General features: G+C 57.7%; 58 protein-coding genes, 1 tRNA gene, 1 pseudogene and 6 riboswitches (1 of these 66 only partly in view). Of the genes and pseudogenes, 25 read left to right on the top strand and 35 right to left on the bottom strand.

The annotated features are described in order from the left end of the window. Both BQ5353_RS11570 and BQ5353_RS11565 read left to right on the top strand, forming a co-directional pair. Positions 1 to 135: the 3' portion of a flavodoxin family protein gene (locus tag BQ5353_RS11570; protein ID WP_071428300.1), read on the top strand. The gene continues 417 nt to the left of window position 1, outside the view; 135 of the gene's 552 nt are visible here — the last part of the coding sequence; the start codon falls outside the window, past its left edge; its stop codon occupies positions 133 to 135. Between the two features lie 18 nt (positions 136 to 153). Further along, positions 154 to 510, top strand: a complete 357-nt coding sequence (locus BQ5353_RS11565; protein ID WP_054332186.1) for an MmcQ/YjbR family DNA-binding protein — start codon at positions 154 to 156, stop codon at positions 508 to 510. 77 nt (positions 511 to 587) lie between these two features. On the opposite strand, the gene BQ5353_RS11560 is transcribed toward BQ5353_RS11565, so the two are convergent. The 10 genes and pseudogenes from BQ5353_RS11560 to alaS (BQ5353_RS11515) all read right to left on the bottom strand — a co-directional run. Continuing rightward, on the bottom strand, positions 588 to 932 hold the full coding sequence (locus BQ5353_RS11560; protein WP_071428299.1) for a helix-turn-helix domain-containing protein: 345 nt from the start codon (positions 930 to 932) through the stop codon (positions 588 to 590). Between the two features lie 165 nt (positions 933 to 1097). Continuing rightward, on the bottom strand, positions 1098 to 2189 hold the full coding sequence (locus BQ5353_RS11555; RefSeq protein ID WP_054332184.1) for a DHHW family protein: 1092 nt from the start codon (positions 2187 to 2189) through the stop codon (positions 1098 to 1100). Between the two features lie 9 nt (positions 2190 to 2198). Beyond that, a complete protein-coding gene (locus BQ5353_RS11550) occupies positions 2199 to 3527 on the bottom strand; it encodes an MBOAT family O-acyltransferase (protein WP_071428298.1) in 1329 nt (442 codons plus the stop codon). Between the two features lie 141 nt (positions 3528 to 3668). Next, positions 3669 to 4253, bottom strand: a complete 585-nt coding sequence (locus BQ5353_RS11545; protein ID WP_054332179.1) for a ribonuclease M5 — start codon at positions 4251 to 4253, stop codon at positions 3669 to 3671. After that, positions 4250 to 5323, bottom strand: coding sequence for a DNA polymerase III subunit delta (gene holA, locus BQ5353_RS11540; protein ID WP_071428297.1), 1074 nt, complete (start codon positions 5321 to 5323; stop codon positions 4250 to 4252). The genes BQ5353_RS11545 and holA overlap by 4 nt, the downstream gene beginning before the upstream one ends. Positions 5324 to 5397: 74 nt before the next feature. After that, positions 5398 to 7287 (bottom strand): ComEC/Rec2 family competence protein, encoded by a 1890-nt coding sequence (locus tag BQ5353_RS11535; RefSeq protein ID WP_083386488.1) that lies wholly within the window; start codon positions 7285 to 7287, stop codon positions 5398 to 5400. Between the two features lie 18 nt (positions 7288 to 7305). After that, positions 7306 to 7842: a phosphoribosyltransferase family protein gene (locus BQ5353_RS11530; RefSeq protein WP_054332175.1), complete on the bottom strand. Its 537-nt coding sequence runs from the start codon at positions 7840 to 7842 to the stop codon at positions 7306 to 7308. Positions 7843 to 7896: 54 nt separating this feature from the next. Next, positions 7897 to 8235, bottom strand: coding sequence for a histidine triad nucleotide-binding protein (locus BQ5353_RS11525; RefSeq protein ID WP_054332174.1), 339 nt, complete (start codon positions 8233 to 8235; stop codon positions 7897 to 7899). 84 nt (positions 8236 to 8319) lie between these two features. Further along, positions 8320 to 10977 carry an alanine--tRNA ligase gene (alaS, locus tag BQ5353_RS11520; protein WP_071428295.1) on the bottom strand — a complete coding sequence of 886 codons (2658 nt, stop codon included), beginning with the start codon at positions 10975 to 10977 and terminating at the stop codon, positions 8320 to 8322. 642 nt (positions 10978 to 11619) lie between these two features. Then, a pseudogene (gene alaS / locus BQ5353_RS11515) lies at positions 11620 to 13947 on the bottom strand (alanine--tRNA ligase); the annotation flags it as partial. A gap of 673 nt (positions 13948 to 14620) precedes the next feature. Between alaS (BQ5353_RS11515) and BQ5353_RS11510 the strand changes: the two are divergent. From BQ5353_RS11510 to ilvA, 3 genes are all read left to right on the top strand, one after another. Next, positions 14621 to 15862, top strand: coding sequence for a 6-phosphofructokinase (locus BQ5353_RS11510; protein WP_054332173.1), 1242 nt, complete (start codon positions 14621 to 14623; stop codon positions 15860 to 15862). A gap of 182 nt (positions 15863 to 16044) precedes the next feature. Then, a complete protein-coding gene (locus BQ5353_RS11505; protein ID WP_071428293.1) occupies positions 16045 to 16341 on the top strand; it encodes a GNAT family N-acetyltransferase in 297 nt (98 codons plus the stop codon). Between the two features lie 235 nt (positions 16342 to 16576). Then, the gene (gene ilvA / locus BQ5353_RS11500; RefSeq protein ID WP_071428292.1) at positions 16577 to 17767 is read left to right on the top strand and encodes a threonine ammonia-lyase; all 1191 of its coding nucleotides are present in this window, start codon (positions 16577 to 16579) and stop codon (positions 17765 to 17767) included. Positions 17768 to 17925: 158 nt separating this feature from the next. Here ilvA and BQ5353_RS11495 read toward each other — a convergent pair whose 3' ends face one another. Beyond that, positions 17926 to 18285, bottom strand: coding sequence for a hypothetical protein (locus tag BQ5353_RS11495; protein ID WP_054332171.1), 360 nt, complete (start codon positions 18283 to 18285; stop codon positions 17926 to 17928). A 137-nt stretch (positions 18286 to 18422) separates the two neighbouring features. On the opposite strand from BQ5353_RS11495, the gene BQ5353_RS11490 reads away from it, so the two are divergent. Further along, positions 18423 to 18758, top strand: a complete 336-nt coding sequence (locus BQ5353_RS11490) for a helix-turn-helix domain-containing protein (protein WP_071428291.1) — start codon at positions 18423 to 18425, stop codon at positions 18756 to 18758. A 235-nt stretch (positions 18759 to 18993) separates the two neighbouring features. Here BQ5353_RS11490 and BQ5353_RS11485 read toward each other — a convergent pair whose 3' ends face one another. Continuing rightward, a complete protein-coding gene (locus BQ5353_RS11485) occupies positions 18994 to 20256 on the bottom strand; it encodes a glycosyltransferase family 2 protein (RefSeq protein WP_231358316.1) in 1263 nt (420 codons plus the stop codon). A 383-nt stretch (positions 20257 to 20639) separates the two neighbouring features. Here BQ5353_RS11485 and ade point away from each other — a divergent pair, with 383 nt between their 5' ends. Further along, positions 20640 to 22349: an adenine deaminase gene (gene ade, locus BQ5353_RS11480; RefSeq protein WP_071428290.1), complete on the top strand. Its 1710-nt coding sequence runs from the start codon at positions 20640 to 20642 to the stop codon at positions 22347 to 22349. Between the two features lie 127 nt (positions 22350 to 22476). On the opposite strand, the gene BQ5353_RS11475 is transcribed toward ade, so the two are convergent. The 8 genes from BQ5353_RS11475 to tenA all read right to left on the bottom strand — a co-directional run bounded on the left by BQ5353_RS11475 (position 22477) and on the right by tenA (position 30471). Beyond that, on the bottom strand, positions 22477 to 23484 hold the full coding sequence (locus BQ5353_RS11475; protein WP_054332169.1) for a lipoyl protein ligase domain-containing protein: 1008 nt from the start codon (positions 23482 to 23484) through the stop codon (positions 22477 to 22479). Positions 23485 to 23644: 160 nt separating this feature from the next. After that, positions 23645 to 23725, bottom strand: a riboswitch (glycine riboswitch). Positions 23726 to 23868: 143 nt separating this feature from the next. Next, positions 23869 to 23950, bottom strand: a riboswitch (glycine riboswitch). A gap of 217 nt (positions 23951 to 24167) precedes the next feature. Beyond that, positions 24168 to 24950, bottom strand: coding sequence for a bifunctional hydroxymethylpyrimidine kinase/phosphomethylpyrimidine kinase (gene thiD / locus BQ5353_RS11470; protein ID WP_054332168.1), 783 nt, complete (start codon positions 24948 to 24950; stop codon positions 24168 to 24170). A gap of 250 nt (positions 24951 to 25200) precedes the next feature. Further along, positions 25201 to 26208, bottom strand: coding sequence for a lipoyl protein ligase domain-containing protein (locus tag BQ5353_RS11465; RefSeq protein WP_054332169.1), 1008 nt, complete (start codon positions 26206 to 26208; stop codon positions 25201 to 25203). Between the two features lie 160 nt (positions 26209 to 26368). Further along, a riboswitch (glycine riboswitch) is annotated at positions 26369 to 26449 on the bottom strand. A gap of 143 nt (positions 26450 to 26592) precedes the next feature. Then, a riboswitch (glycine riboswitch) is annotated at positions 26593 to 26674 on the bottom strand. 217 nt (positions 26675 to 26891) lie between these two features. Then, entirely contained in the window at positions 26892 to 27674 is a 783-nt protein-coding gene (gene thiD / locus BQ5353_RS11460) for a bifunctional hydroxymethylpyrimidine kinase/phosphomethylpyrimidine kinase (protein ID WP_054332168.1), read from the bottom strand. 18 nt (positions 27675 to 27692) lie between these two features. After that, on the bottom strand, positions 27693 to 28364 hold the full coding sequence (locus BQ5353_RS11455) for an HAD family hydrolase (protein ID WP_054332167.1): 672 nt from the start codon (positions 28362 to 28364) through the stop codon (positions 27693 to 27695). Then, positions 28361 to 29002 (bottom strand): thiamine phosphate synthase, encoded by a 642-nt coding sequence (gene thiE / locus BQ5353_RS11450; RefSeq protein WP_233424520.1) that lies wholly within the window; start codon positions 29000 to 29002, stop codon positions 28361 to 28363. Before thiE ends, BQ5353_RS11455 begins: the two co-directional genes overlap by 4 nt. After that, positions 28956 to 29807, bottom strand: a complete 852-nt coding sequence (thiM, locus tag BQ5353_RS11445; RefSeq protein ID WP_054332165.1) for a hydroxyethylthiazole kinase — start codon at positions 29805 to 29807, stop codon at positions 28956 to 28958. Before thiM ends, thiE begins: the two co-directional genes overlap by 47 nt. 13 nt (positions 29808 to 29820) lie before the next feature. Beyond that, complete coding sequence (gene tenA / locus BQ5353_RS11440) at positions 29821 to 30471, bottom strand: thiaminase II (protein WP_071428472.1); 651 nt, start codon at positions 30469 to 30471, stop codon at positions 29821 to 29823. A gap of 74 nt (positions 30472 to 30545) precedes the next feature. Continuing rightward, positions 30546 to 30654: riboswitch (TPP riboswitch) on the bottom strand. Positions 30655 to 31113: 459 nt separating this feature from the next. Here tenA and BQ5353_RS11435 point away from each other — a divergent pair. The 5 genes from BQ5353_RS11435 to BQ5353_RS11415 all read left to right on the top strand — a co-directional run bounded on the left by BQ5353_RS11435 (position 31114) and on the right by BQ5353_RS11415 (position 35032). Further along, positions 31114 to 31398 carry an ArsR/SmtB family transcription factor gene (locus BQ5353_RS11435; protein ID WP_054332163.1) on the top strand — a complete coding sequence of 95 codons (285 nt, stop codon included), beginning with the start codon at positions 31114 to 31116 and terminating at the stop codon, positions 31396 to 31398. 245 nt (positions 31399 to 31643) lie between these two features. After that, positions 31644 to 31892 (top strand): (2Fe-2S) ferredoxin domain-containing protein, encoded by a 249-nt coding sequence (locus BQ5353_RS11430; RefSeq protein WP_054332162.1) that lies wholly within the window; start codon positions 31644 to 31646, stop codon positions 31890 to 31892. 1 nt (position 31893) lies between these two features. Continuing rightward, entirely contained in the window at positions 31894 to 32379 is a 486-nt protein-coding gene (locus BQ5353_RS11425; protein WP_054332161.1) for a PAS domain S-box protein, read from the top strand. 18 nt (positions 32380 to 32397) lie between these two features. Then, positions 32398 to 33555 (top strand): SpoIIE family protein phosphatase, encoded by a 1158-nt coding sequence (locus BQ5353_RS11420; RefSeq protein WP_071428289.1) that lies wholly within the window; start codon positions 32398 to 32400, stop codon positions 33553 to 33555. 46 nt (positions 33556 to 33601) lie between these two features. Further along, entirely contained in the window at positions 33602 to 35032 is a 1431-nt protein-coding gene (locus tag BQ5353_RS11415; protein ID WP_054332160.1) for a 4Fe-4S dicluster domain-containing protein, read from the top strand. 760 nt (positions 35033 to 35792) lie between these two features. Here BQ5353_RS11415 and BQ5353_RS11410 read toward each other — a convergent pair. From BQ5353_RS11410 to BQ5353_RS12840, 7 genes are all read right to left on the bottom strand, one after another. Next, a complete protein-coding gene (locus tag BQ5353_RS11410; RefSeq protein ID WP_054332159.1) occupies positions 35793 to 36164 on the bottom strand; it encodes an MmcQ/YjbR family DNA-binding protein in 372 nt (123 codons plus the stop codon). A gap of 18 nt (positions 36165 to 36182) precedes the next feature. Beyond that, on the bottom strand, positions 36183 to 36764 hold the full coding sequence (locus BQ5353_RS11405) for an HD domain-containing protein (RefSeq protein ID WP_054332158.1): 582 nt from the start codon (positions 36762 to 36764) through the stop codon (positions 36183 to 36185). A 147-nt stretch (positions 36765 to 36911) separates the two neighbouring features. Continuing rightward, the gene (locus BQ5353_RS11400; protein WP_054332157.1) at positions 36912 to 37472 is read right to left on the bottom strand and encodes a folate family ECF transporter S component; all 561 of its coding nucleotides are present in this window, start codon (positions 37470 to 37472) and stop codon (positions 36912 to 36914) included. A 66-nt stretch (positions 37473 to 37538) separates the two neighbouring features. After that, positions 37539 to 37637: riboswitch (THF riboswitch) on the bottom strand. Between the two features lie 116 nt (positions 37638 to 37753). After that, the gene (locus BQ5353_RS11395) at positions 37754 to 38329 is read right to left on the bottom strand and encodes an NUDIX hydrolase (RefSeq protein ID WP_054332156.1); all 576 of its coding nucleotides are present in this window, start codon (positions 38327 to 38329) and stop codon (positions 37754 to 37756) included. Beyond that, entirely contained in the window at positions 38329 to 39423 is a 1095-nt protein-coding gene (mutY, locus tag BQ5353_RS11390) for an A/G-specific adenine glycosylase (protein WP_083386487.1), read from the bottom strand. The genes BQ5353_RS11395 and mutY overlap by 1 nt, the downstream gene beginning before the upstream one ends. A 76-nt stretch (positions 39424 to 39499) precedes the next feature. Next, positions 39500 to 40666 (bottom strand): cation diffusion facilitator family transporter, encoded by a 1167-nt coding sequence (locus BQ5353_RS11385; RefSeq protein WP_054332155.1) that lies wholly within the window; start codon positions 40664 to 40666, stop codon positions 39500 to 39502. A gap of 158 nt (positions 40667 to 40824) precedes the next feature. Beyond that, a complete protein-coding gene (locus tag BQ5353_RS12840) occupies positions 40825 to 41091 on the bottom strand; it encodes a hypothetical protein (RefSeq protein ID WP_054332154.1) in 267 nt (88 codons plus the stop codon). Between BQ5353_RS12840 and BQ5353_RS11380 the strand changes: the two genes are divergently transcribed. From BQ5353_RS11380 to BQ5353_RS11370, 3 genes are read left to right on the top strand one after another with little or no spacing between them, the layout of a single operon-like run. After that, on the top strand, positions 41077 to 42096 hold the full coding sequence (locus BQ5353_RS11380) for an ABC transporter substrate-binding protein (RefSeq protein ID WP_071428287.1): 1020 nt from the start codon (positions 41077 to 41079) through the stop codon (positions 42094 to 42096). The two genes, BQ5353_RS12840 and BQ5353_RS11380, sit on opposite strands and share 15 nt — an antisense overlap. Continuing rightward, the gene (locus BQ5353_RS11375) at positions 42071 to 42841 is read left to right on the top strand and encodes an ABC transporter permease (protein WP_143117237.1); all 771 of its coding nucleotides are present in this window, start codon (positions 42071 to 42073) and stop codon (positions 42839 to 42841) included. Before BQ5353_RS11380 ends, BQ5353_RS11375 begins: the two co-directional genes overlap by 26 nt. Further along, complete coding sequence (locus BQ5353_RS11370; RefSeq protein WP_054332152.1) at positions 42841 to 43425, top strand: ATP-binding cassette domain-containing protein; 585 nt, start codon at positions 42841 to 42843, stop codon at positions 43423 to 43425. The genes BQ5353_RS11375 and BQ5353_RS11370 overlap by 1 nt, the downstream gene beginning before the upstream one ends. Positions 43426 to 43739: 314 nt before the next feature. On the opposite strand, the gene BQ5353_RS12835 is transcribed toward BQ5353_RS11370, so the two are convergent. Beyond that, the gene (locus BQ5353_RS12835; protein ID WP_054332154.1) at positions 43740 to 44006 is read right to left on the bottom strand and encodes a hypothetical protein; all 267 of its coding nucleotides are present in this window, start codon (positions 44004 to 44006) and stop codon (positions 43740 to 43742) included. On the opposite strand from BQ5353_RS12835, the gene BQ5353_RS11360 reads away from it, so the two are divergent. The 9 genes from BQ5353_RS11360 to BQ5353_RS11320 all read left to right on the top strand — a co-directional run bounded on the left by BQ5353_RS11360 (position 43992) and on the right by BQ5353_RS11320 (position 50281). After that, positions 43992 to 45011: an ABC transporter substrate-binding protein gene (locus BQ5353_RS11360; RefSeq protein ID WP_071428287.1), complete on the top strand. Its 1020-nt coding sequence runs from the start codon at positions 43992 to 43994 to the stop codon at positions 45009 to 45011. The two genes, BQ5353_RS12835 and BQ5353_RS11360, sit on opposite strands and share 15 nt — an antisense overlap. Then, the gene (locus tag BQ5353_RS11355; protein WP_143117237.1) at positions 44986 to 45756 is read left to right on the top strand and encodes an ABC transporter permease; all 771 of its coding nucleotides are present in this window, start codon (positions 44986 to 44988) and stop codon (positions 45754 to 45756) included. Before BQ5353_RS11360 ends, BQ5353_RS11355 begins: the two co-directional genes overlap by 26 nt. Next, positions 45756 to 46340, top strand: a complete 585-nt coding sequence (locus BQ5353_RS11350; RefSeq protein WP_054332152.1) for an ATP-binding cassette domain-containing protein — start codon at positions 45756 to 45758, stop codon at positions 46338 to 46340. The genes BQ5353_RS11355 and BQ5353_RS11350 overlap by 1 nt, the downstream gene beginning before the upstream one ends. 11 nt (positions 46341 to 46351) lie before the next feature. Continuing rightward, positions 46352 to 46537, top strand: coding sequence for a DUF4177 domain-containing protein (locus BQ5353_RS11345; protein ID WP_054332151.1), 186 nt, complete (start codon positions 46352 to 46354; stop codon positions 46535 to 46537). Positions 46538 to 46878: 341 nt separating this feature from the next. Further along, positions 46879 to 48240, top strand: coding sequence for an MATE family efflux transporter (locus BQ5353_RS11340; RefSeq protein ID WP_071428286.1), 1362 nt, complete (start codon positions 46879 to 46881; stop codon positions 48238 to 48240). Positions 48241 to 48353: 113 nt separating this feature from the next. Then, a tRNA-Ser gene (locus BQ5353_RS11335) sits at positions 48354 to 48443 on the top strand. Positions 48444 to 48774: 331 nt separating this feature from the next. Next, complete coding sequence (locus BQ5353_RS11330) at positions 48775 to 49122, top strand: hypothetical protein (RefSeq protein ID WP_071428285.1); 348 nt, start codon at positions 48775 to 48777, stop codon at positions 49120 to 49122. A gap of 28 nt (positions 49123 to 49150) precedes the next feature. After that, complete coding sequence (locus BQ5353_RS11325) at positions 49151 to 49576, top strand: helix-turn-helix domain-containing protein (RefSeq protein WP_071428284.1); 426 nt, start codon at positions 49151 to 49153, stop codon at positions 49574 to 49576. Positions 49577 to 49732: 156 nt separating this feature from the next. Continuing rightward, complete coding sequence (locus BQ5353_RS11320; RefSeq protein WP_071428283.1) at positions 49733 to 50281, top strand: hypothetical protein; 549 nt, start codon at positions 49733 to 49735, stop codon at positions 50279 to 50281. A gap of 34 nt (positions 50282 to 50315) precedes the next feature. Here BQ5353_RS11320 and BQ5353_RS11315 read toward each other — a convergent pair whose 3' ends face one another. Then, the gene (locus BQ5353_RS11315; protein WP_071428282.1) at positions 50316 to 50543 is read right to left on the bottom strand and encodes a helix-turn-helix domain-containing protein; all 228 of its coding nucleotides are present in this window, start codon (positions 50541 to 50543) and stop codon (positions 50316 to 50318) included. Positions 50544 to 50723: 180 nt separating this feature from the next. On the opposite strand from BQ5353_RS11315, the gene BQ5353_RS11310 reads away from it, so the two are divergent. After that, positions 50724 to 51044 carry a ParB N-terminal domain-containing protein gene (locus BQ5353_RS11310; protein ID WP_071428281.1) on the top strand — a complete coding sequence of 107 codons (321 nt, stop codon included), beginning with the start codon at positions 50724 to 50726 and terminating at the stop codon, positions 51042 to 51044. A gap of 62 nt (positions 51045 to 51106) precedes the next feature. Here the strand turns inward: BQ5353_RS11310 and BQ5353_RS11305 are convergent, their stop codons facing one another. The 6 genes from BQ5353_RS11305 to BQ5353_RS12485 all read right to left on the bottom strand — a co-directional run. Then, positions 51107 to 51859: a DNA adenine methylase gene (locus BQ5353_RS11305; RefSeq protein WP_071428280.1), complete on the bottom strand. Its 753-nt coding sequence runs from the start codon at positions 51857 to 51859 to the stop codon at positions 51107 to 51109. Positions 51860 to 51930: 71 nt separating this feature from the next. After that, positions 51931 to 52575, bottom strand: a complete 645-nt coding sequence (locus BQ5353_RS11300) for an N-acetylmuramoyl-L-alanine amidase family protein (protein WP_071428279.1) — start codon at positions 52573 to 52575, stop codon at positions 51931 to 51933. Continuing rightward, a complete protein-coding gene (locus BQ5353_RS11295) occupies positions 52568 to 53005 on the bottom strand; it encodes a phage holin family protein (RefSeq protein WP_071428278.1) in 438 nt (145 codons plus the stop codon). Before BQ5353_RS11295 ends, BQ5353_RS11300 begins: the two co-directional genes overlap by 8 nt. Positions 53006 to 53017: 12 nt before the next feature. Next, on the bottom strand, positions 53018 to 53155 hold the full coding sequence (locus BQ5353_RS12930) for a hypothetical protein (protein ID WP_154667593.1): 138 nt from the start codon (positions 53153 to 53155) through the stop codon (positions 53018 to 53020). 21 nt (positions 53156 to 53176) lie between these two features. After that, entirely contained in the window at positions 53177 to 53440 is a 264-nt protein-coding gene (locus BQ5353_RS11290) for a hypothetical protein (RefSeq protein WP_071428277.1), read from the bottom strand. 1 nt (position 53441) lies between these two features. After that, the coding region (locus BQ5353_RS12485; protein ID WP_162273140.1) for a lactonase family protein at positions 53442 to 54675 on the bottom strand (1234 nt) is incomplete at its 5' end.

The following is a 54675-nucleotide window of genomic DNA, read 5'->3' as shown; positions in this document are numbered from 1 at the left end:
GAAATCCGCTGGAAAGTGTCCGCCCTCCACCCCACCCCGGTGGACATCGCCATGGCGGCCGAGCGGTTCCGGGAGCGGCTTTCCATCTTGGAAGCCCATCAGGCCCAGGGCCTCACTTTTAAGTCCATCCTGTAATGCTGGAGGCGAAGCCCTATGATGAGCCGGGAGGAAATCCTCGCCTACGCCGCCGAAACCTACGGCGCCCAGCCGGAATACCCCTGGGAGAAGCACCCCACCTACGGGGTGCTGCGCCACCGGCACAACCGGAAGTGGTTCGCTGTGGTGATGGAGGTGCCCCGATGCAAGCTCCATTTGGAGGGGGAGGGTACGGTGGATGTCCTCAACCTGAAGTGTGAACCCCTGATGATCGGCCCCCTGCGCCACGAACCTGGGGTGCTGCCCGCCTACCACATGAACAAGGAACATTGGATCACCATTCTGCTGGACAGCCCCTTCCCCCCAGAGACCATCCGCAGCTTACTGGATTTGAGCTTTGACCTGACCCGCTAATACCCAAAAGACAAGGAAACTCCCTCTGGGCAGATTTACCCCGGGGGAGTTTCTCTTTTGGCCTGGCGCCGCAACGGTCAAATACCGCGGATGGCAAGCAGATAGGCTTTCAAAATTCTCTCTGCGCCCTTTACAACGCGGGGCTCCATTGTTGATAACATAGCCGTAATACTTGTCACATCTGAGGGACTCTCCCGCCCTGTCAAAAGGAATTCGGCTGGCGTGCAAAGGGCATTGGACAATTTGCACAGCGTCGCAATAGAAATTCCTTTTCTGCCATTTTCTATTGAAACCAAGAAGTATTCCGATAGACCGATTCGGCCCGCCAACTCTTTCCTTGTCAATCCCAGGTTTTCCCTCACCGTCCGCACGCGGTTGCCGACCTCCATATAGAATGCTTTGTTCTCTTGCTTAGCAGCCATACCATCTACCTCCTTGTTTTTGTGACAATATCAATATACCACAAAAAAAGTGTTGCATAGTCTATATGACAACTAAGTGATCTCACCTTTTGTAGAAATAAAAAGCCCCCGCTTTCAAAAGCGGGGGCTTCCTTTGCAATTTCTTACAGGGAATTCCCAAAAGGGCTATTTGGCGTCCAGCACATTGGTGATGGAGGGGTCGTTCATAAAGGTGTCCACCGAATAGGTGAAGACGATCTGGTCGTATTGGCGGATGTCCAGGTCCGCGATCATCTGGGGAGTGGTGCCGGACAGGTTTACCACCGTGATCTCACGGTACCGGTTGCACAAAAAGGGCAGGAAGCTGGCCGCCGTCCGGTCCCCAAAGAGGAGGAGCCGCTGGTCATAAGGCGCGGTGGAGGTGATTTTGACAATGGGGGAAATCCCCCCCAAAAAGCTGTCAAAAGGCTGGCCCCCTGATAGGAGATGGGAGGGGTACAGGGTGTAATAGGTCTTTACCTCATTGGGGTAGATGTGGACCACCCGGTACTCCCGCCGGTACTTGGAAAAATGGAAGAATGAGACCAAATCCGGGGCCACCTTTTTATAGGGAGCCCGCTGGTATAAATCCCCATAATAGGTTCCGGGGCTGTACTGGATTTCATACCAGTCCAGAGGGTTGACCTCAAACCCCAGCCGCCGGGCCAACACCGAATAGACATAATACCCCCCTAGGCCGGTCAGGTTGGACTGGGTTTTGTAGTAAATCCCTTCCTCCCGGTGGTTGAGCAGGGTTTGGTAGACGTCCACGGTGGAAACCCGGCCGGTCATACTGCGGTACACATCCTCGATATACCGGCGCTGGTTGGTCAAGGGGGCATACATGGGCTTTTCCTCCTGGTGGATAGCTGCCGAAGTGGGAATCAGCATCAGGTAACTGGGCACCTTGTTGGTCTCCACAAAGGAGGTGATGGCATGGATGTTTTCATCGCCGATGGTGGGGTCCTTCTCCTGGATATTGTCCAGAAGGTGGCCGTCGGTGATATACACCCCGTTCTGTTCCCACTGTCCGGAGAGGAGGCGGAAACGGGTGGCCAACTGTTTCAGCTGCTCCCCAAAGGGGAAGTTGTTTCCCACAAAGTCATCCGCCGCCTGGGAAAGGGTTACCCCTTCCTCTGCTGGACGGCGCTGGAAGAAGCCCCCCCGCATCACAATATACACCGAGGAGAGGCAGATGGCCGAGAGGAGAAGCAGGGCGGAAATTCGTTTGGATAACATGGCCTCACCTCACAAAAGCAGGGCGGTGGTGATCACCAACAGCCCGATATTGAATACAACGGTCAGCCCATCGTCCAGCTGGGGATAGTTTTTCTTGATCCAGCGGCCCAGCATGTCTGCTGAACTGGTGGAGAGGAACAGGCAGCCCAGCAGCACCAGGTAATTGGAACTGATGAGGTATAAAAAGGTCTCGTCGGTGGCGGGACGGCTCCCAAGGCCGAACATCATCCGCAGATAGGCCGCAATTTGGCTCCACTCCCCGCCCAGCAGAAACACCAGGGACAGGATGACCACCAAGAAGGTGATCATCCGGGAAAAAACCGGCGGGATGGCCCTGAGAAGCTTTCCGGTCAGATGCCGCTCCACCAATACCAAGGCGCCGATCAACAGGCCAAAGGCCAGGCAGTTGGGGGAAAAACCAAACCACACCCCCCACAAGGCGGTGACAAACAAGGCCTCAAAGGCGGCGGTGAGCCGGGCGTGGCTGCCATCGGGACGGCCCAGGCGGATGTACCGCTTCCAGTACTCGCTGACCGTCATGTTGAACCGGCCAAAAAACTCGGTGACCGTCCGGGCCTGGTAGGGGTAATAGAAGTTTTGGGGCAGATCCAGGCCGAAGATCTTGCCCAACCCCCGGGCCATATCGCTGTAAGCTGAAAGGGTGAAATACAGCGCAAAGGCAAAGGCCAGCACCATCACCCAGGCGGCCATGGAGGTCATCTCGTAAAGGGGGGTGGCCCGCAGGCTCTCATAAAGGGCGGTGACACTGTCTGCCAAGATCACCTTTTTGCCCAGGCCGATGGTGAAGGCCACCACACCGGAGGCGATGCCAGACAGGGAGGGCCGGATTTTTTTCAGCTGGGGCGCCAGCTGGTTGTAGGTGACCAGCGGGCCCACAAACACCTTGCCAAAAAACAGGCAGAGGATGCCGTAGCGCACAAAGCTGGAATCCGCCGGGGCCTCGTGGTCGTAGACATCCAGCACATAGCCCATGGAGGTCAGGTTGATCACCGAGAGGCCGGCGGGGGCCATCAACGCCTGTGGCCGGGCCAACATGCCCAAGGCCAGCAGCATCCCCATGTTTTTCACCACCGAGGCGCCGGCGGCCAAGCTTCTCCAAGCTGGATTCCCTTCCCAAAGGGCCAGCAGCTGCACCACAAGGTAATCAAACAGCAGCGAGCCCAGCGCCATGGGCAGCATGGTGGGGAACAGCATCCCATAAAACACCAGGGAGACCACCAACAGCACAAAATTCTTGTACCGGTTGGAGGTGAGATAGTACGCCGCCATAGATGCCGGCAAAAACAGATAGACAAACCCCAAGGAATCGATGGGCACGCCGCCGCCCCCTTTCTCACGTATTTTAAAATGTGGGGAGGAGTGCTCCCCGCCGCTTTTTTCCCAATTTATGAAGCCGCACGGCCAGCCGGAAAGCGGAAAACCCATAGAAAGGGCTTCTGCCCCCCCCCCAATTGCCTGTCAAAGGGAGGACACGGCCTCCCGGTATTCCTCATAGGTGAGCATGGTGTTGCAGAGGGTGACCATGGCGTTGGTGGTCAGGTGCTCCGGCAGGCCCAGCCGCTTCAAAAGCTCTTGCCTTTTTTGGGCGCTGCCAGCCCCGCCGGTGAGGCCGTCCTCATAAAAATCCTGTTTGGTGATGGGCCGCCCGGTGCGGGGAGCCCCTTCCTCACAGAGGAGGCCCGCCTGGCGGAAAGCCTCCAGCAGCACCTGGGTGGTCATCCCCTCCACCCCCAATTTCCCTTCGGCAGAGGGCTGGGCCTTGCGCCGCTCCTTGCCGTAGACATCGGGGATGTATACATGTTTGAGGTGCTGGGGGCCGATGGCCCCGTTTAAAAACCTCCGGATCTTAAACCCAGAGGCGTCCGAGTCGGTGAGCACCACAAGGCCGGTCCGCTGGGCCAGCAGGCGCAGCAGTTCCAGCTTTTCTTTGTCTTTATAGATGTGAAATCCCCCGGCCTCCACAATGGTGGCATCCACCAGGCTGGAGAGCCGGATCTTGTCGTATTTGCCTTCCACCACAATGGCTTCTTTTATCTTGATCAATGGCTTCCCTCTTTTTGCAATGTGTAAAACAGCTCGGTGACCGCCTGCTCCACAATGAGCCGGCTGTCCGCCCGGGAGCTTTTCAGCCGGTAGTCCGCCTCTTCCAGGAGGGAGAGGGCTTTGCGCAGAAACTCCACCGAATAGCGGGCAGAATCCCGCAGGGCGTTTTTCACCCGGAACTCCCGGCCCCGGTAGCCGAAATCCTCGGCGATGCGGCCGGAATCCACCCCTGCCTCCCGTGCAATCTTAGCCCGGTAGAGATCCACAAAGGTGTAGGACAGGGTGGCTAAGATCACCGTGGGCTCCTCCCGCAGGTAAAACAGGTCGGAAAGGATGGCGAGGGACCCGGCGTAATCCCCTTTTAAAATCATCCGGGAGAGGTCGTAGATCCCCGCGTCCACCGCTTGGGTAGTCACCTTGTCGATGGCCTCTTTGGTGATCTCCCCCCCTCCCACATAGGCGCAGAGCTTGGCGATCTCCCCTGACAGGAGCCACATATCCTGGGAACAGCGGTCCACCAGATACCCCGCCAGCTGAGGGGAGAGGATACACCCCTCCTTGTCACAGCGGGCCACGGCAAACCGGATCACCTTGGTGCGGTCCCGGGGGGCGAGTTCCACCACCGCCCCCACTTTGGACACCTGGGAAATGAGGTTCTTCACCCGGGCAGATTTTTTGGGGTCGGGCTTTTTGGCCGCCAGCCGCAGAAGGATGACACAGCTCTCCGGCGGGTCGGAGAGGAGCTGTTCCATCTTTTTGGCCTCGGTGGGGGAGAATTTCTCCGGCTCCAGGTCATCCACCGCCACACAGCGCAGGGGCGCCATCAAGGGCAGGGCCTCCGCCGCTTCAAAGAGGGCGTCCGCTGAAAATTTTTTGCCGTCCAGCCGGGTCAAATTGAAGCTGGCGAAGGCAGGGTCTACAATCTTCCCCACCAGCTTGTTGAAGTAGTATTCTTTCAGATAGTCCTCTTCCCCAAATAGGAGGTACACCCGCTTGAACTGGCCGGATTTCAAATCGGCCAGCAGCCGTTCCTCCCCTTCATAGGCGGATTTGGAACCGTAGGCAGCCACAGCGGCGCCCCCTTTCCTCTCGTGTTTCTCAATCAACGATTATTATAGCACACTTTTGGGGACTTTTTAACCGCTTATTTTTCCCGTTCCACCCGGACCTCCCCGCCCGGCAGGAGGAACAGCCTCCCCTCCCCCAAAAGGCGGATCTCCATGGGGCCGTAGGGAATCACCTGGGCCTCCCCGGCCAGCCCCTCTCGGTATTCCTCTGACCCCGCCGCCACGATGCAGGCCGCGGGGTGTTCCTCCAGCAGGAGGTCAAGTCCTGCGCCTTCCGCCTTGCGGGGAAGGACCAACAGATCCAGGCCCTCCACCCCATAGCGGTCAAGCAGGTCGCAGAGCCGTTCCCCGGAGGAGGCGCCCCCAGGGCTTCCCACCACAACTGCCCGGCCTTGGCGCAGAAGGGCCAATCCATCCCAGCCCTCCATCCCCACCTGGCGGATGGTTCCGGCGGAAAGGATCTGCTCCACTGACAGCACCCCGAAGAGCAGCGCCGCCAACCCCAAAGCCGCCAGTCGGACGGTTTTCCCCTCCGCTTCAGCTAGGGCTAAGAACATCAGCAGCGCCACAGCGAAGGCGAAAACCAAGGGAACAGCCCCATCCCCCGCCGGCCAAACCGCCCCGGGCAAGGAGGAAACCCCGTGGGCCACCTGTAAAATCCCGGCAGCGGCAAAGCGGGCCAAAGGCGCGGCCAACGGCTCCGCCATAGGCAGCAAGGCCAAAGCCGCCGTTGCTCCCAATGCCAGAGGCACCAATAGGGCGGTGAACACTGCGGCAAGGGGCCCATAGAGGGCCACCACCCCAAAATGGTAGGCCAGCAAGGGCGAAAGGGCCAACCCCGCACACAGGGAGAGTGCAAACGCCTCCACCGCCCAGCGCACCCGGGGAAGCCGCGGCCCCAGGAAGAAGAGCACCCGCCCCTCCAGGAAACGAACCACCGGCCCGGTCCATAGGAGAATGCCCAGGGAGGAGAGGAAGGTCATTTGCACCGAAAGGCTTCCTGCCGAGAAGGGGTCAATCATCCCGATGAGTAAGGCCGCCACCCCCAGGGAGGTGAGGCCGTCGGCTTGGCGGTCCACCGCCTCCGCCAACAAGGAGAGGGTAAAGACCACCGCCGCCCGCCGGATGGAGACGGGGAATCCTAAAAGGGCGGCATACCCCCAGGTGAGAGCCAGTAAAAGGGGGATTTTCCACCGCTTTTTGACCCGGAATTTGTTCAGCAGCTGCCGCAAAAGGCCGGTGAGCACCACCAAGTGGAAGCCGGACACTGCCAGAAGATGGGAAAGGCCCGCACCCCGCATAGCCCTGCTGTCCTCTCTGGAGAGGAGACCTCCATCTCCCAAGGCCATGCCGGTGCAAAGAGCGCCTTCCCGGCCGCCCACAGCGGATGAAATCCTCTGCCCAAGCTCCCAGCGGTACCAGGCCAGCCTCCCCTCTACTGGGTGGCTGAGGGTGGGGACAAGCTTCGGCTCCTTCACCGGTTCCGCAGCCAGATAAACGCCCCGGGAGATGGCGCTTCGCCCCCAGGCCGTGTCAAAGGAGAGGGCGGAAAGCTCCACCAGGGCTTCCACCTCTTCCCCCGGGAGGAGATCCCAGCTGGAAAAACTGGTCAGCTGGATAGCAGTTTCCCCCAGCCCTTCCACCTGGGGGAAACTCCCTTTGAGCTGGTACCGCTCTCCCCGGCCCGCCTTTTCCCGCTCCAGAACGGTGCCGGTGAAGAGAAGGGTCTGCCCATCCAGCCGGGCTGTCGGCTCAAACCGCAGCCACAAATGCCCTTGAAACAGCAGCCCCGCTATGGCCACCGCCGCCAGGACAAGCCCCAGTACCCGCCGGGACTCCCCGCGGAGCACCAAGGCGAGGGGCAGAAGAAGTAGGAGCATCCCCACCCCGCCAAAGACGCCAAAGGAAAAAGAGACCGCCATCGCAGTTAGGAAGGAAATTCCCACTGGAAAAAACGGTCTCTTCATCTCAATCACCTATTTGGGCTACTTTTCAAACACCGGCAGGGGGGCCAGCACGATCAAATCTTTGCGCTCCATGGCGTCGCCCTCTGCCAGGACGGCAGCTTTGCCCACAATCTTGCCGCCGGCTTTGTGCACCAGCTGCTCCAACGCGGCCATGGATTCCCCGGTGCTGACCACATCGTCCACAATCAGCACCCGCTTGCCCTCCATCGAGGCGATATCGTCGCTGTCGATGTACAGGGTCTGGAGTTTGGCAGTGGTGATGGATTTGACATCCACCGCCACCGGCTTTTTCATATAGAGCTTGACGCTCTTGCGGGCCAGCAGGTACTTTTTCCCCGACTGGCGGGACATCTCATACGCCAGGGGGATGCCCTTGGATTCCGCGGTGATCAACACGTCGAACTCCGGGACTTTGCCCAGGAGCTCTTTGGCGCAGGCGATGGTCAGCTCCACGTCGGAGAACATGATAAACGCCGCGATGGAAAGATGCTCGTTGACCGGGCAGATGGGGAGTTCCCGGGTCAAGCCGGCCACATGCAGGGTGTAATGGTCCATACAACATTCATCTCCAAATCAAATTTTGGGGGAAGAGAGCAAAGAAAGGTGCGGTTAACCGGGAGGCCAGGCCAGCAAACGGCCCGCCAGCACATGGAAGTGGAGGTGGCCCACCGTCTGGCCGCCGTCCTCCCCGCAGTTGGCCACCACCCGGTAGCCCTTTTCCAGCTTCAATTCCTTGGCGAGCTGGGCAATAACCGCATAGATGTGGGCCACTACAGCGCAGTTCTCCCCGTCGATAGCGGCAGGAGAGGGGATGTGCTCCTTGGGGACCACCAGAAAATGCACCGGCGCCTGGGGGTCGATGTCGTAAAAGGCCAGAACCTTCTCGTCCTCATACAGCTTTTTGGAGGGGATTTCCCCGGCGATGATCTTGCAAAATAGACAATCCATATCCAATTTCCTCCTTTCCCATGGGTATATCGGGGTGCCCGCCCGGGGATTTTTCCGCCGGGCGAAGGCTTCTTCCCTTTTATTTTACTTGGTTTTTACCATTTTTTCAATGATTTGCGGAACTTTGGCCGCAGCTTCATCCAATTTGAGGATCTCGCTGGCGCCGCCCATGGCCACATCGGGACGGCCGCCGCCGCTGCCACCCACCAGAGCGGTGAATTCCTTGATCAGCTTGCCGGCGTGCAGACCCTTGCCCTGGGCCTCTTTGCCGCAGACCGCCACAATGGAGGCTTTCTCCCCCACCACGGTGTACAGCAGAGCCACCATGTTGGGGGCCTGCTCCTTGATGCGGTCGGCCATCGTCTTGAGGGCGTCCGGTTTGGTGCCGGTGAAGCCAGCCATGGCGAACTTCACCCCGCCGATTTCCTGGGCGGAGCCGAACAGGCCGTCCACCTGGACATCGGCCAGTTTTTGGGTCAGCCGCTCAATCTCCTTGTCCTTGGCCTTCAGCTCGGCGGTGATAGCCGCAGTTTTGGCCACCAGCTCCGCGGGATTGGAGAGCTTCAGGTTACTGCTGGCCTCCAGGAGGGTGGCGTTGGCGGTGTCGATCAGCCGCAGCACCCCGCGGCCGGTGACCGCCTCGATCCGGCGGACGCCCGCTGCCACCGAGGACTCCTTGACGATCTTGAAGAGGCCCACGTTGCCGGTGTTGGCCACATGGGTGCCGCCGCACAGCTCGATAGAGCGGCCGCCCATGTTGACCACCCGCACCACGCTGCCGTACTTCTCCCCAAAGAGGGCCATAGCGCCGGTGGCTTTGGCTTCCTCAATGCTCATCTCCGCGACCTTGACGTCCATGGAGGAAAGGATCATGTCGTTAACCAGGTATTCCACCCGGTCCAGCTCCTCAGGGGTCATAGCGCTGAAGTGGGAGAAGTCGAACCGGCAGACCGCTTCATCCACATAGGAACCCGCCTGGTGGACGTGGTTGCCCAGGACCTCCCGCAGGGCCTCCTGTAGCAGGTGGGCAGCGGTGTGGTTGCGCATGATGGCGCGGCGGCGGGCCATGGAGACCGAGGCGTGGACCTCATCCCCTGTGGTGAACATGCCCGAAGCCATGACGCCGATGTGCATATACAGGCCGGAGGCGGACTTTTTGCAGTCCATCACCTTAAAGACGCATTTGCCCCCCAGAATGAGGCCCATGTCCCCCACCTGGCCGCCGCTTTCGGCATAGAAGGGGGTGCGGTCCAGCAGGATGGTGGCGCTGTCCCCTTCGCTGATGGAATCCACCAGCTGCCCATCCATCACCATGGCCAGGATTTTAGCGTCGCTCTCGCTCTCGGTATAGCCGACAAACTCGGTTTTGTTGTCTTTAAATGGGGCGAGAATGTCCTCTTCCCAGGACACGTCGCCCATGGCGGCTCGCGCGGCCCGGGCTCGTTCTTTCTGTTCGTTCATATAGCGGGTGAATTCCTCTTCGTTAAGGCCGATGTGCCGCTCCTCCAAAATCTCCCGGGTCAGGTCGATGGGGAAGCCGAAGGTGTCATACAGTTTAAAGGCCTGTTCGCCGGAGAGGATTTTCTCCTCCTCACTGAGGCTCTCTGCCTCGATCCGGTCGATGAGGTCGCCCAGCAGCTCCATGCCCTGGTCAATGGTCTTGGCAAACCGTTCCTCCTCGTTGTGGATGACCTTGACGATGTAGTCCTGGTTCTCCCGCAGCTCGGGGTAGGCCTTTTCATTTTCGGCGATGACCGTCTCGCAGACCTTGTACAGGAAGGGCTCGTGGATGCCCAGCAGGCGGCCGTGGCGGGCGGCCCGGCGCAGCAGGCGGCGCAGCACATAGCCCCGGCCCTCGTTGGTGGGGACAACGCCGTCCCCGATCATAAAGGTGGTGCTGCGGATGTGGTCGGTGATGACCCGCAGGGAGACGTCGGTTTTTTCATCCTGGCCGTACTCCACCCCGGCGATGCCGGCGATGTGCTTCATGATCCGCTGGACGGTGTCCACCTCAAACAGGTTGTTGACCCCCTGCATGATACAGGCGATCCGCTCCAGACCCATACCGGTGTCGATGTTGGGATGTTCCATAGGGGTGTAGTGGCCTTCCCCGTCGGAATCGAACTGGGAGAACACCAGGTTCCAGAACTCCACATACCGGTCGCAGTCGCAGCCTACGCCACAGGTGGGTTTGCCGCAGCCGTATTCCTCGCCGCGGTCAAAGTAGAGCTCGGAGCAAGGGCCGCAGGGGCCGGAACCGATCTCCCAAAAGTTGTCCTCCTTGCCCAGGCGGACGATGTGGCTGGGGTCTACCCCCACTTCGTTGACCCAGATGTCCACCGTCTCGTCGTCGTCCTCATAGACCGAGACCCAGATGCGGTCCACTGGGAGCTTCAGTTCCTGGGTGATGAACTCCCAGGCCCATTTGGTGGCCTCGTGCTTAAAGTAATCGCCAAAGGAGAAGTTGCCCAGCATCTCAAAGTAGGTGCCGTGGCGGGCGGTTTTGCCCACCCGCTCGATGTCGGGGGTGCGGATGCACTTTTGGCAGGAGGTGGCGCGGCGGGCAGGGGGGGTCTCCACACCCAAAAAGTACTTTTTCAGCGGTGCCATGCCGGAGTTGATCAGCAGGAGGCTGGCGTCATCCTTGGGCACCAGGGGGGCGCTTTGCAGGATGACGTGGCCTTTGCTCTCGTAGAATTTGAGGAATTTTTCACGCAGGTCGTTTAAACCGGTCCATTCCATAGTAAGTCACTTCCTATTCTCATTTTATCATGTGCTGTGGAATAACAAAAAAGGCTTCCATCCCCCGCTAAAAGGGACGAAAGCCAACCTGTGCATTCCGTGGTACCACCCAAATTGCGCCGGAAACCGGCGCCACTTTACACAGCATAACGCGCTGTACACGCCCCGATTCCTCACCGGGGTGCTCCGGGGCGGCTCCCGCTGCTCCCACCTGCTTTGGAAGGCTTTCAGCCGCGGCCTTCCTCTCTCTACCCGCAGGTGCAGGCGGCGGTTTTTCCCATCGCTGCATCCTCTTTATTTGGTTGCTGGTTTGATTATACCGTTCCAGCCCAGCCTTGTCAACAACGCGCCCTTCCATTTATGGATTCTACACAATTATTTGTAAAATAAACCGAAACTGTGGGGGCTTTCGCAAATTGTATCGGCAATATTCCTTATGCTATAATAATCGCAAAGCGGCTATTCGTGAAAAAGCCTTTCCCGCCGCAAAAGCGGCGCCTGGCTTTTTCCGGTTTGTGTGAATTCCAAGCTAGGACAAACCGCAAAGCGGTGATTCGTAAAACCTCTAGGCTATAACCGCTGCAAGATTCGTAAAAAACCCTTTGTCAGGGGGTTCATCCCTTCCCGCCCAGGCGGGGAGNCCCCGCCGATTTCCTGGGCGGAGCCGAACAGGCCGTCCACCTGGACATCGGCCAGTTTTTGGGTCAGCCGCTCAATCTCCTTGTCCTTGGCCTTCAGCTCGGCGGTGATAGCCGCAGTTTTGGCCACCAGCTCCGCGGGATTGGAGAGCTTCAGGTTACTGCTGGCCTCCAGGAGGGTGGCGTTGGCGGTGTCGATCAGCCGCAGCACCCCGCGGCCGGTGACCGCCTCGATCCGGCGGACGCCCGCTGCCACCGAGGACTCCTTGACGATCTTGAAGAGGCCCACGTTGCCGGTGTTGGCCACATGGGTGCCGCCGCACAGCTCGATAGAGCGGCCGCCCATGTTGACCACCCGCACCACGCTGCCGTACTTCTCCCCAAAGAGGGCCATAGCGCCGGTGGCTTTGGCTTCCTCAATGCTCATCTCCGCGACCTTGACGTCCATGGAGGAAAGGATCATGTCGTTAACCAGGTATTCCACCCGGTCCAGCTCCTCAGGGGTCATAGCGCTGAAGTGGGAGAAGTCGAACCGGCAGACCGCTTCATCCACATAGGAACCCGCCTGGTGGACGTGGTTGCCCAGGACCTCCCGCAGGGCCTCCTGTAGCAGGTGGGCAGCGGTGTGGTTGCGCATGATGGCGCGGCGGCGGGCCATGGAGACCGAGGCGTGGACCTCATCCCCTGTGGTGAACATGCCCGAAGCCATGACGCCGATGTGCATATACAGGCCGGAGGCGGACTTTTTGCAGTCCATCACCTTAAAGACGCATTTGCCCCCCAGAATGAGGCCCATGTCCCCCACCTGGCCGCCGCTTTCGGCATAGAAGGGGGTGCGGTCCAGCAGGATGGTGGCGCTGTCCCCTTCGCTGATGGAATCCACCAGCTGCCCATCCATCACCATGGCCAGGATTTTAGCGTCGCTCTCGCTCTCGGTATAGCCGACAAACTCGGTTTTGTTGTCTTTAAATGGGGCGAGAATGTCCTCTTCCCAGGACACGTCGCCCATGGCGGCTCGCGCGGCCCGGGCTCGTTCTTTCTGTTCGTTCATATAGCGGGTGAATTCCTCTTCGTTAAGGCCGATGTGCCGCTCCTCCAAAATCTCCCGGGTCAGGTCGATGGGGAAGCCGAAGGTGTCATACAGTTTAAAGGCCTGTTCGCCGGAGAGGATTTTCTCCTCCTCACTGAGGCTCTCTGCCTCGATCCGGTCGATGAGGTCGCCCAGCAGCTCCATGCCCTGGTCAATGGTCTTGGCAAACCGTTCCTCCTCGTTGTGGATGACCTTGACGATGTAGTCCTGGTTCTCCCGCAGCTCGGGGTAGGCCTTTTCATTTTCGGCGATGACCGTCTCGCAGACCTTGTACAGGAAGGGCTCGTGGATGCCCAGCAGGCGGCCGTGGCGGGCGGCCCGGCGCAGCAGGCGGCGCAGCACATAGCCCCGGCCCTCGTTGGTGGGGACAACGCCGTCCCCGATCATAAAGGTGGTGCTGCGGATGTGGTCGGTGATGACCCGCAGGGAGACGTCGGTTTTTTCATCCTGGCCGTACTCCACCCCGGCGATGCCGGCGATGTGCTTCATGATCCGCTGGACGGTGTCCACCTCAAACAGGTTGTTGACCCCCTGCATGATACAGGCGATCCGCTCCAGACCCATACCGGTGTCGATGTTGGGATGTTCCATAGGGGTGTAGTGGCCTTCCCCGTCGGAATCGAACTGGGAGAACACCAGGTTCCAGAACTCCACATACCGGTCGCAGTCGCAGCCTACGCCACAGGTGGGTTTGCCGCAGCCGTATTCCTCGCCGCGGTCAAAGTAGAGCTCGGAGCAAGGGCCGCAGGGGCCGGAACCGATCTCCCAAAAGTTGTCCTCCTTGCCCAGGCGGACGATGTGGCTGGGGTCTACCCCCACTTCGTTGACCCAGATGTCCACCGTCTCGTCGTCGTCCTCATAGACCGAGACCCAGATGCGGTCCACTGGGAGCTTCAGTTCCTGGGTGATGAACTCCCAGGCCCATTTGGTGGCCTCGTGCTTAAAGTAATCGCCAAAGGAGAAGTTGCCCAGCATCTCAAAGTAGGTGCCGTGGCGGGCGGTTTTGCCCACCCGCTCGATGTCGGGGGTGCGGATGCACTTTTGGCAGGAGGTGGCGCGGCGGGCAGGGGGGGTCTCCACACCCAAAAAGTACTTTTTCAGCGGTGCCATGCCGGAGTTGATCAGCAGGAGGCTGGCGTCATCCTTGGGCACCAGGGGGGCGCTTTGCAGGATGACGTGGCCTTTGCTCTCGTAGAATTTGAGGAATTTTTCACGCAGGTCGTTTAAACCGGTCCATTCCATAGTAAGTCACTTCCTATTCTCATTTTATCATGTGCTGTGGAATAACAAAAAAGGCTTCCATCCCCCGCTAAAAGGGACGAAAGCCAACCTGTGCATTCCGTGGTACCACCCAAATTGCGCCGGAAACCGGCGCCACTTTACACAGCATAACGCGCTGTACACGCCCCGATTCCTCACCGGGGTGCTCCGGGGCGGCTCCCGCTGCTCCCACCTGCTTTGGAAGGCTTTCAGCCGCGGCCTTCCTCTCTCTACCCGCAGGTGCAGGCGGCGGTTTTTCCCATCGCTGCATCCTCTTTATTTGGTTGCTGGTTTGATTATACCGTTCCAGCCCAGCCTTGTCAACAACGCGCCCTTCCATTTATGGATTCTACACAATTATTTGTAAAATAAACCGAAACTGTGGGGGCTTTCGCAAATTGTATCGGCAATATTCCTTATGCTATAATAATCGCAAAGCGGCTATTCGTGAAAAAGCCTTTCCCGCCGCAAAAGCGGCGCCTGGCTTTTTCCGGTTTGTGTGAATTCCAAGCTAGGACAAACCGCAAAGCGGTGATTCGTAAAACCTCTAGGCTATAACCGCTGCAAGATTCGTAAAAAACCCTTTGTCAGGGGGTTCATCCCTTCCCGCCCAGGCGGGGAGGCGGATATTTTAAATCTGGGAGGAGCTTCATCTATGGCAAACAACATTTTGGTCGCCCAATCCGGCGGACCCACCTGCGCGATCAACGCATCCCTTTCCGGCGTGATTCAAGAGGCTATGCGCCAGGAGAAAATCGGCGCGGTGTATGGCGCCCTCAACGGCATCCAAGGCATTATGGACCGGAGGATTATCCGCCTGGACAGCCAGATGCACAGCGAAGGGGATTTCCAACTGCTGGAATCCACCCCGGCCATGGCCTTGGGCTCTTGCCGGTACCGCCTGCCGGAGTACAGTGTCGCCCCCGACGTGTACAAACTGATCGCCGGGGTGATGCAGGACCTGGAAATCGGGTACTTTTTCTATATCGGCGGCAACGATTCTATGGATACCGCCCACAAGCTGGGGGTGTTCTTCGCCGAGGAGGGGATTGACATCAAAGTCATGGGCATCCCCAAAACCATCGACAACGACCTGCCCTGCACCGATCACACCCCCGGCTTCGGTTCGGCGGCCAAATACATCGCCACCTCCATCCTGGAGATCATCCGGGACACCCAGGTCTACAACCTGCCCAGTGTCACCATTGTGGAGATCATGGGTCGCAACGCCGGCTGGCTGACCGCCGCTTCGGTCCTGCCCCATGTGGTAGGGGAAAAGGCCCCTCACCTGGTCTACCTGCCCGAGGTACCCTTTGATCCAGACCAGTTCATCGAGGACATCAAAGCCGCCCAGCTGGAACACAAAGCTGTGCTGGTGGCAGTCTCCGAAGGGGTGAAAACCGCCGAAGGCCGCTATGTGGCCGAATCGGTGCAGGATGAGACGGTGGACGCCTTCGGCCACAAGTATCTTTCCGGCATCGGCAAGTACCTGGAGCGGTATGTCCTGGAAAAGCTGGGCTGTAAGGTCCGCTCAGTGGAGCTGAGCGTATTGCAGCGCTGCGCCGCCCACATCCAGTCCGCCTGCGACATCGAGGAAGCCCGCCTGCTGGGTGCCGGGGCTGTCCAGCGCGCCCTCGCCGGGGAGACCGGCCGGATGATCGCCTTGGTGCGCACCAGCAACGACCCCTATGCGGTAGAGCTGGGCACCTTCCCCTTGGAAGAGGCGGCCAACAAGGAGCGTAAAGTCCCTGCCGAATGGATCCTGCCTGGCAACAAAGACCTCTCCCAGGAGGCCTACGACTACCTCCTCCCCCTCATCGCCGGGGAGCGCAGCTGCCCTGTCCAAGCCGGCATGCCGGTCCACTTCCACTTCGACAAAACCCCGCTGGAGTTCTAAGACCCCTCCCGCGGCAACAAAACCCACAAAACCGGCCGGAGACAATGATCCCGGCCGGTTTTTTCACAGGTTGGCTCGTTATACTATGGAAGGGATTCTTCCCCCAAGGCCAGCACCCTAAGCCGCTTGATCAATCCAACCACCTCCCCTGATACCTCCATCCCCTGAAAGGAGATTTGATTATGAAATCCATTGTGGAAAAAGAGCGGATCCTTCTCTTCTGTGAAGACGGGACCCGGGCGGGTTTTGTCACCTTCCCGTCGGTCAACAGCAAGGTCTCTAACATCGACCATATATTTGTGGAGCCTGCCCACCGGGGGAAAGGGGTCGCTTCCCAGCTGATGGAGCTTGCCCTCGCCCAGCTGGAATCCCAGGGCCGGCAGGTGATCCTCACCTGCCCCTATGCCCAGAAGTGGCTTCCCCAGCATCCGGAGTGGAGCCATATGCCGGCCCGGGATATCCGTTTTTCCCACCACTGATAAGCTCCCCGAAAGCAGGCTGCTTTCCGGCACGCCTCCAGGGCGGCAAAGGCTGGCCGCCTACGGGGGATCCCCTCCTGTTACCCATGGTAAAGTTACCAGATTTGTATGCCCATCACATACAAAATATCCGAATTTGTTTCTGTAATGTTGCTTTTCCGCTGGGGATGGTGTAAGATAATGGTGTAAATAAAATCGCTTTTTGCATTGTAAAATGCAGGATTGGAGGATCATTATGCTTACTCTGGAAAAAGTAAAACATGCGGCATCCGTCCTGGATGGCGTTGCCCGCAAAACCCCTTTGATCTCCGCCCCCACCCTGACCAACAGCTGTGACCTGTATCTGAAATGCGAAGACCTGCAGCTGACCGGTTCCTTCAAGCTGCGCGGCGGCTACTACAAGATCTCCCAGCTGTCTGAGGAGGAAAAATCCCACGGCGTTATCGCCTGCTCCGCCGGCAACCACGCCCAGGGCATCGCACTGGCCGCACAGAGAAGCGGCACCAAAGCCGTCATCTGCATGCCTGCTTCCGCCCCTGTGGCTAAAGTGGAGGCAACCAGAAGCTACGGCGCTGAGGTTGTCCTGGTAGAGGGCGTTTACGATGACGCCGCCAGACGGGCCACTGAGCTCCAGAAGGAAAAAGGCTACACCTTTGCCCATCCCTTCAACGACGTGGATGTCATGGCTGGCCAGGGCACTATCGGCCTGGAAATCATGGAGCAGCTGAAAGACGTGGATGCTGTGGTTGTGCCCATCGGCGGCGGCGGCCTGATCTCTGGCATCTCCTTTGCCGTCAAGACCATCAACCCCAACTGCAAAGTTTACGGCGTGCAGTCCGAAGGCGCCCCTGGCATGGCGGTCTCCTTTAAAAACAAGAAGATCACCGAGTGCGACGCCAAAACCATTGCCGACGGCATCCAGGTAAAAATGCCCGGCGACCTGACCTTTGAGATGGTTTCCAAATACGTGGACGATGTAGTTACCGTTTCCGAGAATGAAATCGCCTCTGCTATGCTTGCCCTGGCCGAGAAATCCAAGATCGTGGCCGAAGGCGCCGGCGCCACCCCTGTGGCTGCTGTCCTCTTCAACAAACTGCCTGTCCAAGGCAAAAAAGTGGTCTGCGTGGTCTCCGGCGGCAACGTGGACATCAACACCTACACCAAGGTGCTGACCAGAGGACTCACCTACACCGGCCGCATGGCCAAGGTCACTGTGGAGATGGCGGATAAATCCTCCCAGCTGCCCGAAACCCTGGCCGCTGTAGCCGCTACCGGCGCCAACATCATCGGTGTCACTTTCGACCGCGCCAGAACCCAAGGCGATGTCACCTCCTGCGCTGTGGAGCTGACCATGGAAACCAAGAACTTCGAGCACATCGAGGAGATCAAAACCGCCCTTTCTTCCAAGGGCTTCCAAGTTTGCTAGTTCCTCCAAGCTTGCAACCGATACATAAGAAACTCCCCCAGGCATTGCGCTTGGGGGAGTTTTTGCATATGCTGTGGACAAAATCCTGGCCCTTTTGCCGCCGTATGAGACATGAAGAAATATCGCCCTGTGGGCAAACAGGCCGAGGGGCCGGGCTTTTAGCCCTCCCGGTTGTCCCCATCGGGGTCGCAGCTGTCGCAGTACAAATCCAAGGGGCCGGAGGTGGGATTTTGGCAGCTATCCCCCTTGCCCATGCACCAATACTGGCCTTCGGACTTGGTATCCCTTTTGCTCTCCTGCGCAAGCATCCTCCAGGCCACCTTCCAAGGCAGCCACTCCTCCCACCAGGGGACCGGCTGCTCTATCCCCGGGGCGGAAGCCCCTTGGATGGTTTCCAGCTCCCGCTGCAATTCCTCCACCTGGGATTGAAGGCGGTCAATCTGCTGGTTTTCCGCCCAGCCGCCGCAACCCGATAAGCCGAGGCAGAGACACAAGACGAGTGCCAGCCATCCTTTCACATGTATCCCCCTGTTCTAATCGTTGTAGTGTAATCCTATTATAACCGATAAAAACAAATACTTCAAGTTGGATTACACTATTAAATGGTGTATATTTTGTCCAAGATTCATTACCCTTTATCTAGAGGGGGGATCGTATGAAAATCGATTACAATCTTTTAGGTCGGCGGATTGCCCGCCTGCGCAAAGAGCGGCGCCTGACCCAAGACAAACTCTCAGAAAAAGCGGAAATTTCCAATAATTATCTGTCCAACATTGAAAACGGCCGCTCCATCCCCAGCCTGGAGACCCTGGTGCGCCTGTGTGAGGCCATGGAGGTCACCCCAGACACTGTGCTGATGGGCACCGTCACCGATGGGAAACAGTATATGAACGACGACATCCAGCAGCTATTAGCCCAGTGCACACCCCAAGAAAAGCGGTATGTCATCGGAATTCTCAAGGTTTTTTTGGCGGAGCGTAGCCGCCCCTAATCGCTTTTGCCCCCTTGTGGAAGGGGCCGGGTATTCCCGGCTTCCCCCTGAGGGGGATTTTTTTGACCTTCTTTCCTGGGGCAAGTTTAACTGCACCGCCACAGCCCGAACTTGAAAGGACGTCTCCTTTCCTTCCACAGAAGTCGCAAAAAACCGGACCCGCCATAACTCTTTTCCAGAAAAAAACAAGGCATAGAAGCAGGTCTGCCTCTATGCCTTGTATAACAGAATCCGATTACTGCTGCACTTCCTCAATGGATTTGCAGACGTTGTGGGTGATGGGGCTCCACTCCACCTTGCGGAACAGGGCCACAATGGAGATGGGCACATAGGTGAAGATAAAGACGGGGAAAGTAAAGGTGTACCAGATCTTCTTCCAAGGGGTGGTATTGATCTCTTTCCACTCGGTGATAGTGGTCAGAAGGCCGAAGGCATACAGCACCAGGTAGAAGTTGCACAAAGAGGCCATCAGCGCGCTGGTGGTCGCAGGAATGATCCCGGGGATGGTCGTGATGTTCAGCAGGCCGCACAGCAGGAAAAATGCGTTGATGAAAACGGTGAGCAGCGATGCGATCATGGCCGGCGAAATGGTCATGAGCATATCAAAGCAGGAGAAGTTGCGGTCGGGGAACATGGTGGTGACCAGTTTGCCGCCGTAATTGTAGAACACCTGGTAAAAACCCTTAGCCCAGCGCAGCCGCTGGTTCCAGGACTGTTCCCACGTGGTGGGCTGCTCGTCGTAAAGCTTGGCCTTGCCCGCGTAGCCGATGCATTCGCCGGCGATGGCGCTGTCTATCGAGAATTCAATGTCTTCGGTGAGCAGGTGGTGCTTCCAGCCGTTGTTCTTTTTGATGATGTCGTTGTGGACCAAAAAGCCGGTGCCGGAGATGGCGCAGCTGGTGCCCAGAATCATGCGGGGGTTGTTGAGGTACTTAGCCTCCCGCAGGAACCACAAAGAGTATCCAGCGGAGAGCCAGTTGGTGTCGTAGTTTTTGGAATTGCGGTAGCTGGTAACCACCCGGTAGCCGGCGTCAAACACCTTGTTCATTTCGGCGATGTAGTTTTCATCCAGCAGGTTGTCCGCATCAAAGACAAAATAGCCCTCGTACTGGGTTTTGTCGTTGGTGCGCTGCAAAATTTTAAAGATAAAGTCCAGGGCGTAACCCTTGCCCACCATCTGGCGGTTGTTGCGGACATACACCTGGGCGCCTGCCTGGCGGGCCACCTCGGCGGTGTTGTCGGTGCAATTGTCGGCCACCACATAAATGTCCACCAGCTCGGCGGGGTATTTCTGTTTCTTGATGCTGTTGATCAGCTGGCCGATGACCGCGCTTTCATTGCGGGCCGCAATAACTACCGCGAACTTGTGCAGGTCCTTGGGGGTCAGGTCCGGGGTTTTGCGGACCAGGGCCACCAGGGCGTAAAAGATCTGGTATGCATAAGAAAAGGTAAATAACAAAAAGATGGCGAGGTTAAACGTTTGAATAAAGGATAACAAGATTTTTCCCTCCAAAGCGGTTTTGCCGTCAATTATAGGCAAAACATTGTTTTTCCATACTTGTGCCATTATAGCATCATTTTCTGAAAAAACAATTGACATTTACTATTTAATACAATTTTGTAAATTTTTTTGTGTGTAATTTACAAAATAGTTGGAAGAGCCTCCACAAAGCACACATAGAATTACCTGCATTTTACAGAGAACTGTTCCTAATACTTAAAAGCCGTCTATGTTGTCCTCACTTTCCCCCACTTAAGCCCTGTGGACTGACCTAGATTTTTCCCCGGAATGTGGTATACTTATCTTCACATACGTTTGATGGAACGCGCGGGTCCGGGGCCTCTTTCCCCGCCGCGCCATCCCAAAAAGGAGGGCATTTTATGGACGACCGGCAGGCGCTTCGGCTCCATTCCCTGGGGGAGAAAACCCCACAGCTGGTGTTTCGAAATGGTTTGGTTTTCAATGTGTTCACCGGGGAACTCCTCCCCGGTGACATCGCCGTGCAGAATGGGGTCATCGTCGGGGTGGGGTCTTACCGTGGGGAGCGGGAGGTGGATCTGGGTGAACGGGTAGTGATCCCCGGCTTGATCGACGCCCACATGCACCTGGAATCCACCATGGTATCCCCTCGGCTGTTCGCCGAAAAAATCCTTCCCTGGGGCACCACCACCCTCATTGCCGACCCCCATGAAATCGCCAATGTGCTGGGGGCCAAGGGGATCTCCTATCTCTTGGAGGAGACGAAGGGCCTCCCACTCAACGTCTACCTCATGCTGCCCTCCTGCGTGCCCGCCACCCGGTTTGAACACAACGGCGCGCCCCTTTCTGCCCAGGAGATGGCCCAGTTCCTCCACCATCCCCGGGTGCTGGGCCTGGGAGAGGTAATGGACTGCCCCGCAGTCCTCGCCGGAGATCCGGACAAGCTGGAGAAGCTCCGCCTCTTCGCTGGAAAGCCCATCGACGGCCACGCCCCTGGCCTCACCGGCAAGGAACTGGCCGCTTACCGCCTCTTGGGGGTTTCTAGCGATCACGAATGCACTACCTTCCAGGAGGCGCTGGAAAAACTTCGCTGCGGCATGACCATCCAGGTGCGGGAAGGCTCTGCCGCCCGGAACCTGGATGCCATCCTCACCGGTGCTGTAAAAATGGGCCTGCCCCTGGACCGGTTTGTCTTCTGTACCGACGACAAGCACCTGGACGACATCGCCCGGGAGGGCCATATCCGCTGGAATGTGCTGCGGGCCATTCAGCTGGGGGTCCCGCCTGGGGAGGCAGTAAAGATGGCCACCCTCTACCCTGCCCACCTCTATGGCCTTTCAGATTTGGGGGCCATTGCCCCTGGATTCCGGGCCGATCTGGTGGTGCTGGACAGTCTGGAAGAGATGGCCGTCCACAGCGTGTATAAAGATGGGGTTCTGGTCTCCCGAAAGGGCAGCTCCCCCACCCTGCCGCCCAACCCCCGGCCCATCGACCCTGCCTGCTTGGACACCGTCCACCTGGGGCACCTCACCCCAGAAAGCTTAGCCCTCCCCGTCCAGGGGGAGATCCCGGTGATCACCCTTCTGCCGGGGAGCATCGTCACCAAGAAAGAAATCTCTGCCGTGCCCACTGCGGGCGGCTGTTTCCAGCCCCAAGGGGAGTTTTATAAAATCGCAGTGGCCGAGCGCCACCACGCCACCGGCAATATCGGGGTGGGGGTTGTCAAAGGCTTTGGCATCAAAAACGGGGCCATCGCCTCCACCATCGCCCACGACGCCCACAACATGATTGTAGTGGGGGACAACGACCGGGACATGCTCCTGGCCATGGAGGAACTGGCCCGCTGCCACGGCGGGTACACCGTGGTGGAAAACGGCCGGATGGCCGGCACCCTGCCCTTGCCCATCGCCGGTCTGTTCACCGACGACCGCACTGCCGATATCCAGGGCAAACTGGGGGAGCTGATCGCAAAGGTCCGCGCCATGGGGGTGAGGCCGGAGGTGGAGCCCTTCATCACCCTCTCCTTTGTGTCGCTGACCTGCATCCCGGAAATCCGCATCACCGACCTGGGGGTCTTTGACTTCGCCACCCAGTCCTTCCTTTTGCCGTAAACCCATCCCCGTCCCCCTTCAAAAATAGAAAAACCAAAAGACGAGGCAAAGGCCGGCGGTTTCCCGCCGGCCTTTGCCTCGTCAAACAAAAATCCAAAATTTCAGGAGAAACAAGAAGAAAGTGAAGTTAAATATCCTGCTGGGCGATCAGGCTCTGGATGTCACTGACCATGGAGAGTTCCCTTTCGCTGCCCGAGCAGGCGGATTTGAGCCGTTCCATGGCCCGGATCATCGACGGGGAGGTAAAGCAGCTGCCCACCAGCACCTGGGGGATCTTCTGGATCACGTCCACCTCGGTGGAGTCGGAATAGACAGCAGCTTCTTTAATCCAGCCCTGTTCCATCTCCAGCTGGATTTGCAGGCTGCCCCAGGGCAGCCGCTCGGCCAGTTCGTAAGTGTAGGGGATGAACCCGCCCATAGTCCATTCCTGGGAGGCGTTTTTCTCCTCCAAGGCGCGGATGCGGTCCTCGTCGATCTCCGCTGCGTTCAAACGGCGGGCGATCTGGCCAAATTCATGGCCCATAGAGTCGATGATCTGTTCCCGCAGGGCCTCCACCGTCAAGGAGGAAAGGCACTCCTGGAGGTTGACCACCTTGGAGCGGATGGAATCCGCCCCTTTGGATTTGACCCGGGAGGAGGCGGGATTGATGTATTTGCACACCCGGGTCAGGTTGGAATTGACCATAATACTGCCCCGGTAACAGGAGTGTCCGTCTTTTGTATAGGTGACGCTGTTGCAGAATTTGCGGCCGTCGGCCATGAGGATGCCGCTCTCCGACCGGCCGGCGTCGATGCCAAGGCCGCGGACCGCCCGCAGGATCACCCCGCTCAACCGTTTGTCGTCCATCTCCTCCTGCAAGGTGAGGAAGGAGAAGTTGAGGTTGCCCAGGTCGTGGAAACAAGCGCCTCCCCCAGCCAGCCGCCGGGAGATGCGGGCGCCGTTTTTCTGTATTTCGTTGAGGCGCAGCTCCTTGCGGGCATTCTGGTTGCGGCCGATCTCCACCGTGTTGCGGTCCTGCCACAAGTACAGGATGCAGGTGTTTTTGCCCACCTGGGTCATCAGGTATTCTTCCATCGCCAGATTCCGGTAAGGGCTGGTGCTGTCGGCGATCAGGTATTTGATGGTGGTAATCATGGCTCTTCCTCCAGTCCGGGGCTTGGCAGCCCCTGTGTTTCAAAGGCCCCCACACGCAAAAAGGCGCGCGGGGAGGTTCCCAGCACGCCTCTGTCCTTGACCTGAAAGATTCTCCACAAACGGGATTGCTTCTTCGGCGCCTTGCGGCTTTCCAGAGTTTCGTCATGATCCGGTCCTTTTGCCTGAGAGTTTCTTGCGATTTCCCCTTCGGCGCCCTGTGGGTCTCTCCCGGATCATTCATCCGATTCTATCTGTATGGCCTGTGCATCCACTTTATTGCAACAAAAAAGAGGCGCACAGAAATTGTACGCCTCTGTTCCTAAACCTGAAAGATTCTCCCCTAGGGGGATTGCTTCTTCGGCGCCTAACGGCTTTCCAGAGTTTCGTCATGATCCGGTCCTTTTGCCTGAGAGTTTCTTGCGATTTCCCCTTCGGCGCCCTTATGGGTCTCTCCCGGATCATTCATCCGAATCATTATGGTGTTTCTTCTTAGTCCACTATACCCCATCTTTTGCAGAATGTCAACAAAAAATTGCGGCCCATAGGGGGAAAAAACAGAGGAAATTTTGTGAAATTCCCCGTATTTCCCAAAATATGGGCCGCACCGCTTCCTTATCTCCGTGCAAAGGGGGAGAAAACAACCCCCTCACCCCAAAACTGGCGCCGTTCTAGGGGATTTTCGCTTACCGCATCCGGTAGCCGTGGTCCAGGGGGCCGCTCCCCTTGCCCAAATTGAGCCCTGCCAGCAGCGCGCCGGTGAGGTACTTCTTCGCCCGGAACACCGCCTCCTCCAAAATCAGCCCCTTGGCCAGGTTGCAGGCAATGGCCGAGGAGAGGGTGCAGCCGGTTCCATGGGTGTTGGGGTTGTCCACTTTGCGGCCGGGGAACCAAATGGGGCAGTCCTCATAATAGAGGAGGTCGTCGGCCCGGTATTCCTGGTGGCCTCCCTTGATGAGGATGGCCCCCCGGCAGAAGAGGGCGATCTGTTCCGCCGCCCGCTCCATATCCCCATTGGATTGAATCGGTATCCCGGAAAGGCATTCCGCCTCGGGGATGTTGGGGGTGATCACATCCGCCAGGGGCAGAAGGCGGGTCTTGAGGGCCTCCACCGCATCCTCATTGAGGAGGCGCCCCCCGCTGGTGGAGACCATCACCGGGTCCACCACGATGTTCTTTGCCTCATATTCCTCCAGCTTGTCGGCGATGGCGGCGATGATCTGGGCGTTTGCCACCATGCCGACCTTCACCGCGTCCGGGCGGATATCTTGGAACACGCAGTCGATCTGCTGGGCCACAAAGTCTTTGTCCGCCTCCAGCACCCCATACACCCCGGTGGTGTTCTGGGCTGTCAGGGCGGTGATAGCTGTCATGGCGTACATGCCGTGGGCGGCGATGGTTTTGATGTCGGCCTGGATGCCTGCGCCGCCGCTGCAATCCGACCCTGCGATGGAAAGCACTTTATACATACTGCTACAACCTCTTTTCTATTCTGGGGGGAGCTGTTCTCCCCCATGCTGCAAATCCAGAAGCTCCTCCAGGCTTTGGAGGAAACGGTCGCTGTANCCACCCAGTCCTTCCTTTTGCCGTAAACCCATCCCCGTCCCCCTTCAAAAATAGAAAAACCAAAAGACGAGGCAAAGGCCGGCGGTTTCCCGCCGGCCTTTGCCTCGTCAAACAAAAATCCAAAATTTCAGGAGAAACAAGAAGAAAGTGAAGTTAAATATCCTGCTGGGCGATCAGGCTCTGGATGTCACTGACCATGGAGAGTTCCCTTTCGCTGCCCGAGCAGGCGGATTTGAGCCGTTCCATGGCCCGGATCATCGACGGGGAGGTAAAGCAGCTGCCCACCAGCACCTGGGGGATCTTCTGGATCACGTCCACCTCGGTGGAGTCGGAATAGACAGCAGCTTCTTTAATCCAGCCCTGTTCCATCTCCAGCTGGATTTGCAGGCTGCCCCAGGGCAGCCGCTCGGCCAGTTCGTAAGTGTAGGGGATGAACCCGCCCATAGTCCATTCCTGGGAGGCGTTTTTCTCCTCCAAGGCGCGGATGCGGTCCTCGTCGATCTCCGCTGCGTTCAAACGGCGGGCGATCTGGCCAAATTCATGGCCCATAGAGTCGATGATCTGTTCCCGCAGGGCCTCCACCGTCAAGGAGGAAAGGCACTCCTGGAGGTTGACCACCTTGGAGCGGATGGAATCCGCCCCTTTGGATTTGACCCGGGAGGAGGCGGGATTGATGTATTTGCACACCCGGGTCAGGTTGGAATTGACCATAATACTGCCCCGGTAACAGGAGTGTCCGTCTTTTGTATAGGTGACGCTGTTGCAGAATTTGCGGCCGTCGGCCATGAGGATGCCGCTCTCCGACCGGCCGGCGTCGATGCCAAGGCCGCGGACCGCCCGCAGGATCACCCCGCTCAACCGTTTGTCGTCCATCTCCTCCTGCAAGGTGAGGAAGGAGAAGTTGAGGTTGCCCAGGTCGTGGAAACAAGCGCCTCCCCCAGCCAGCCGCCGGGAGATGCGGGCGCCGTTTTTCTGTATTTCGTTGAGGCGCAGCTCCTTGCGGGCATTCTGGTTGCGGCCGATCTCCACCGTGTTGCGGTCCTGCCACAAGTACAGGATGCAGGTGTTTTTGCCCACCTGGGTCATCAGGTATTCTTCCATCGCCAGATTCCGGTAAGGGCTGGTGCTGTCGGCGATCAGGTATTTGATGGTGGTAATCATGGCTCTTCCTCCAGTCCGGGGCTTGGCAGCCCCTGTGTTTCAAAGGCCCCCACACGCAAAAAGGCGCGCGGGGAGGTTCCCAGCACGCCTCTGTCCTTGACCTGAAAGATTCTCCACAAACGGGATTGCTTCTTCGGCGCCTTGCGGCTTTCCAGAGTTTCGTCATGATCCGGTCCTTTTGCCTGAGAGTTTCTTGCGATTTCCCCTTCGGCGCCCTGTGGGTCTCTCCCGGATCATTCATCCGATTCTATCTGTATGGCCTGTGCATCCACTTTATTGCAACAAAAAAGAGGCGCACAGAAATTGTACGCCTCTGTTCCTAAACCTGAAAGATTCTCCCCTAGGGGGATTGCTTCTTCGGCGCCTAACGGCTTTCCAGAGTTTCGTCATGATCCGGTCCTTTTGCCTGAGAGTTTCTTGCGATTTCCCCTTCGGCGCCCTTATGGGTCTCTCCCGGATCATTCATCCGAATCATTATGGTGTTTCTTCTTAGTCCACTATACCCCATCTTTTGCAGAATGTCAACAAAAAATTGCGGCCCATAGGGGGAAAAAACAGAGGAAATTTTGTGAAATTCCCCGTATTTCCCAAAATATGGGCCGCACCGCTTCCTTATCTCCGTGCAAAGGGGGAGAAAACAACCCCCTCACCCCAAAACTGGCGCCGTTCTAGGGGATTTTCGCTTACCGCATCCGGTAGCCGTGGTCCAGGGGGCCGCTCCCCTTGCCCAAATTGAGCCCTGCCAGCAGCGCGCCGGTGAGGTACTTCTTCGCCCGGAACACCGCCTCCTCCAAAATCAGCCCCTTGGCCAGGTTGCAGGCAATGGCCGAGGAGAGGGTGCAGCCGGTTCCATGGGTGTTGGGGTTGTCCACTTTGCGGCCGGGGAACCAAATGGGGCAGTCCTCATAATAGAGGAGGTCGTCGGCCCGGTATTCCTGGTGGCCTCCCTTGATGAGGATGGCCCCCCGGCAGAAGAGGGCGATCTGTTCCGCCGCCCGCTCCATATCCCCATTGGATTGAATCGGTATCCCGGAAAGGCATTCCGCCTCGGGGATGTTGGGGGTGATCACATCCGCCAGGGGCAGAAGGCGGGTCTTGAGGGCCTCCACCGCATCCTCATTGAGGAGGCGCCCCCCGCTGGTGGAGACCATCACCGGGTCCACCACGATGTTCTTTGCCTCATATTCCTCCAGCTTGTCGGCGATGGCGGCGATGATCTGGGCGTTTGCCACCATGCCGACCTTCACCGCGTCCGGGCGGATATCTTGGAACACGCAGTCGATCTGCTGGGCCACAAAGTCTTTGTCCGCCTCCAGCACCCCATACACCCCGGTGGTGTTCTGGGCTGTCAGGGCGGTGATAGCTGTCATGGCGTACATGCCGTGGGCGGCGATGGTTTTGATGTCGGCCTGGATGCCTGCGCCGCCGCTGCAATCCGACCCTGCGATGGAAAGCACTTTATACATACTGCTACAACCTCTTTTCTATTCTGGGGGGAGCTGTTCTCCCCCATGCTGCAAATCCAGAAGCTCCTCCAGGCTTTGGAGGAAACGGTCGCTGTATTCTTCTGCCTCCGCCCGGCGGGGGGCGCCCCAAGGGTCGGCGACGCCGACGGTGCGGCAGCCGGCCTCTTTTGCGGTTTTCAAGGCGTGGGGAGCGTCTTCAAACACCGCCGTCTCCCCGGGGAGGCAGCCCAACAGCTCCACTGCCCGGCGGTAGAAGGCCGGGTCGGTTTTGGGGAAGCCCAATGTCTCACAGGTGTACACCCCTCGGAAGAAGTCCAAAATCCCCAGCCTTTCCAGCAAGCGCCGGGCCAGGCCCTCATCCAATGCGGTGCCCACAGCCATGGGATGTCCCGCCGCCTTGCACCGCAGCAGCAGTTCTGATGCACCGGGCTTGAGATCCACCCGAGTGAGGTAGGTGTCCTCTGCCATCTGGGTCACGGCGGCGATGACCTCCCCCACCGTCATGGAGAGACCGTATTCCCGGATCATATATTCGGCGGACTGGGTGAAGCTCATCTCCTCAAACTTCCCCACCAGCCCCTCTTCCGGGGTCTTGCCCTGGGCGATGAGAAAATCCCGGCCGATGTTCTTCCACACCCAGTTGGAATCCACCAAGGTGCCGTCCAGATCGAAGAGCAGCCCCTGAATCATCGGGCCACCATCTGGTCGGAAAGGGCCCGAAGCTCTTCTGCGGCGGCCCGGGGATCGTCCTGGGCAAAGATGGCCGAGACCACCGCCACGCCGTCCACCCCGCATCCGGAGAGCTCCAGCAGGTTTCCGGCGTTTATGCCGCCGATGGCCACCACCGGGATGTCAACCGCCTCGGCCACCGCCTGTAGCTCCTCCCGGCTCAAAGCCCGGGTGTCCTTTTTGGTGGTGGTGGCAAAGGCCGCCCCGGTGCCGATGTAGTCCGCCCCGTCAGCCTGGGCTTTTTTCGCCTGTTCCGGGGTCTTGCAGGAGACGCCTATAATCTTATCCGGGCCCAGCAGCTGCCGGGCTTTCGCCGCGGCCATGTCCTCCTGGCCCACATGGACACCGTCGGCGTTTACCGCAAGGGCAACCTCCACATTGTCGTTGATGACAAAGGGCACATGGTACCGGCTGGTGACCTGCTTCACCTCTTTGGCCAGGGCGATAAACGCCTCCTGATCCAATTCTTTTTCCCGAAGCTGGACAAAGGTCGCCCCACCCAGAATGGCCTCCTCCACCATTTTGGCAAGGGAACGGCCGCGCAGCCAGCTGCTATCGGTCACTGCATAAAGACGCATGGCATATTTTGTGGTATTCAATGTTGGTTCCTCCTATCCACTGTTGATCATCGAGCAAGCTCATGGCATCCATGAGGTAGGTCCGGAAACTCCCTGTGCCCTCTCCTTCCCGGAGGCGGGCAGCGGCAATCTCCCCGCACAATCCCATAGATGAAACTGCACCAGCTGCCGCCATGACAGGCTTGTCCGGGCAGACTGCCAAAAACGCCCCGCACACCGCCGAGAGCATGCAGCCGGAACCGGTGATACGGGAGAGCATGGGGTGTCCGCCCCGGATCACATAGGCCCCTTCCCCGTCGGCCACCAGGTCGATGACCCCGGTGATGGCCACTGCCGCCCCGGTCTGGGCCCAGAGCTGCTGGGCCAGGGCAATCCCCTCCGGGATGGTCTCCTCGGTGACGGCGTCCAGTGCCCCGGCATCCACCCCTTTGCCCTGGGAGCGGATGTTCAAAAGGGCCTTGACCTCCGAGATATTCCCCCGGATGAGGGAGAACTGCACCTCCCGAAAAAGCTGTTCCGCTGCCCCCCGGCGGAAGGGGGAAGCCCCCACCCCCACCGGGTCCAGCACCACCGGATGGCCCAGTTGATTGGCCTGTTTCCCGGCGGCAGCCATAGCTGGTAGAGTCCCGGCGTGGGGGGTGCCCAGGTTGAGGACCAAGGCATCGCACCCGGCGGTGATGGCCGCGGCCTCGGCCAGGTCATCGGCCATGATGGGGGAACCCCCGCAAGCCAGCAGCATGTTGGCGCAATCCCCCGCGGTGACATAGTTGGTGATGCAGTGCACCAGGGGATTTTTCCCCCGCACCCTGTGAATCAGTGCTTCCATTGGTCTCTCCCCCCTATTGCGCGGCATAGGACATGTCCCAAAACCGCATCTCATGCTGGCTGGACACCCGGAAGATGCCGGCCAGTTCCTCTTTGCGCTCCCGGGAGTACCCGTCGCATAGCTGGTCGGCAAAGGCGGCCCAGCGGCTGCATTTTTCCGCGTACCGTTCCGAGGCGTAATCTGCCAGCCAATCCCCATATGGGCTCTGTGTGAGGACGTCCGGGCTGCGCTTCACCACCTCCTTTGCGATGTAAAGGTAGCTGAGCATGCAGGGCAGCACCGCCATCAGCGCCTCGGCCAGGCCCCGGCTCGCCATCTCCAGCATAAAGTCGGTGTAGGCTTTGTTCTCCGGCAGGGGCGCTATCTCGTCCACACGGTCGGGGTCGATGCCGTAGCGCCGCAGGTATTTGACCCGGGTGAACGACTCGTCGTTGATCACCACCGAGAGCACGTCGTAAAACAGCTGCATCTCCCGCAGGGTTTCGGCGCGGTACATGGCCAGGGCGAACACCCGGGCGTATTCCTTTAAATAGATACTGTCCTGAACCATATAGGTCTCAAACTGCTTGGGGGTCAGCGTCCCCTCCTCCGCCCCCTTGACAAAGGGGTGGACAAGGTAGCCCTCCCACAGGTCTCTACTGCCCTCTATGGCTTGTTCCATCATCTTCACGGCGATTCCTCCTTGTGTTGTCCCCGGAAAACGGCCAAACAAAAAGGGGATGCGCAGGTGCATCCCCTAGACTGGCGTTGGCGATTCCTACGTTGGCATTATCCAAATCAGGTTCCGGGTCGAGGCCGCAGTTGGCCTCCTCTCAGCCCGCAGGCGCGAGCTCCCCGTTTGTATTGTTCCGGATCATCCGGATTTCTGCTACCAGTATACCACCAAAGGCTGGGGAGCGTCAATTTTTGGGGCGTATTTTTCCAGATTTTCCACTTCAAGAGGAAAATTTCCAACAAATTCATAAAAACCCCTCTTTTTTCACATCCAGGGGATTTTTCCGCGGGAGGATTTTATGCTATAATGGTCGCAGAGCGATTATTGGTGAAAAACACTTCCCGCCGCTAAGCGGCACCTGATTTTTTCCAGTTTGTGTGAACTCTATGCTGGAACAAATCGCGGCGTGATGATTCTATCGAGGGGGAAAGCCCACCTGCCGCACCACAAGGTTGTGATTCTTCGGGCTTGCCCTTGGAAGGCGGTGCCGGGCTTTTTCCGGCCCCCACAAAAAAGCCCCCAAAGCGATTATTCGAATGTCAGCCCCGTCCACATGGGCGGCGGCTTGGATTTGACCAAAGGAGAATTTTGATGGAAGAACAGTATTTGAAGTATGTACCGGTCTTTAAGGCGCTGTCTGACGAGACCCGGCTGCAAATTTTGGACATGCTGTCCAGCAAGGAGATGTGCGCCTGCAAGATTTTGGCGCCCTTCCACATCAGCCAGCCCACCCTCTCCTACCACATGCGCATCCTGATGGAAAGCGGCCTGGTCACCAGCCGCAAGGAGGGTCCCTGGGTCTACTACCGGATGGACCCCCGCCGGATGGAAGAGGTTCAGCAGTTTTTAGCCGCCCTCGCAAAAGACAAGGAATAGCCCCTTTTCTCCTGTGGGCTTCTGCGCGGGAAACGGGGAAAAACTCCAGGCGGCTTTCGCTTTTGTGGCGGGGCCGCCTTTGCTGTCCCTGCCAATACCGGTTATCTGCGAAAAAACGGCCCTTTCTCTCAAAAAGTTGCACAAATAATCTTGCAACCAAAGAGGATTCCCGGTATACTAGAAGAAGGATTTCATGTTAAATTTATAACAATAAAAGCATTTTATGCAGAGGAAGGAAGTACACCATGGAAATTTCTGTTTGCATCGGCAGCTCCTGCCATCTCAAAGGCTCTTACGACATCATCAACCTGCTCAAAGAACAGATCGCCAAGCACCATCTGGAGGACAAAGTGGTCCTGAGCGCCTCCTTCTGCCTGGGCTGCTGCAGCGCCGACGGCGTCTCGATGAAGGTCGGCGACCAGGTGCTCACCGGCGTCACCGCCGCCAACTTCCAGGGCATCTTTGACAAGCACGTGCTGGAGGCGCTGAACTGATATGGAATCCATCGCGGAGATCATCATCCGCTGCACCCCCCACGCCATCTTGGCCATGGATACCAACCTGGCCATCCTACAGGTCAACGACGCCTTCTGCCAGCTGTTCGGCCAGCCCAGCTCCAGCGAGCTCACCGGCAAACCGGCCAGTTCCATTGTGGATGTCACCCCCTTTTACACCTTGATGGAGGGGGAAAGCCGGGTAGTCTCCACCTGCCGCCACCTGATGCCCTATGACCGGTATGTAGATGAATCCATCATTTACGCCCGGGAGGAAGGGCTGGTCATCTCCATTATGAAGGATGTGACCGAGCGGGAGAAGGAGATCATCAGCACCGAAAAACTGCGGATGGAGACCGCACGGGTCACCGACAAGGTGATCGAGCGGCAGATGCGGGTGGTGCAGGAGATCGCCTCCCTGCTGGGGGAGACCACCGCTGAGACCAAAATCGCCCTCACCCGCCTCAAAGAGACCATCCGCAGGTAAGGGAGGGAGCAGCGCGCCTTGAACAGTCTGACTACCGAAGCTGGCTTTGTCAGCTTAAACAAGCAGGGCGAACAGCTCTGCGGCGACCGGGTGGAGTGGATCGAGCAGCCAGATGGGGTAACCCTGGTGCTGGCCGACGGCCTGGGCAGCGGAGTGAAAGCCAACATCCTCTCCACCCTGACCGCTAAAATTATCGCCACCATGATGGCCGAAGGCCTGCCGGTGGAGGAATGCGTCCGCACCATCGCCAGTACCCTGCCGGTCTGCCAGCAGCGGCAGGTAGCCTATTCCACCTTTACCATCCTCCAGGTGCGGGACGGCTCCACCGCCCGGATCATCCAGTTTGACAACCCCTCGGTCATCCTGCTGCGGGCGGGCAAAAACTGCCCTTACCCCATGGAGGAACTGTGGGTGGACGACAAAAAAATCTTCTCCAGCACCATCGACCTTTTGCCGGAGGATATGTTTGTCCTGTTCAGCGACGGGGCAGTCTACGCCGGCATCGGCCACAGCCTCGCCTTTGGCTGGGGGCGGGAGAACATCATCTCCTTTTTGGAGGGGAGGTACCGTCTGGGCCTTCCCGCCCGGGATGTGGCCTCCCTCCTCGCAGAGGAGGCGAACCGTCTCTATGAGGGTCAGCCCGGGGATGACACCACCATCGCCGCCCTGCGGGTGCGGGAGCGCCAGGCGGTCAACCTGCTGGTAGGCCCCCCCTTCAACCGGGATGACGTACCCAAGGTCATCCGCCGGTTTTTGGAGCAGGAGGGCCGCCACATTGTCTGCGGCGGGACCACCTCTTCCCTGGTGGGGCGGTATCTGGGGCGGCCGGTTACCACATCCCTCCGGTATTACGACCCAGCCATCCCGCCCATTGGGGAGATCGAGGGCCTGGACCTAGTCACCGAAGGGGTTATCACCCTCCAGCGGGTAGCGGATTATGTCCATGCCCTCACCAAGGGGGAGCCTGCCCCCTTCCGGGGCAAAAAGGACGGCGCCTCCCGCATCGCCCAAAACCTGATGGACTATGCCACTGATATCCGCTTTTACCTGGGCAGGGCTTCCAACCCGGCCCACCAACCTTTGGGCATCTCCGCCGATGTAAAGCAGGAGATTGTCCGCCAGCTCTGCAAAGATCTGCGGCAGCTGGGCAAAAACGTTACATTGCAGTACTGCTGAAAAATTCCCTTTTCACGCTACCATACTTTGAGGAGGACTTTTTGACATGCCAACATTTGATTCTCAGGTACAGCTTTTAAAGCACAAGGTTTTGACCGCCGTGGCCAAGCGCGCCTATGAAGGCCGGCTGGACAGCTGCTATTATGAGATCCCGCAGGAGATCGCCCCCGGTCCCAAAGCGGAGATGCGCTGCTGCATCTACAAGGAGCGAGCCATTGTAGGGGAACGGATCAAAATGGCTATGGGCGGCCACCCGGAGAATCCCAATGTCATCGAGGTCATGTCCATCGCCTGCGACGAGTGCCCGGCCAGCGGCTACACGGTGGGAGAGGACTGCCGGGGGTGCATCGCCCACCGGTGCGCCGCTGCCTGCCCCAAAGACGCTATCTCCTTTGAAGGCCATAAGGCCAGGATCGACAAATCCAAGTGCATCGGCTGCGGCCGCTGTGCCGCCGCCTGCCCCTACAGCGCCATCGACAACAAACAGCGCCCTTGTGAAATCGCCTGCAAGGTCAAAGCCGTGTCCATGGGCCCCACCGGAGAGGCCTCCATCGACAACAGCAAGTGCATCTCCTGCGGGGCTTGCGCCTACAAATGCCCCTTTGGCGCCATCGCGGACAAATCCTACATCCTGGATGTCATCCGGCTGATTCAGGAGAGCGGCAACAACCAGAACTACCGGGTCTATGCCCTGGTGGCCCCGGCCATCGCCAGCCAGTTTGGGGTAAAAGATTTGGGCAAAGCGGTTTCCGCCCTCAAGGTGCTGGGCTTCCACCATGTGGTGGAGGTGGCTTTGGGCGCCGACATGGTGGCCCACAAAGAGGCGGCTGAACTGGTGGAAAAGGGCTTTTTGACCAGCTCCTGCTGCCCTGCCTTTGTGGATTACATCGAGAAGTTTTTCCCCCAGATGAAGGAGCATGTCTCCCACAACTACTCCCCCATGGCAGAGCTGGCCAGCTACATCCGCAAAACCGATCCCAACTGCCGGATTGTTTTCATCGGCCCCTGCACCGCCAAAAAGATGGAGATCCAAAGGGAAAAGGTCAAAGGCCTGGTGGACTATGTCCTCACCTTTGAGGAGCTGCAAGCCCTCTTCGATGCCAGGGAGATCGACCTCTCCGCCCTTCCCGATGAGCCCCTGGACAACGCCTCCTACTTTGGCCGCATCTTCGCCCGCAGCGGCGGACTGGCTGACGCGGTGGCAGAGGCTCTCAAGGAACAAGGGGTGACCCCGGATCAGTTTACCTTAAAGGCCGTCTCTTGCGATGGGATCGAAGCCTGCCGCATGGCGCTGCTCAAAGCCTCCAAAAACGCCCTGCCGGAGAATTTCATTGAAGGTATGGCCTGCATCGGCGGCTGTATCGGCGGCGCGGGATGCCTGACCCATGAGCCCAAGGACAAGGCCCAGGTGGACCAATACGGAAAGCTGGCCATGGAAAAGACTATCGCCGACGCCATCAAGCCTTACAGCATCTAAAACCAAGCGGGACAGCAAACTAAGCTGCCCCGCTTTTTTTGCGCGCAATGCGCTTTATCCAGCTCTAAGACCTCAGTCAGGGCTTTGTATTCTTCAGGGAAGGTTCCTGAGAACCCCCAGTTCTGTGGGGCGCTCTCGCCCCCCACGCCCCCGAGCCATACTTTTTATGCGAAAGAAGTCGCAGTCCAATAAAATTGGACTGGAAAAGCGCATTTAAGGGGGGATAGGCAACCCTCGCGTCACAGGAAAAGCCCGAACAGCCAACTTGTTGGCTGTTCCCCCATTAAAAATCCCACTCTACAAAAGGCAACTTGTTTTGAAAAATAGTTGGGGGAACGGCCCCCCTCACCCCCCTGCTCCTTGGATGGCCACCTAGAAAAATGAGCTTTTAGCAGCGTCGCGAGGGCATCCGCGCAGCGGAAAAATCTTTCGCTCGAGGTGTGGAAGCCTCTAAGAAAGATTTTCCAAGCGTTCCCTTTGTGGCGCATAGATAAGGGGGACCGGGGTCTCCCCGGCGAGCTTTGGTTCCTTTCTTTCGTCAGAAAGGAACCACGGGGGTTTGGGGGCGTGCAGCGCCCCATAAATCCCAATTCCAGGATGGAATCTTGCCCTGGCTGGGGGTGCAGGGCGGAGCGCCTGCAAAACCAATTGTAAGATAGAATTTTGCTCTGTGCTGGGGGTTCGGGGGCACGCAGCACCCAAAAGAGGAGCCCTTCCCACAGCTTGTGGGAAGGGCTCCTCTCTCTGTTTTTATGGACAGCTAGGCATTGTTCCCTTCGGAAATCTCCCGCTGGGCCCTTTTGGTCAGGGAGGTAAACACCAGACGGTAGGATTCCTGTGCCATATGCCGCAGCAGCTCCTCTGGAATTTCCCCCGCTATCCGCACCGAGTTCCAGTGGGTTTTGTTCATATAGTATCCGGGGAGGATGTCCTCATACTGCTCCCGCAGGAAGGCCCCCTCCTGGGGCTCCAACTTCAGGGTGACCAGCTCATCTTCCCCGCTGTCCCCTTTGCAGACGGCGGCAAACAGTTTACCCCCCACCTGATAACGGGTCCACTGCCACTCCTCTTTAAAATCCTTGGACGCGCCGGGCATCGAAAGCAAAAAGCCATCCAGCCAGGAAATGTCCATGATGTTCCCTCCTTTTCCTCAGCGGCAAGCTTCCGGCTGCCCTTCCCTTTCCATCTTGCGCAGGGTCTCCTCCCGAATATCCTGGCGCAGGGCCGCCAGATAGGGAGAGAAGGCCGTTTTATCCTGGGCATAGGTCAGGTTGAGCTCGTATTCCCTGGGAATCCAGGTGCTAAGATCCGACTCGTTGTGCTGGATCAGCGCTTCCAGCCCGTCAATAGCCTTGAAAATTTTAGCCTCTATAGTGCTGCGCTGCGCCATCTCTTCAAACAATCCGGCCATCTCGGTGGCATAGGGTTCCGGCAGGGATGTCAGCCAGCGGGAAAGAAGGTCCTCCTCCCTCACTTCATCTGCTTGTGTTTTGTCAAAGGTGGGGATATCCCCAGTGAAGGATTCCCCCAGATCGTGGAGGATACACATCAACATCACCTTGCCCATATCCGCCTCTGGGAATTCATCCCGGAGGAAATAGGCCATCAGCGCCGCCCGCCAGCTGTGTTCTGCGACGCTCTCATGCCTCCCCTTTGAGGTGTAGCAGTGCCTTGTAGCATCCTTGAGCCGCTCTGCCACGTGCAGCGCCTCCAATAAAGCCGTCGATTCCATGGCTGTTTTTTCCTCCCCCAATATGCTTGTATTTTCTTTATCATAGCGAAAACAGGTTGAAAACACAAGTACAGCCTTTTCTTCGGGGGAGAATCCCTTTAAATGCAAAAGGGAGGCGGCTCGAAAGAGCGCCCCCCATGGAAATCTTTACAGTTTTTTCAACCGCCGGAACACCTCTTGGAACGCCTTGAGGCTGACATAGAGGATCAAACACTCGATGGGGAGCATGGTGATGTTCTTCACCACACTGGGAACCACCGTCACCATAAACGCTTTGCCATACAGGAGGGTCTTCCAGTAGGTGCCCAGCACCCCGTTGACCAGCACATTGACCAAGCCCTTGGCGGCGACGACCCGCCACACGCTGACCTTCCCCTTATAGAGAAAGAGGCCATAGATCAGCCCCGCTAAGGCAGCGTTGAAGGTGAACCCCCAAAAATAAGGGCCAGTTGGCTTGAGGACGTACTTGATCAAATCCCCCGCCGCCGCGGAAAGGGAAAGCACCACCGGGCCGTACAACATGCCGCAGGCGCCGCGGGCCACAAAAGAGATCCCCACCCGAAGGGTCTGGGAGAGCTCCAGCCGGAAGAAAAAGGAGAGGATGACGTCCAGCGCCAGCAGCATAGAAGCCCCGGTGAGGGACGGGAGCTTTTTCAGCTCCTTAGCGGATTGGGATAGGCTTTCCTTGACGGAAACAAAAAAATTCATAGCAGTACCTCCTTCCATAAATTTGCGTACGGACAAATTTTCGGGGGAGGACCCCATGAATTTGTTCGCAGCGGGATGCGGCTGACCGACCGCAAGCTTGCGCTTTTCGTCCCGACAACAACTCCCCGTCTGTCGGACACTTCACGCCTGTCAGCCTACTCTGCTATTGGCCTTTAGTATAGCAACAAACGGCGCCCGGATCAAGATGCATCCAGGCGCCGTCCTCTATTTTTGGTTGGTCGACTAACATTTGCCGGTCAAACTGGGCAACATTTCTTTGGTTATTTTCCTGACAAGGCAGGGGGATATTCCCCCGCCCGGTCCATCATCTTCTGGTAGACCGACAGCATGGCCTCCTCGGAGACATACCGGGACAGCTCCCCGGCGGGAAGCCAGCCCACCCGGCTGTTTTCATCCTCTTTAATCCGCAGCGGCAAGGCGTCGTCCCCCTCAAAGAGGTAGGTCAGGTTGAGGTGGAGGTGGCTGGCCACCGGTTTCCCCCGCTTTTGGTGGGGCGGAACCGGCAGCACGTCCAGGGCGATGGGTTCACTGCATAGAAGGAGCAGGCCCTGAAGGCCGGTCTCCTCCTCCACTTCCCGGCGCGCGACGGCGCAGAGGTCCTCTTCCCCATCGGCGTGTCCCCCGGTCCAGGCCCAGGAGCGGTAGATGTTGTGGTAGGCCATCAGCACCTTGTCCCGCCCCGGATTGACCACCCAGGCGGAGGCGGTAAAGTGGCAGACTGGGTTTTCCCGGGTCAGAAGTTCATCCCCCCGGCTAAGGCAGTAGAGCACCAGCTCTTGGTCTGCGGCCTCCTGGGGGGTGTGGGGCACAAAGTTTTTTATCCTATCCCGCAGCATTACAGTCTCCCTCCCAAATCCCGGTAAGCCCGGAAGGCACTGGGGACGGCGCACTCCCCCTCCAGCTCTTCCCGGGTGACCCAGCGTTCCCCTTCTTTTGGCTTCCCAGGGGAAGCGCACTGTGCCAAAAATCCGGCCATCCGCCATTCCACATGGGAAAAGATGTGCTTGGCTTCCCGAAGGGGGATCAGCTTCTCTGGCTGGTATTCCCGCAAAAGAGCTGCTGCCTCTTCCCGGGTTCGCCATCCCTCCACATTGGGGAATTCCCACAGCCCAGCCAGCAGGCCCTTGTCCGGCCGGCGGCGCACCAGCACCCGTCCATCCCAAATGAGGAGGAACACCGTCCGCTCCTCCACCCGGCGGGCCTTTTTGGGGGCCTTTACCGGCAGGTCGGCAGCGGTGCCCTCCTGGTAGGCGCAGCAGAGCTCCCGCAGGGGGCATTCCAGGCAGTGAGGAGCCCCGTTGGGCAGGCAGACAGTGGCCCCCAGCTCCATCAGCGACTGGTTAAAATCCCCTGGCCGGTCCTCTGGAAGCAGCCGGGAGGCGACGGCCTGGAATCCCCGCTTGGTCTTGGGGTCGAGGACGTCCGCCCAGCAGCCGAACACCCGGGAAAAGACCCGCAGCACGTTGCCGTCCACCGCCGGCACCGGGATGCCAAAGGCGATGGAGGACACCGCCCCCGCCGTGTACTCCCCAATGCCGGGGAGGGACAGCAGCGCTTCATAAGATGGGGGCAGTTCCCCGCCGTACTGCTCCACCGCCAGCTGGGCGGCTTTTTTCATGTTGCGCACCCGGCTGTAGTAACCCAAACCCTCCCACAATTTGGCCAGCTGTTCCTCCGGTGCTTCCGCCAAATCCCGCAAAGTGGGCAGGGCGGCCAAAAATCGTTCAAAGTAAGGCAGCACCGCCTGCACTCGGGTCTGCTGGAGCATGATCTCCGACACCCAAACCCGGTATGGGGTGGGTTCCTCCCGCCAGGGCAGGACCCTTCTGCCCCGGTCGTACCAGGCCAGCAGAGGGCTGGCGATGTCGGGCAGGGAGCCATCGGGTGGGAAAGCTTGGCGGTCCAGGTTTAAAAAATCCAGGTCGTTCAAATGGGATTCTCCTTTTTCGGTCAATTGGTTTTAAAAAAGGGCGGGGAGCGACGCTCCCCGCCCGGAAAACCTGTCTTTATACATAATCCCGGTCCACCGTGATGACGGTGAACACGTGATTGTCCACCTCCCGGATTTTCCGGTCGATGAGGTCGGAAATCTCCTTGGGGCTCCACTTGCTTTCGATGGGGAGCACCAGGTCGAAGATCAAGTTGGTGTGGGTGGGGCCGATCACCACCCGGAAATCGTGGATAGAAAGGCTTTTATCCACTCCGGCAATCACCTCTTCCACCACCCTTTTTAAGGTATTGGTGACCTCGCACTCGGTCTCGATGGGGTCCATGTGGATGACCAGCTGGAGGTTCAGTGCCTTGGAAATCTCCCGCTCGGCGGTGTCGATGGTGTCATGGCAACTCAAAATATCCCCGTTGGCGGGGACTTCCGCGTGGGCGGAGACAAAAATCCGGCCGGGGCCGTAGTCGTGGACCATCAGATCGTGGACACCGATGATGTCCGGGTAGGTGAGCATCCGCTCCTTGATGTCCTTGACCAGCGCCGGGTCTGGAGGGCTGCCCAGCAGGGGGTTCAGGGTGTCCTGGGCCACGCCGTATCCCGCCTTGAGGATCATCACCGCCACGATGAGGCCGATCACCCCATCCACCGGCAGGTCGGTGAAAGCGGAAGCGATGACCGAGATCATGGTGACGCCGGTGGCCATGGCGTCGGATAAGCTGTCCGCCGCCGTCGCCGCCAGGGAGGGGGAATCGATCCGTTTGCTGAGCACCGTGTTAAACCGGTTCATCCACAGTTTGACCAGCACCGAGACCACAAGGCCGGCCAGAACGGCATAGCTGAATAGGATGGGCTCTGGGTGGAGGATTTTTTCCACCGAGTTTTTGACAAACTCAATGCCCACCATCAGGATGAAGAAGGCGATCAGCAGGCCACAGAGGTATTCAATCCGGCCGTGGCCATAAGGATGGTCCTTATCCGCCGGTTTGGAAGCCATCTTAAACCCCGCCAAAGTCACCGCCGAGGAACCCACGTCCGACAGGTTGTTGAAAGCGTCCGCCGTGATGGCGATGCTGCCGGAGAGGGTCCCCAGCAGGAATTTTACGGCAAACAACAACAGGTTGCACAAAATGCCTACCCCGCTGCTCAAGGCGCCATAACGGGTGCGGACCCTGACGTCGGAGGTGTTGTCCGCATCTTTGATGCACCGCCGGATGAGAAAATCAATCATAGCGCTGTCCAATCCTTCCAAATGAAATTCACAGATACAACAAACAGCCGCCAAAACGGCGGCGCGCCGGCGGCAAAAGGGCCGGCTCCTTCACTGGATGAGCGCGGTGTCCCCACCATTCCATGCGACAGGCTTTGCATGGGCGCTACCAATTCTTATTATACTGTGTTTCCCTGTAAAAAACAAGCGGGATCGCTCCCCTCGCCCGGAATCTCTGCCGATTGGCGGCGGCCTGCTGGAAACATGTGGATGGTATGGGCCTCCCTTGGCGCCATCCCAGCAAGAGCCCCCTCTATTTCAGGTTTGCCCACCCCTTTCGTTGACAAGTAATAGACTTTTGCGGTATATTTAGCTTGTTCCATTCCCACCTTGGGAACCAGATAATTTTGCAGGATAGAAGGTTGATATTGATGAAAACCCCACAAAAAATCCTCTCCCTTGCACTGGCCGCGGTGCTTTCCCTCTCCGTTTTTGCTGGATGCAGCAGCAATGAGGACTCCTCCAGTTCCTCCAACTCCCCCAGTTCCCAGACCCAACAGGCGACCGTCCGCCTGGCGGCTCTCAAAGGGCCCACCACCATGGGCTTAGTCAAGCTTTTGGAGGACAACGAAGCCGGTTCCTCGGCCAACCAATATGAATTTACCCTGGCTGCCACCGCCGACGAGATCACAGCAGCCATCGGCAAAGGGGAGCTGGATGCCGCAGCGGTGCCCTGTAACCTGGCCTCGGTGCTGTACAACAAAACGGAGGGCAAAATCGCCGTGGGCGCTGTCAACACTCTGGGCGTCCTGTATATAGTGGAAACCGGCGACACCATCCAATCGGTGGCGGATCTGAAGGGCAAGACCATCTACACAACCGGCAAAGGCACCACCCCGGAGTACTCCCTCAACTATGTGCTCACCCAGAACGGCATCGACCCCGCTTCGGATGTGACCATCGAGTTCAAAAGCGAGGCCGCAGAGGTTGCCGCTGCCCTGGCAGAGGGCACCGCACAGATCGCCATGCTGCCCGAGCCCTTTGCCACCACCGCCATGGCTAAAAACGAGAACCTGCGGGTGGCACTGAACCTCTCTGAGGAGTGGGACAAGGTCTCCTCCGACGGCAGCGGCATGGTCACCGGCGTGCTCATCTTCAGCCGGGATTTCTTGGAGCAGAACCCCCAAGCCGCCAGCCAATTCCTGGAGGAGTACAAAGCCTCGGTTGCCTATGTCAATGAGAACACCGAGGACGCCGCCGCCCTGGTGGAGAAATTCGGCGTGGCCCCCGCCGCTGTGGCCCAGAAGGCCCTGCCCAACTGCAGCATCACCTTTCTGGAAGGAGATGCCATGAAAGAGAAGGTAAGCGGATACCTGTCGGTGCTGTTCCAGCAGAACCCCAAATCTGTAGGAGGCAAACTCCCCGATGATGCGTTCTACTTCGCGCGGTAACTCCCTTTGGAATAAAGTTTGGCCCCTCCTCTTCTGGCTGGCAGTCTGGCAGCTGGGCAGCGTGGCTGTGGGACAGGAAATCCTTCTGGCCTCTCCTGCTGCGGTGTCCAAAGCTTTGGGCCGCCTTGCCACTGCCGGCCTTTTTTGGAGTTCTATTGCCGGTTCCTTTGGGCGGATCAGCCTGGGGTTCCTGCTGGCCATGGTTTTTGGGGGAGCTTTGGCGGCGGCAAGCCACCGGTTCCCCCTTCTGGAAACTTTGGTGCGGCCCTTGATGACCGGCATCAAATCCACCCCAGTGGCCTCCTTTGTCATTTTGGCCCTGGTGTGGATCAAGGCCCGGAACCTTTCGGTCTTCATCGCCTTTCTGATGGCCTTCCCCATCGCCTACACCAACCTGCTGGAGGGCCTCTCTGCGGTGGACTCCAAGCTCTTAGAGATGGCCAAAGTCTTCCGGGTGGGGAAGCTGCGGCAACTTCTCTACCTGTACCTGTCCCAGCTGTGGCCTTTTTTGGTCTCCGCTGCATCCCTCTCCCTGGGCCTTTCCTGGAAATCGGGGGTGGCAGCTGAGGTCATTGGCCTGCCCCGGGACTCCATCGGGGAGCAGCTCTACCAGGCGAAGATCTTCCTGGCCACTGACGAGCTCTTTGCCTGGACGCTGGTCGTCATCCTGATCAGCATGGCGGTGGAAAAACTGCTGTTGGTTCTCCTGCGCTGGGCGGGCCGCCGAATAGGGGGCGATGTGTAATGGATATTCTGCTCACCGACCTTTCCAAGTCCTTTGGGGAGAAAACCGTCCTCTCCCACCTCTCCGCTCGGTTCCCCCAAGGGGAGTGCACCGGCGTCATGGGCCCCTCCGGCCGGGGGAAGACCACCCTGTTCCAAATCCTGTTGGGCCTCACACCACCGGACAGCGGCAAAATTGAGGGGCTAGACGGGCTGCGGTGTTCCGCCGTCTTCCAGGAGGAGCGGCTGCTGGAGGGCCTTTCCGCCCTGGAAAATGTGGCTTTTGTATTGCCCCGAGGGTTTTCCCGGGAAATCATCGGGGAACACCTCTTGGCCCTGGGCCTTGGGGGGAGCGAATCTCTTCCAGTGCGGGAGCTGAGCGGCGGCATGCGGCGGCGGGTCAGCCTGGCCCGGGCGGTTCTTTCCCCCAGCGACTTGCTGCTGTTGGACGAGCCCTTCCAAGGGCTGGATGAAGCCACCCGGCAGAAAGCCATAAAATACCTGCTGGACCATCGGGCGGGGCGGACACTGCTGCTCATCACCCACAACCCCGCCGACTGCCAGGGTCTTGGCTGCCAACAGCTTTTGGACCTGGGGGCTCAATAGGAGAAGCTGCCGTGTATCAATATGCCTATGTATCNACAACAACAGGTTGCACAAAATGCCTACCCCGCTGCTCAAGGCGCCATAACGGGTGCGGACCCTGACGTCGGAGGTGTTGTCCGCATCTTTGATGCACCGCCGGATGAGAAAATCAATCATAGCGCTGTCCAATCCTTCCAAATGAAATTCACAGATACAACAAACAGCCGCCAAAACGGCGGCGCGCCGGCGGCAAAAGGGCCGGCTCCTTCACTGGATGAGCGCGGTGTCCCCACCATTCCATGCGACAGGCTTTGCATGGGCGCTACCAATTCTTATTATACTGTGTTTCCCTGTAAAAAACAAGCGGGATCGCTCCCCTCGCCCGGAATCTCTGCCGATTGGCGGCGGCCTGCTGGAAACATGTGGATGGTATGGGCCTCCCTTGGCGCCATCCCAGCAAGAGCCCCCTCTATTTCAGGTTTGCCCACCCCTTTCGTTGACAAGTAATAGACTTTTGCGGTATATTTAGCTTGTTCCATTCCCACCTTGGGAACCAGATAATTTTGCAGGATAGAAGGTTGATATTGATGAAAACCCCACAAAAAATCCTCTCCCTTGCACTGGCCGCGGTGCTTTCCCTCTCCGTTTTTGCTGGATGCAGCAGCAATGAGGACTCCTCCAGTTCCTCCAACTCCCCCAGTTCCCAGACCCAACAGGCGACCGTCCGCCTGGCGGCTCTCAAAGGGCCCACCACCATGGGCTTAGTCAAGCTTTTGGAGGACAACGAAGCCGGTTCCTCGGCCAACCAATATGAATTTACCCTGGCTGCCACCGCCGACGAGATCACAGCAGCCATCGGCAAAGGGGAGCTGGATGCCGCAGCGGTGCCCTGTAACCTGGCCTCGGTGCTGTACAACAAAACGGAGGGCAAAATCGCCGTGGGCGCTGTCAACACTCTGGGCGTCCTGTATATAGTGGAAACCGGCGACACCATCCAATCGGTGGCGGATCTGAAGGGCAAGACCATCTACACAACCGGCAAAGGCACCACCCCGGAGTACTCCCTCAACTATGTGCTCACCCAGAACGGCATCGACCCCGCTTCGGATGTGACCATCGAGTTCAAAAGCGAGGCCGCAGAGGTTGCCGCTGCCCTGGCAGAGGGCACCGCACAGATCGCCATGCTGCCCGAGCCCTTTGCCACCACCGCCATGGCTAAAAACGAGAACCTGCGGGTGGCACTGAACCTCTCTGAGGAGTGGGACAAGGTCTCCTCCGACGGCAGCGGCATGGTCACCGGCGTGCTCATCTTCAGCCGGGATTTCTTGGAGCAGAACCCCCAAGCCGCCAGCCAATTCCTGGAGGAGTACAAAGCCTCGGTTGCCTATGTCAATGAGAACACCGAGGACGCCGCCGCCCTGGTGGAGAAATTCGGCGTGGCCCCCGCCGCTGTGGCCCAGAAGGCCCTGCCCAACTGCAGCATCACCTTTCTGGAAGGAGATGCCATGAAAGAGAAGGTAAGCGGATACCTGTCGGTGCTGTTCCAGCAGAACCCCAAATCTGTAGGAGGCAAACTCCCCGATGATGCGTTCTACTTCGCGCGGTAACTCCCTTTGGAATAAAGTTTGGCCCCTCCTCTTCTGGCTGGCAGTCTGGCAGCTGGGCAGCGTGGCTGTGGGACAGGAAATCCTTCTGGCCTCTCCTGCTGCGGTGTCCAAAGCTTTGGGCCGCCTTGCCACTGCCGGCCTTTTTTGGAGTTCTATTGCCGGTTCCTTTGGGCGGATCAGCCTGGGGTTCCTGCTGGCCATGGTTTTTGGGGGAGCTTTGGCGGCGGCAAGCCACCGGTTCCCCCTTCTGGAAACTTTGGTGCGGCCCTTGATGACCGGCATCAAATCCACCCCAGTGGCCTCCTTTGTCATTTTGGCCCTGGTGTGGATCAAGGCCCGGAACCTTTCGGTCTTCATCGCCTTTCTGATGGCCTTCCCCATCGCCTACACCAACCTGCTGGAGGGCCTCTCTGCGGTGGACTCCAAGCTCTTAGAGATGGCCAAAGTCTTCCGGGTGGGGAAGCTGCGGCAACTTCTCTACCTGTACCTGTCCCAGCTGTGGCCTTTTTTGGTCTCCGCTGCATCCCTCTCCCTGGGCCTTTCCTGGAAATCGGGGGTGGCAGCTGAGGTCATTGGCCTGCCCCGGGACTCCATCGGGGAGCAGCTCTACCAGGCGAAGATCTTCCTGGCCACTGACGAGCTCTTTGCCTGGACGCTGGTCGTCATCCTGATCAGCATGGCGGTGGAAAAACTGCTGTTGGTTCTCCTGCGCTGGGCGGGCCGCCGAATAGGGGGCGATGTGTAATGGATATTCTGCTCACCGACCTTTCCAAGTCCTTTGGGGAGAAAACCGTCCTCTCCCACCTCTCCGCTCGGTTCCCCCAAGGGGAGTGCACCGGCGTCATGGGCCCCTCCGGCCGGGGGAAGACCACCCTGTTCCAAATCCTGTTGGGCCTCACACCACCGGACAGCGGCAAAATTGAGGGGCTAGACGGGCTGCGGTGTTCCGCCGTCTTCCAGGAGGAGCGGCTGCTGGAGGGCCTTTCCGCCCTGGAAAATGTGGCTTTTGTATTGCCCCGAGGGTTTTCCCGGGAAATCATCGGGGAACACCTCTTGGCCCTGGGCCTTGGGGGGAGCGAATCTCTTCCAGTGCGGGAGCTGAGCGGCGGCATGCGGCGGCGGGTCAGCCTGGCCCGGGCGGTTCTTTCCCCCAGCGACTTGCTGCTGTTGGACGAGCCCTTCCAAGGGCTGGATGAAGCCACCCGGCAGAAAGCCATAAAATACCTGCTGGACCATCGGGCGGGGCGGACACTGCTGCTCATCACCCACAACCCCGCCGACTGCCAGGGTCTTGGCTGCCAACAGCTTTTGGACCTGGGGGCTCAATAGGAGAAGCTGCCGTGTATCAATATGCCTATGTATCCGTCGCCACCACCGGGCTGTTTGGCACCAAATGCACCGAACACCGGGAGATTATCGACGGCTGTGCCCGCCACGGTTACCGATATGCGGGCTGCCTGCCCACCAATATGGATGCTTACGGCGGGGTTCGGGAGATCGACTTGATTTTTGAACTGGAAAATTGATTGGAAACACCCGCTCTGGGGGAAGTGACTCCCTTAGGGCGGGTGTTTTTGGTTTTTAGGGGGGTTCCTCGGTAAGAATATGGATGGAACAGGTTATTCAGCAATCTATCCAAATTAGCATGGATTTAAAGAGACAAGTTCACCAATAATTTTCCCAGATGTCCCCTTGTTTCTCTGATTTTTTTACGTTATAATAATGCTGATCCAATACATTATAAGTTTCACCACCGTTTCCTGTTGGGTGTTTCCTTCCCTCTTCTGAGCGGTGTCCCTCTATTGCCAGTGCCGTTTCTGCGGTGCTTTTTCTTTTGTCAAAAATCATCTGAAAAGGAGTTGTTTGTATGGAAGAATCCAGCTCCCTATCCCAGGGCAACAGCATCACCGACGGTGTCATCTGGAAGCAGCTGCTTACCTTCTTTTTCCCTATCCTGTTCGGCACCTTTTTCCAGCAGCTTTACAACACCGTGGACGCCATCATCGTGGGGCAGTTTGTGGGCAAGGAGGCCCTTGCCGCCGTGGGCGGCAGCACCAGTGTGCTGATCAACCTATTGGTCAACCTCTTTGTGGGCATCTCCTCTGGCACCACGGTGGTGGTGGCCCAGAAATATGGCGCCCGCAAACTGGAGGAATTGAGCCAGGCGGTTCACACCTCCTTTGCCCTCGCCTTAGTGGGTGGACTGGTGCTGGGGGCCATCGGTTTTCTGGCTGCCCCCTTTGCCCTTGAGGCCATGGGTACCCCTGCCGATGTTATGGATGGCGCCCTCACCTACATGCGGGTGATCTTTTTGGGGACCATCGCCTCCTGTATTTACAACATCGGTTCCGGTGTACTGCGGGCGGTGGGCGACACTAAGCGCCCTTTATACTTCCTCATGGCCTCCTGCCTGACCAATATTGTCCTGGACCTTCTGTTGGTTGTGCAGTTTAAGATGGGGGTTCTGGGTGTGGCACTGGCTACGGTGATCTCCCAAGTGGTGAGCGCAGTGCTGGCCATCCTCGCCCTGGTGCAGGAAGGGGTAGTCTACCAGCTGGATTTCCATAAAATCCGCTTTACCCCCTCTATCCTGCGAAGTGTCCTCAACGTAGGTCTGCCTGCGGGCCTTCAGTCGGATATGTACGCCATTTCCAACATCATCATCCAATCCTGCATCAACTCCTTCGGCACCGACACCGTGGCTGCCTGGACGGCCTTCGGCAAGATAGACGGCTTCTTCTGGATGGTGATGGGCGCATTTGGCGTGTCAATCACCACCTTTGTCAGCCAGAACTACGGCGCGATGAAGTACGACCGGGTAAAAAAATCTATTAAAGTGTGCCTGGGGATGGCTTTTCTTTTCACAGTTGTGGTCAGCACCTTCTTTTTGGTGTTTGCCAACCCATTGTATCATCTGTTTACCAGCGATGCCAACGTTCTGGAGCTGGGGCTGATGATGATGCGGTATATGGCCCCCTTCTACTGGACCTATATCTTTGTAGAGATCCTTTCTGGCGCCATCCGGGGTACCGGCAATGCTTTGACACCCATGCTTCTCACCTGCGGCGGCATCTGTGTGATGCGGGTGCTTTGGATCATCTTTATCCTCCCCCTGCGCCGGGAGATGACCACTGTGATTTACAGCTACCCCATCAGCTGGGCTTTCACTTCGGTGCTGTTTATTGTCTATTACCTGCGGGGAAATTGGCTCAAAACCAAGGCGCAATAGGGATGGAAGCCGCTGTTTTATCTTTTTTTGAAATTTTTTCATTTTCCCTGTTGACTTTTGCATCAGAATGCCTTATAATTATAACTTGTCAGGGGTGATACTCACCCCGATGTGGAGAGATCGCCTAGCCCGGTTTATGGCGCACGACTGGAACTCGTGTATGGGTAACACCATCGAGGGTTCGAATCCCTCTCTCTCCGCCAATCGTATCCACAACATTTTGTACAAACGGTGTTGTGGTCATAAGAAAAAAGTCCTGTTAATACAGGGCTTTTTTCTTTTCTTTAACTATTTTTTGTCGAATTCCTTGCAATTTAACTGTCATCTGATATAATCTAAATGAACACTATCCAATATCAAGGAAAGCCCCCGGCCAGGTTCCATCGCCTGGCTGGGGGTTTTCTTATTTTGTAGCAATATTGATACAAAAATAGATTAAAGCTTGTTTATTTTGCGAATTGTCTTTTTGTAGTAATATTGGTACAATATAGATACAGAAAAGAGATAAACACTAAGACAACCGGAGGAAGAGCAATGAAAAAGTACAACATGCATGAGATTATGAGCAAAGCCTGGAGCCTGTACCGCCAGTTCCAAAATTGTGTAGCCCCCTTGTCTTTTGGTGATTGCCTGCGCCGCGCCTGGGCCCTTGCCAAAAGAGCCGCCCGCATCTTCTCCGGGATCGTCAAAAATGTACAGGTTGCCGGAACCCTGGCCCACCCCGTACTGGTTGACGTAGACATGGACACCCTGGCCGTCACTGGCAACACCTACAACGCCCGCCAGGTCCTCAAAGAGTTCGGTTTGGCCTGGAACCCCGACAAAAAAGCTTGGGTCGGCACCAAAGCCCAGCTGAATACCCTTTGCGCCAAATTTGCCTAACACGCATAACAAGGAGGATTATATAGCTATGAGCAGCAAAACCTTAAAAGCCGCCCGGATGTCCCAGCACATGACCCAGCAAGCCTTAGCAGACGCTACCGGCATCTCTCGGGTCAATATCGCCAAAGCAGAGAGCGGGGCGATAAACCCCGAAAACATGACCGCCCGCAACATCATAGACCTTGCAGAGGTGTTGGAGGTCTCCCCGGCGTACCTGATCCGTGCGGATGAGCCGATGCAGGTCAGCGTTGACAACGGGTTCCATTTTTTGGACCCCGAAGAGGTGATCGAGTACCTGGCTGACCCCGATTGCCCCATCGATTGGGAGACAATCGCCCACTATATGGATGACCGGTTCCGGGAGCTGGTCGACTGGGAGCTGGCCCCCTGCACCGAGCTGGAGTTTTTGACGCGCTACTTAGAGATTGCACCCTACGACCTCGTTATTGGATGAGACAACCACATGGAGGGAGGCGGAACCATGCCGCGGGCACCACTGGATTTAACCGGGAAAACATTCGGGGCTCTGACCGTCATACGGCGGGCCGGGTCCTCCCCCAAGGGGGCGTCACTCTGGCTGTGCCATTGCGCGAGGTGCGGGCGGGATGCCGTGATCGAGGGCCATCGCCTCCGGGACAAGCGGGACTGCGGCTGCGCCTACCGGGAGTCACGGGCCGACCTGAGCGGCCAGCACATCGGGGTATTGCAGGTGATCCGCCGGGAGGGGAGCGACAAGCATGGCAACATCTTATACCTCTGCCGCTGCGATCTATGCGGCGGAGAAAAGGTCCTCCCCGCCTCCACCATCCGGGCGCGCCTTGCCTCCTGTGGCTGCAAAAAGACAGACCCCCAGCGGATGGAGGCCATGTCCCCTCTCGGGGTTGCCAAGCAAGTGTACCACGGTGTGCAGGTGATACAGGCCACCCGGGAGGAGGCCAACCGCAACAGCCAAACGGGGGTACGCGGGGTGTTCCCCTTCCGGGGCGGCTATGTCGCCGCAGTCCAAATCAAGGGGGTACGTTGGCGCTCCGGCAGGTACTCCACCATTGAGGAGGCCCAAAAGGCGCTGGCCGTCCAAAAGGAGGCCATGCTGGACGATGCTGGGGTCACCGATGAGGTAATTGCCAAATTCAGGCCCCCAAAAAAGCCAAAAAAATAAAAGCGGAAGCCCCGGCAGATCGCCGGGGCCTTTTTTACTCCTCCGTCTCGCCGTCCGGCACATACTCCATAATATCGCCGGGTTGGCAATGGAGATAGGCGCAAAGGCGGTCTATTGATCTGGTATCGATATGGCCGCTGGCCTTGCCCATGAGCTTATCCATTGTAGCGCCGCCGACCACTTTATCACGCACCCTTATTTGATATTCGGTGATACCCTTCTCTTTCATCAGTTTTAGCAGCTGATTATATACAATAGCCATTTTAAGTCCCCCTTCCCATTATTATTTTACCACAAAACAATGCCTAAAGATAGGTAGAAAACCAACATAAATAATACCTAAAATTTGGTCATACCGCTAATTGAATATTACCTAAATATAGGTTATAATATAATCACAAGGTTAAGGAAAACGGAAACAAAGCAAGAAGGAGAAAGAAAAATGACTATCATCAGCAGCCAGCACCACATCGATTGGGAAATCGTAGAAGAAAAGATGGAAGCTCTTAAAGATGCAAAATCCGTTGAAATCCCTTGCTGGGATATCGGCGAAATCGACGGCAAAGAGTACGCCATCATGGCAGATGGGCACCACACCATGGCAGCAGCCAGAGAATTAGGGATCGAAATCAACTTTGCGATCGAAGAAGAGCCGGAAGGGCTTACCGGAGAAACAGCTTTGGAAGCACACTGGAATGACGGCGATTGGTACATCGTGGAAGAAAGCAACCCCGTTTGCGAAAAATATACTTTTGTATGGTAATAGCCCGCATCCATCCACAGAAAAAGAGGTGGAGCCGGAATATCCTGGCCCCACCTCTTGCGTTAATAGTTTTTGATGATCAACTCCCGGTAGGGCTTGGACTGCCCGGCCTTGGCAGCCAGGTTGTTGGCCCTTTCTACCGGGATAATGGCCCAACCCTGGTACAGCTCCCGGACAAAGGCATCATCGTTGTAGGAGAGCAATACCTTCCCCTTGGCCCGGTGGAGGACATCTGCCAGGGCCCGGTGATCCTCCTCGGAAAACAGGTGGCTGTAATACCGCTCTGTGCCATGGTAGGGCGGGTCACAGTAGATCAATGCGTCGGGCCGGTCGTAAGTCCCAATCAAGGCGGCAAAATCCCGGTTTTCCACCACCACCTGTTCCAGCCGCTTTGAGATGGCTGGGAAGCTCTCCAAACCATGAGGGATGCTTCTGGCCTTACAGCTAAAGGTCCTCAAATCTGCGCCGAAAGACTCCTTAACCAAAATATAATACCGGGCTGCCCGCTGGATATCGGTGAGGCCCCGGCCCTCCAATTGGGCCTTGGCATCGAAAAACTGTTCCCGGCTGTTGAGTAGGTAGGTAAGCTGCCTTGCCAGCTCATCCGGATGATGCTGCATACACCGGTATAGGTTGACCAGCTCGCCGTCGATATCGTTAAACACCTCCATAGGTGCATGCTTGTCCCGGGCAAAAAGTACCCACCCGGCACCGCCGAACACCTCAATATAACGGCCAATTTCCGCGGGGAACTCCGCCAAGATGCGCTCCCGCAGGGCCCGCTTGCCTCCGATCCGCGAAATAAAACTCTCCATATTACCTCCTATACTGCATAAAAGCAAAGAGGCACCCTGCGCCTGCAAGGTGTCTCTTTTTTGCGTCCTGGTTAAATTGTGATGTGATAAATCCCGTACTGCCGCAGCATCTCCCCCAGTTCCTGGATGGAGATGGTCTTGGTGTCGGGGTTGGGCTTTTTACCCTGGTAGGGGATGCCCAGGTATTCCAGCACCGCTTTGGCATAGGCTTGTCCAAAGGTTTGCTGTCTCTCCTGGGTGGAGATAATCTCACGGTCTTTGCTGTCCAGAAAGGCCCCCTCACAGAGCACTGCCGGGCACTGGTTCAGCCGCAGCCAGCCGAAGTAATCCTGGCCGTTTGCCATGAGGCGGGTCTTAATCCCGCGGCTGTTCTGGCCGGTCTGCTTCACCTGGGCCTCCATAAGCTGGGCCAGCTTCCGGGACTGCTCCTTGTATGCGCCGGTCTGGACGTACACCTCAAACCCATCCCCGCCCCCGGCGTTGTTGTGGATCTCCACCGCCAAATCCGGGGCAAAGGCTTTGGCTTCCCGAAGTTCCTCCTGGAGGGTGTCGTCCTCATCCACCGTCCGGGAGAGGGCCGCCTCCACCCCATGCCGGGTGAGGACTTGGGCCATCTCCAGGGCCATCACCAGGTTGACGTCCTTCTCCAGCAATCCACCTGCCACCGCGCCGGGGTCTTTTCCCCCGTGGCCCACCCCGATGAACACTTTACTCATGGGTGATATCCCCTTTCTCCTGCAATTGAGCCAGCACTGTCTTGAGGATAGGCGGGATGTTGTTCCCCAGCTTGCCGTAGTTTTCCAAAATGCTCAATAATTCCCGGGCTATGTAAAACCAGATCACCGCTGTGCGGATGTAAGGCTCCCCGGCCCCCAGGAGGCTGTCCAGGAGGACACCTACCCCCACCAGGCCCAGCACCAAAACCTTGTTCACCCCGCCCCAGAACATCACCTGGCTGTCGGTGGTGTGGTTTTTGATGCTGGCCGCGAACCCCAGCACAAAATCCAGGGCCATAAAGGCGATGAGGGCCTGGACCATCAAATCCCAGCCCCCCAGCAGGAAATTGGCGCAGGTGCCAAGGGCAGCCGCCAGGCTGGAAAAGGCCCGCCCAAAGGGGCCGTAGCTGTTTACCCGCAGATATGCCATCTGCATCCCTCCTTACTGCTGGTTCTGGGTGGGGGTGATGAGGATCATCTTGGCCTCCTCGGCGGAAATAAATTTGGGCACATAGGCGTTGACCTGGTCCTCGGTCAGGCGGCCCATCATCCACATGTTGAGTACAAAGCTGTAAAACATAAAATTGTCCTCCTTAATTGGTTACATCGGTTGGTTTAACTGCATCTGCATCAGGCCCAGGATTGCGGATTCTGCCGCTTCCAGCCGCTTTTCCCGCTCCTGCTCTTTTGTGTCCCACTGGATGCGGTAGATGGGGCTTCCCCCCACCAGCTCATAGGCCCCGCCCAGGATGCCAGGGGGCAGCGGCACCGCCAGCTCCACCGGCTGGTAGCCCTTGTGGGGCATCTCGACCACGTCGGTGATGCGGTTTTGGCTGTCCAATTGGACGTAAAATTGCTTGGTCATGCTAGTTCCCTCCATTCCCATTATTTGTAAGATTGTACAGTGCCGGGAACAGGGTGGCTTTCACCAATTCCCCGGCGGGTTTGCTCTCCTTGGCCACCCCGATTTTGCCTTTCGGGGCATAGGCAAAATACTCCTTGTTGATATCGTTGAGGGTGTGGATGTAGGTCTTTTGCTCGTTGAGGTAGATGGTGATATGGGGAGATAGGTTGTGGGCCAAGGCCAAAAGCCTTCCATCCGAGCTGAAGGAACACCTGTTTCCCGCCCCTAGTGCGCCCATATTGGGGATTTCCAGTTTTGAGAACACATCTCCAAATCGTCTGTATATGGTTAGAGGTGAAGATCCAGAATTAGCTACAACCAAATAGTTTCCATTGGGGCTGAACGCACAATCGTTACCTGTATTGACTGGCAAGCCATCTGGGGGCTCCAACTTTACAAATTGATCCCCTGTCCGCTTGTAGATGGTAATATAGGGGGAGCTCAAATGTGCTACCGCTAGATAATTATTGTCTGGACTAAAGGCACAGCCTTCACCATTTTTCGTCGGCAACACTGCCGGATTTGGCAATTTAGTAAAGGTGTCCCCACTGCATTTGTAGATGGTAATATAGGGGCTGCTATAGTGTGCTACCGCTAGATAATTATTGTCTGGGCTAAATGCACAGCCTTCACCACTTACCGTCGGCAACACTGCCGGATTTGGCAATTTAGTAAAGGTGTCCCCACTGCATTTGTAGATGGTAATATAGGGGCTGCTATAGTGTGCTACCGCCAAATAATTATTGTCTGGGCTAAATGCACAGCCATATCCACTTCCCGTCGGCAACACTGCCGGATTTGGCAATTTAGTAAAGGTGTCCCCACTGCGTTTGTAGATAGTGATATAGGGGGCTGCTATGTGTGCTACCGCCAAATAATTATTGTCTGGGCTAAATGCACAGTCTTCACTATTTCCCGTCGGCAACACTGTCGGATTTGGCAATTTAGTAAAGGTGTCCCCACTGCGTTTGTAGATGGTAATATAGGGGGCTGCTACGTGTGCTACCGCCAAATAATTATTGTCTGGGCTAAATGCACAGCCTACCCCGAGCCCCGTCGGCAGCACATCCGGCTCAGGCAGGGCTTGCAACCCGTCCTCAATCTTGCCGTACTCCCGCTGCACAATGGGACTGTTTTTGGTTATGTCGTCCCAGGCAATGCCCTGGCCTTTCTCGTTCCAACCGGCGGGGAACCCC

The organism is Merdimmobilis hominis (assembly GCF_900104615.1).
Lineage (GTDB): Bacteria > Bacillota > Clostridia > Oscillospirales > Ruminococcaceae > Merdimmobilis > Merdimmobilis hominis.
Note: the sequence above shows the minus strand (reverse complement) of the source record. Positions and strands in the feature narration are given on the sequence as shown.

What these genes read in the sequence shown, in the direction of transcription:
- BQ5353_RS11565 (WP_054332186.1), top strand. Translation starts at nt 154, where the DNA reads ATGATGAGCCGGGAGGAAATCCTCGCCTACGCCGCCGAAACCTACGGC.
- BQ5353_RS11560 (WP_071428299.1), bottom strand. Translation starts at nt 932, where the DNA reads ATGGCTGCTAAGCAAGAGAACAAAGCATTCTATATGGAGGTCGGCAAC.
- BQ5353_RS11555 (WP_054332184.1), bottom strand. Translation starts at nt 2,189, where the DNA reads ATGTTATCCAAACGAATTTCCGCCCTGCTTCTCCTCTCGGCCATCTGC.
- BQ5353_RS11535 (WP_083386488.1), bottom strand. Translation starts at nt 7,287, where the DNA reads ATGAAGAGACCGTTTTTTCCAGTGGGAATTTCCTTCCTAACTGCGATG.
- BQ5353_RS11530 (WP_054332175.1), bottom strand. Translation starts at nt 7,842, where the DNA reads ATGGACCATTACACCCTGCATGTGGCCGGCTTGACCCGGGAACTCCCC.
- BQ5353_RS11525 (WP_054332174.1), bottom strand. Translation starts at nt 8,235, where the DNA reads ATGGATTGTCTATTTTGCAAGATCATCGCCGGGGAAATCCCCTCCAAA.
- alaS (WP_071428295.1), bottom strand. Translation starts at nt 10,977, where the DNA reads ATGGAATGGACCGGTTTAAACGACCTGCGTGAAAAATTCCTCAAATTC.
- BQ5353_RS11510 (WP_054332173.1), top strand. Translation starts at nt 14,621, where the DNA reads ATGGCAAACAACATTTTGGTCGCCCAATCCGGCGGACCCACCTGCGCG.
- BQ5353_RS11505 (WP_071428293.1), top strand. Translation starts at nt 16,045, where the DNA reads ATGAAATCCATTGTGGAAAAAGAGCGGATCCTTCTCTTCTGTGAAGAC.
- ilvA (WP_071428292.1), top strand. Translation starts at nt 16,577, where the DNA reads ATGCTTACTCTGGAAAAAGTAAAACATGCGGCATCCGTCCTGGATGGC.
- BQ5353_RS11490 (WP_071428291.1), top strand. Translation starts at nt 18,423, where the DNA reads ATGAAAATCGATTACAATCTTTTAGGTCGGCGGATTGCCCGCCTGCGC.
- ade (WP_071428290.1), top strand. Translation starts at nt 20,640, where the DNA reads ATGGACGACCGGCAGGCGCTTCGGCTCCATTCCCTGGGGGAGAAAACC.
- BQ5353_RS11475 (WP_054332169.1), bottom strand. Translation starts at nt 23,484, where the DNA reads ATGATTACCACCATCAAATACCTGATCGCCGACAGCACCAGCCCTTAC.
- thiD (WP_054332168.1), bottom strand. Translation starts at nt 24,950, where the DNA reads ATGTATAAAGTGCTTTCCATCGCAGGGTCGGATTGCAGCGGCGGCGCA.
- BQ5353_RS11465 (WP_054332169.1), bottom strand. Translation starts at nt 26,208, where the DNA reads ATGATTACCACCATCAAATACCTGATCGCCGACAGCACCAGCCCTTAC.
- thiD (WP_054332168.1), bottom strand. Translation starts at nt 27,674, where the DNA reads ATGTATAAAGTGCTTTCCATCGCAGGGTCGGATTGCAGCGGCGGCGCA.
- BQ5353_RS11455 (WP_054332167.1), bottom strand. Translation starts at nt 28,364, where the DNA reads ATGATTCAGGGGCTGCTCTTCGATCTGGACGGCACCTTGGTGGATTCC.
- thiM (WP_054332165.1), bottom strand. Translation starts at nt 29,807, where the DNA reads ATGGAAGCACTGATTCACAGGGTGCGGGGGAAAAATCCCCTGGTGCAC.
- tenA (WP_071428472.1), bottom strand. Translation starts at nt 30,471, where the DNA reads ATGATGGAACAAGCCATAGAGGGCAGTAGAGACCTGTGGGAGGGCTAC.
- BQ5353_RS11435 (WP_054332163.1), top strand. Translation starts at nt 31,114, where the DNA reads ATGGAAGAACAGTATTTGAAGTATGTACCGGTCTTTAAGGCGCTGTCT.
- BQ5353_RS11430 (WP_054332162.1), top strand. Translation starts at nt 31,644, where the DNA reads ATGGAAATTTCTGTTTGCATCGGCAGCTCCTGCCATCTCAAAGGCTCT.
- BQ5353_RS11425 (WP_054332161.1), top strand. Translation starts at nt 31,894, where the DNA reads ATGGAATCCATCGCGGAGATCATCATCCGCTGCACCCCCCACGCCATC.
- BQ5353_RS11415 (WP_054332160.1), top strand. Translation starts at nt 33,602, where the DNA reads ATGCCAACATTTGATTCTCAGGTACAGCTTTTAAAGCACAAGGTTTTG.
- BQ5353_RS11410 (WP_054332159.1), bottom strand. Translation starts at nt 36,164, where the DNA reads ATGGACATTTCCTGGCTGGATGGCTTTTTGCTTTCGATGCCCGGCGCG.
- BQ5353_RS11405 (WP_054332158.1), bottom strand. Translation starts at nt 36,764, where the DNA reads ATGGAATCGACGGCTTTATTGGAGGCGCTGCACGTGGCAGAGCGGCTC.
- BQ5353_RS11400 (WP_054332157.1), bottom strand. Translation starts at nt 37,472, where the DNA reads ATGAATTTTTTTGTTTCCGTCAAGGAAAGCCTATCCCAATCCGCTAAG.
- BQ5353_RS11395 (WP_054332156.1), bottom strand. Translation starts at nt 38,329, where the DNA reads ATGCTGCGGGATAGGATAAAAAACTTTGTGCCCCACACCCCCCAGGAG.
- BQ5353_RS11385 (WP_054332155.1), bottom strand. Translation starts at nt 40,666, where the DNA reads ATGATTGATTTTCTCATCCGGCGGTGCATCAAAGATGCGGACAACACC.
- BQ5353_RS11380 (WP_071428287.1), top strand. Translation starts at nt 41,077, where the DNA reads ATGAAAACCCCACAAAAAATCCTCTCCCTTGCACTGGCCGCGGTGCTT.
- BQ5353_RS11375 (WP_143117237.1), top strand. Translation starts at nt 42,071, where the DNA reads ATGATGCGTTCTACTTCGCGCGGTAACTCCCTTTGGAATAAAGTTTGG.
- BQ5353_RS11370 (WP_054332152.1), top strand. Translation starts at nt 42,841, where the DNA reads ATGGATATTCTGCTCACCGACCTTTCCAAGTCCTTTGGGGAGAAAACC.
- BQ5353_RS11360 (WP_071428287.1), top strand. Translation starts at nt 43,992, where the DNA reads ATGAAAACCCCACAAAAAATCCTCTCCCTTGCACTGGCCGCGGTGCTT.
- BQ5353_RS11355 (WP_143117237.1), top strand. Translation starts at nt 44,986, where the DNA reads ATGATGCGTTCTACTTCGCGCGGTAACTCCCTTTGGAATAAAGTTTGG.
- BQ5353_RS11350 (WP_054332152.1), top strand. Translation starts at nt 45,756, where the DNA reads ATGGATATTCTGCTCACCGACCTTTCCAAGTCCTTTGGGGAGAAAACC.
- BQ5353_RS11340 (WP_071428286.1), top strand. Translation starts at nt 46,879, where the DNA reads ATGGAAGAATCCAGCTCCCTATCCCAGGGCAACAGCATCACCGACGGT.
- BQ5353_RS11330 (WP_071428285.1), top strand. Translation starts at nt 48,775, where the DNA reads ATGAAAAAGTACAACATGCATGAGATTATGAGCAAAGCCTGGAGCCTG.
- BQ5353_RS11325 (WP_071428284.1), top strand. Translation starts at nt 49,151, where the DNA reads ATGAGCAGCAAAACCTTAAAAGCCGCCCGGATGTCCCAGCACATGACC.
- BQ5353_RS11315 (WP_071428282.1), bottom strand. Translation starts at nt 50,543, where the DNA reads ATGGCTATTGTATATAATCAGCTGCTAAAACTGATGAAAGAGAAGGGT.
- BQ5353_RS11310 (WP_071428281.1), top strand. Translation starts at nt 50,724, where the DNA reads ATGACTATCATCAGCAGCCAGCACCACATCGATTGGGAAATCGTAGAA.
- BQ5353_RS11305 (WP_071428280.1), bottom strand. Translation starts at nt 51,859, where the DNA reads ATGGAGAGTTTTATTTCGCGGATCGGAGGCAAGCGGGCCCTGCGGGAG.
- BQ5353_RS11300 (WP_071428279.1), bottom strand. Translation starts at nt 52,575, where the DNA reads ATGAGTAAAGTGTTCATCGGGGTGGGCCACGGGGGAAAAGACCCCGGC.
- BQ5353_RS11295 (WP_071428278.1), bottom strand. Translation starts at nt 53,005, where the DNA reads ATGGCATATCTGCGGGTAAACAGCTACGGCCCCTTTGGGCGGGCCTTT.
- BQ5353_RS12930 (WP_154667593.1), bottom strand. Translation starts at nt 53,155, where the DNA reads ATGTTTTACAGCTTTGTACTCAACATGTGGATGATGGGCCGCCTGACC.
- BQ5353_RS11290 (WP_071428277.1), bottom strand. Translation starts at nt 53,440, where the DNA reads ATGACCAAGCAATTTTACGTCCAATTGGACAGCCAAAACCGCATCACC.